This window comes from Streptomyces sp. NPDC006140, from assembly GCF_040628815.1.
Lineage (GTDB): Bacteria > Actinomycetota > Actinomycetes > Streptomycetales > Streptomycetaceae > Streptomyces.
The window spans coordinates 742,874-799,292 of sequence record NZ_JBEXTS010000002.1; the positions used below are offsets into that span (position 1 = coordinate 742,874).

At 72.8% G+C, this 56,419-nt stretch carries 51 protein-coding genes (2 of these 51 cut by a window edge); 32 read left to right on the plus strand and 19 right to left on the minus strand.

Annotation, left to right across the window (positions count from 1 at the left end; translation table 11 throughout):
• The 5 genes from ABZ386_RS08515 to hypA all read left to right on the plus strand — a co-directional run.
• Positions 1-287 carry the 3' portion of a NifU family protein gene (locus tag ABZ386_RS08515; protein WP_356619261.1) on the plus strand. It extends 262 nt beyond the left edge of the window, so only the last 287 of its 549 coding nucleotides appear in the window; its start codon lies off the left edge, out of view; its stop codon occupies positions 285-287.
• On the plus strand, positions 284-880 hold the full coding sequence (locus ABZ386_RS08520; protein WP_356503695.1) for a DUF5947 family protein: 597 nt from the start codon (positions 284-286) through the stop codon (positions 878-880). Before ABZ386_RS08515 ends, ABZ386_RS08520 begins: the two co-directional genes overlap by 4 nt.
• 41 nt (positions 881-921) lie before the next feature.
• Positions 922-1,128 carry a hypothetical protein gene (locus ABZ386_RS08525; RefSeq protein WP_351344004.1) on the plus strand — a complete coding sequence of 69 codons (207 nt, stop codon included), beginning with the start codon at positions 922-924 and terminating at the stop codon, positions 1,126-1,128.
• A 119-nt stretch (positions 1,129-1,247) separates the two neighbouring features.
• Positions 1,248-1,433, plus strand: a complete 186-nt coding sequence (locus tag ABZ386_RS08530; protein WP_355728714.1) for a hypothetical protein — start codon at positions 1,248-1,250, stop codon at positions 1,431-1,433.
• Between the two features lie 7 nt (positions 1,434-1,440).
• Positions 1,441-1,791, plus strand: a complete 351-nt coding sequence (hypA, locus tag ABZ386_RS08535; protein ID WP_351344010.1) for a hydrogenase maturation nickel metallochaperone HypA — start codon at positions 1,441-1,443, stop codon at positions 1,789-1,791.
• Positions 1,792-1,834: 43 nt separating this feature from the next.
• On the opposite strand, the gene hypE is transcribed toward hypA, so the two are convergent.
• The 7 genes from hypE to ABZ386_RS08570 are packed head-to-tail and all read right to left on the minus strand — an operon-like array spanning position 1,835 to position 9,747.
• A complete protein-coding gene (hypE, locus tag ABZ386_RS08540; protein WP_356619259.1) occupies positions 1,835-2,905 on the minus strand; it encodes a hydrogenase expression/formation protein HypE in 1,071 nt (356 codons plus the stop codon).
• A complete protein-coding gene (gene hypD / locus ABZ386_RS08545) occupies positions 2,898-4,040 on the minus strand; it encodes a hydrogenase formation protein HypD (RefSeq protein ID WP_351344016.1) in 1,143 nt (380 codons plus the stop codon). Before hypD ends, hypE begins: the two co-directional genes overlap by 8 nt.
• Complete coding sequence (locus ABZ386_RS08550; protein ID WP_351344019.1) at positions 4,037-4,318, minus strand: HypC/HybG/HupF family hydrogenase formation chaperone; 282 nt, start codon at positions 4,316-4,318, stop codon at positions 4,037-4,039. Before ABZ386_RS08550 ends, hypD begins: the two co-directional genes overlap by 4 nt.
• A gap of 3 nt (positions 4,319-4,321) precedes the next feature.
• Complete coding sequence (gene hypF, locus ABZ386_RS08555; protein WP_358964302.1) at positions 4,322-6,634, minus strand: carbamoyltransferase HypF; 2,313 nt, start codon at positions 6,632-6,634, stop codon at positions 4,322-4,324.
• A complete protein-coding gene (gene hypB, locus ABZ386_RS08560; RefSeq protein ID WP_351344025.1) occupies positions 6,631-7,368 on the minus strand; it encodes a hydrogenase nickel incorporation protein HypB in 738 nt (245 codons plus the stop codon). Before hypB ends, hypF begins: the two co-directional genes overlap by 4 nt.
• Before the next feature lie 49 nt (positions 7,369-7,417).
• Positions 7,418-8,005: a hydrogenase maturation protease gene (locus ABZ386_RS08565; RefSeq protein WP_351344028.1), complete on the minus strand. Its 588-nt coding sequence runs from the start codon at positions 8,003-8,005 to the stop codon at positions 7,418-7,420.
• The gene (locus ABZ386_RS08570) at positions 8,002-9,747 is read right to left on the minus strand and encodes a hydrogenase maturation protein (protein ID WP_358964304.1); all 1,746 of its coding nucleotides are present in this window, start codon (positions 9,745-9,747) and stop codon (positions 8,002-8,004) included. The genes ABZ386_RS08565 and ABZ386_RS08570 overlap by 4 nt, the downstream gene beginning before the upstream one ends.
• A 141-nt stretch (positions 9,748-9,888) precedes the next feature.
• Here ABZ386_RS08570 and ABZ386_RS08575 point away from each other — a divergent pair, with 141 nt between their 5' ends.
• The 3 genes from ABZ386_RS08575 (at position 9,889) to ABZ386_RS08585 (ending at position 12,863) form a co-directional block, all read left to right on the plus strand.
• Positions 9,889-10,647, plus strand: coding sequence for an IclR family transcriptional regulator (locus ABZ386_RS08575; protein ID WP_356670481.1), 759 nt, complete (start codon positions 9,889-9,891; stop codon positions 10,645-10,647).
• A 103-nt stretch (positions 10,648-10,750) separates the two neighbouring features.
• Positions 10,751-11,968, plus strand: a complete 1,218-nt coding sequence (locus tag ABZ386_RS08580; protein WP_355727676.1) for a PP2C family protein-serine/threonine phosphatase — start codon at positions 10,751-10,753, stop codon at positions 11,966-11,968.
• 103 nt (positions 11,969-12,071) lie between these two features.
• A complete protein-coding gene (locus ABZ386_RS08585) occupies positions 12,072-12,863 on the plus strand; it encodes a hypothetical protein (RefSeq protein WP_358964306.1) in 792 nt (263 codons plus the stop codon).
• Here the strand turns inward: ABZ386_RS08585 and paaK are convergent.
• Complete coding sequence (paaK, locus tag ABZ386_RS08590) at positions 12,819-14,171, minus strand: phenylacetate--CoA ligase PaaK (RefSeq protein ID WP_356503685.1); 1,353 nt, start codon at positions 14,169-14,171, stop codon at positions 12,819-12,821. The genes ABZ386_RS08585 and paaK overlap by 45 nt on opposite strands.
• 207 nt (positions 14,172-14,378) lie before the next feature.
• On the opposite strand from paaK, the gene paaA reads away from it, so the two are divergent.
• The 5 genes from paaA to paaE are packed head-to-tail and all read left to right on the plus strand — an operon-like array spanning position 14,379 to position 18,117.
• Entirely contained in the window at positions 14,379-15,365 is a 987-nt protein-coding gene (gene paaA / locus ABZ386_RS08595; protein WP_351344046.1) for a 1,2-phenylacetyl-CoA epoxidase subunit PaaA, read from the plus strand.
• Positions 15,362-15,655, plus strand: a complete 294-nt coding sequence (paaB, locus tag ABZ386_RS08600) for a 1,2-phenylacetyl-CoA epoxidase subunit PaaB (protein WP_003988149.1) — start codon at positions 15,362-15,364, stop codon at positions 15,653-15,655. The genes paaA and paaB overlap by 4 nt, the downstream gene beginning before the upstream one ends.
• A gap of 10 nt (positions 15,656-15,665) precedes the next feature.
• Positions 15,666-16,493, plus strand: coding sequence for a 1,2-phenylacetyl-CoA epoxidase subunit PaaC (paaC, locus tag ABZ386_RS08605; protein ID WP_351344051.1), 828 nt, complete (start codon positions 15,666-15,668; stop codon positions 16,491-16,493).
• Positions 16,487-17,002 (plus strand): 1,2-phenylacetyl-CoA epoxidase subunit PaaD, encoded by a 516-nt coding sequence (gene paaD / locus ABZ386_RS08610; protein ID WP_356528269.1) that lies wholly within the window; start codon positions 16,487-16,489, stop codon positions 17,000-17,002. The genes paaC and paaD overlap by 7 nt, the downstream gene beginning before the upstream one ends.
• On the plus strand, positions 17,002-18,117 hold the full coding sequence (gene paaE / locus ABZ386_RS08615; protein ID WP_358964307.1) for a 1,2-phenylacetyl-CoA epoxidase subunit PaaE: 1,116 nt from the start codon (positions 17,002-17,004) through the stop codon (positions 18,115-18,117). The genes paaD and paaE overlap by 1 nt, the downstream gene beginning before the upstream one ends.
• Positions 18,118-18,144: 27 nt before the next feature.
• Here the strand turns inward: paaE and ABZ386_RS08620 are convergent, their stop codons facing one another.
• Positions 18,145-19,776 (minus strand): PucR family transcriptional regulator ligand-binding domain-containing protein, encoded by a 1,632-nt coding sequence (locus ABZ386_RS08620; protein WP_351344058.1) that lies wholly within the window; start codon positions 19,774-19,776, stop codon positions 18,145-18,147.
• Between the two features lie 231 nt (positions 19,777-20,007).
• On the opposite strand from ABZ386_RS08620, the gene ABZ386_RS08625 reads away from it, so the two are divergent.
• From ABZ386_RS08625 to ABZ386_RS08640, 4 genes are all read left to right on the plus strand, one after another.
• A complete protein-coding gene (locus tag ABZ386_RS08625) occupies positions 20,008-21,276 on the plus strand; it encodes an aminotransferase class III-fold pyridoxal phosphate-dependent enzyme (RefSeq protein ID WP_351344061.1) in 1,269 nt (422 codons plus the stop codon).
• Entirely contained in the window at positions 21,273-24,149 is a 2,877-nt protein-coding gene (locus ABZ386_RS08630; protein ID WP_358964309.1) for an FAD-binding and (Fe-S)-binding domain-containing protein, read from the plus strand. The genes ABZ386_RS08625 and ABZ386_RS08630 overlap by 4 nt, the downstream gene beginning before the upstream one ends.
• On the plus strand, positions 24,146-25,585 hold the full coding sequence (locus ABZ386_RS08635) for an NAD-dependent succinate-semialdehyde dehydrogenase (protein ID WP_351344067.1): 1,440 nt from the start codon (positions 24,146-24,148) through the stop codon (positions 25,583-25,585). The genes ABZ386_RS08630 and ABZ386_RS08635 overlap by 4 nt, the downstream gene beginning before the upstream one ends.
• A gap of 153 nt (positions 25,586-25,738) precedes the next feature.
• Entirely contained in the window at positions 25,739-27,718 is a 1,980-nt protein-coding gene (locus tag ABZ386_RS08640) for a heavy metal translocating P-type ATPase (protein WP_351344070.1), read from the plus strand.
• 6 nt (positions 27,719-27,724) lie between these two features.
• Here ABZ386_RS08640 and ABZ386_RS08645 read toward each other — a convergent pair whose 3' ends face one another.
• From ABZ386_RS08645 to ABZ386_RS08665, 5 genes are all read right to left on the minus strand, one after another.
• Complete coding sequence (locus ABZ386_RS08645; RefSeq protein WP_351344073.1) at positions 27,725-28,792, minus strand: LacI family DNA-binding transcriptional regulator; 1,068 nt, start codon at positions 28,790-28,792, stop codon at positions 27,725-27,727.
• Between the two features lie 101 nt (positions 28,793-28,893).
• Positions 28,894-31,275 (minus strand): beta-galactosidase, encoded by a 2,382-nt coding sequence (locus tag ABZ386_RS08650; RefSeq protein WP_358964453.1) that lies wholly within the window; start codon positions 31,273-31,275, stop codon positions 28,894-28,896.
• Entirely contained in the window at positions 31,269-33,026 is a 1,758-nt protein-coding gene (locus ABZ386_RS08655; RefSeq protein ID WP_358964310.1) for a glycoside hydrolase family 35 protein, read from the minus strand. Before ABZ386_RS08655 ends, ABZ386_RS08650 begins: the two co-directional genes overlap by 7 nt.
• Before the next feature lie 33 nt (positions 33,027-33,059).
• Positions 33,060-34,253, minus strand: coding sequence for an MFS transporter (locus ABZ386_RS08660; protein WP_358964312.1), 1,194 nt, complete (start codon positions 34,251-34,253; stop codon positions 33,060-33,062).
• Positions 34,254-34,394: 141 nt separating this feature from the next.
• Positions 34,395-37,079 carry a DUF6185 family protein gene (locus tag ABZ386_RS08665; protein WP_358964313.1) on the minus strand — a complete coding sequence of 895 codons (2,685 nt, stop codon included), beginning with the start codon at positions 37,077-37,079 and terminating at the stop codon, positions 34,395-34,397.
• A 360-nt stretch (positions 37,080-37,439) separates the two neighbouring features.
• On the opposite strand from ABZ386_RS08665, the gene ABZ386_RS08670 reads away from it, so the two are divergent.
• Positions 37,440-37,841, plus strand: a complete 402-nt coding sequence (locus ABZ386_RS08670; protein WP_358964314.1) for an SseB family protein — start codon at positions 37,440-37,442, stop codon at positions 37,839-37,841.
• 30 nt (positions 37,842-37,871) lie between these two features.
• Here ABZ386_RS08670 and ABZ386_RS08675 read toward each other — a convergent pair whose 3' ends face one another.
• The 5 genes from ABZ386_RS08675 to ABZ386_RS08695 all read right to left on the minus strand — a co-directional run bounded on the left by ABZ386_RS08675 (position 37,872) and on the right by ABZ386_RS08695 (position 42,520).
• Positions 37,872-38,261, minus strand: coding sequence for a MarR family transcriptional regulator (locus tag ABZ386_RS08675; RefSeq protein WP_351344088.1), 390 nt, complete (start codon positions 38,259-38,261; stop codon positions 37,872-37,874).
• Positions 38,262-38,344: 83 nt separating this feature from the next.
• Positions 38,345-39,376, minus strand: coding sequence for a LacI family DNA-binding transcriptional regulator (locus tag ABZ386_RS08680; protein WP_114250262.1), 1,032 nt, complete (start codon positions 39,374-39,376; stop codon positions 38,345-38,347).
• Positions 39,373-40,281: a carbohydrate ABC transporter permease gene (locus tag ABZ386_RS08685; RefSeq protein ID WP_355724001.1), complete on the minus strand. Its 909-nt coding sequence runs from the start codon at positions 40,279-40,281 to the stop codon at positions 39,373-39,375. Before ABZ386_RS08685 ends, ABZ386_RS08680 begins: the two co-directional genes overlap by 4 nt.
• Positions 40,278-41,204, minus strand: coding sequence for a sugar ABC transporter permease (locus tag ABZ386_RS08690; protein WP_356503665.1), 927 nt, complete (start codon positions 41,202-41,204; stop codon positions 40,278-40,280). Before ABZ386_RS08690 ends, ABZ386_RS08685 begins: the two co-directional genes overlap by 4 nt.
• A complete protein-coding gene (locus ABZ386_RS08695; RefSeq protein ID WP_358964315.1) occupies positions 41,201-42,520 on the minus strand; it encodes an extracellular solute-binding protein in 1,320 nt (439 codons plus the stop codon). The genes ABZ386_RS08690 and ABZ386_RS08695 overlap by 4 nt, the downstream gene beginning before the upstream one ends.
• 184 nt (positions 42,521-42,704) lie before the next feature.
• On the opposite strand from ABZ386_RS08695, the gene ABZ386_RS08700 reads away from it, so the two are divergent.
• The 14 genes from ABZ386_RS08700 to mptB all read left to right on the plus strand — a co-directional run.
• Positions 42,705-44,726: a beta-galactosidase gene (locus tag ABZ386_RS08700; RefSeq protein ID WP_358964317.1), complete on the plus strand. Its 2,022-nt coding sequence runs from the start codon at positions 42,705-42,707 to the stop codon at positions 44,724-44,726.
• A gap of 111 nt (positions 44,727-44,837) precedes the next feature.
• Complete coding sequence (locus tag ABZ386_RS08705) at positions 44,838-46,397, plus strand: arabinogalactan endo-1,4-beta-galactosidase (RefSeq protein WP_358964319.1); 1,560 nt, start codon at positions 44,838-44,840, stop codon at positions 46,395-46,397.
• 141 nt (positions 46,398-46,538) lie between these two features.
• A complete protein-coding gene (locus tag ABZ386_RS08710; RefSeq protein WP_114250256.1) occupies positions 46,539-46,796 on the plus strand; it encodes a winged helix-turn-helix domain-containing protein in 258 nt (85 codons plus the stop codon).
• Between the two features lie 48 nt (positions 46,797-46,844).
• Positions 46,845-47,840: an SMP-30/gluconolactonase/LRE family protein gene (locus ABZ386_RS08715; protein ID WP_356617568.1), complete on the plus strand. Its 996-nt coding sequence runs from the start codon at positions 46,845-46,847 to the stop codon at positions 47,838-47,840.
• 170 nt (positions 47,841-48,010) lie between these two features.
• Entirely contained in the window at positions 48,011-48,466 is a 456-nt protein-coding gene (gene crcB, locus ABZ386_RS08720; RefSeq protein WP_351344109.1) for a fluoride efflux transporter CrcB, read from the plus strand.
• Positions 48,463-48,843, plus strand: coding sequence for a DUF190 domain-containing protein (locus ABZ386_RS08725; RefSeq protein WP_351344112.1), 381 nt, complete (start codon positions 48,463-48,465; stop codon positions 48,841-48,843). The genes crcB (ABZ386_RS08720) and ABZ386_RS08725 overlap by 4 nt, the downstream gene beginning before the upstream one ends.
• On the plus strand, positions 48,840-49,187 hold the full coding sequence (gene crcB / locus ABZ386_RS08730) for a fluoride efflux transporter CrcB (RefSeq protein ID WP_351344115.1): 348 nt from the start codon (positions 48,840-48,842) through the stop codon (positions 49,185-49,187). Before ABZ386_RS08725 ends, crcB (ABZ386_RS08730) begins: the two co-directional genes overlap by 4 nt.
• 81 nt (positions 49,188-49,268) lie before the next feature.
• A complete protein-coding gene (locus ABZ386_RS08735) occupies positions 49,269-50,105 on the plus strand; it encodes an undecaprenyl-diphosphate phosphatase (protein ID WP_358964321.1) in 837 nt (278 codons plus the stop codon).
• A gap of 176 nt (positions 50,106-50,281) precedes the next feature.
• Positions 50,282-50,971 (plus strand): FadR/GntR family transcriptional regulator, encoded by a 690-nt coding sequence (locus tag ABZ386_RS08740; RefSeq protein ID WP_355726501.1) that lies wholly within the window; start codon positions 50,282-50,284, stop codon positions 50,969-50,971.
• Positions 50,968-52,410, plus strand: a complete 1,443-nt coding sequence (locus tag ABZ386_RS08745; protein ID WP_351344121.1) for an amino acid permease — start codon at positions 50,968-50,970, stop codon at positions 52,408-52,410. The genes ABZ386_RS08740 and ABZ386_RS08745 overlap by 4 nt, the downstream gene beginning before the upstream one ends.
• A 29-nt stretch (positions 52,411-52,439) precedes the next feature.
• A complete protein-coding gene (locus ABZ386_RS08750; protein WP_356617628.1) occupies positions 52,440-53,456 on the plus strand; it encodes an asparaginase in 1,017 nt (338 codons plus the stop codon).
• Between the two features lie 122 nt (positions 53,457-53,578).
• Positions 53,579-54,991, plus strand: coding sequence for an aspartate ammonia-lyase (aspA, locus tag ABZ386_RS08755; RefSeq protein WP_351344124.1), 1,413 nt, complete (start codon positions 53,579-53,581; stop codon positions 54,989-54,991).
• 45 nt (positions 54,992-55,036) lie between these two features.
• On the plus strand, positions 55,037-55,960 hold the full coding sequence (locus ABZ386_RS08760; protein WP_351344127.1) for a glutaminase: 924 nt from the start codon (positions 55,037-55,039) through the stop codon (positions 55,958-55,960).
• Between the two features lie 181 nt (positions 55,961-56,141).
• Positions 56,142-56,419, plus strand: the start of a protein-coding gene (gene mptB / locus ABZ386_RS08765; RefSeq protein ID WP_358964323.1) for a polyprenol phosphomannose-dependent alpha 1,6 mannosyltransferase MptB. 1,117 nt of this gene lie beyond the right edge of the window; the window shows 278 of its 1,395 coding nt (coding positions 1-278); its start codon is at positions 56,142-56,144; the stop codon falls past the right edge of the window.

The window sequence follows — 56,419 nt, forward strand, 5'->3', positions numbered from 1 at the left end:
GGGCGGCCCGCGCGGTCGAACGGCTGCGCCCGGCCGTCCGGGAGCGGGGCGGGGACGTGGAGTGGGCCGGCGTGGAGGGCGAGGTCGCCCGAGTGCGGCTGACGACGGGCGGTGGCTGCGGCTCCGGCTGCGGCGGCGGTGGCGGCACCTCCGAGGTCACCGAGGCGGTCCGGGCGGCGGTGCTCGCCGCGGCCCCCGAGCTGACGGCCGTCGAGCCGCTGACCGACACCGCCCCCGCCCCCGCCTTCGTGCCGCTGGCCACGCTCACCCACCGGGGCACGCCGTGACCACCGACGGGGCGCTGGCCCGCCTCATCCGCTCCGCCGCCGAGCGCACGGCGGCGGCCCGGACGGAGGTGTGCGACCTGTGCGCCGCGCCGGTCGCCGAGGAACACGCCCACCTGTACGACACCGGGCAGGAGGAGGTGCGCTGCGCCTGCGGCCCCTGCTCGGTGCTGTTCGCCGAGGCCGGGGCGGGTGACGGGCAGTACCGGCTGGTGCCCCGGCGCCGGATCCGGCTGCCCGAGGTCGACACGGCCGTGCTCGGCGTACCCGTCGGCCTGGTGTTCTTCGTGCCCCGGGCGGACGGCACCGTCACCGCCCAGGGACCGAGTCCGGCCGGGGCCATGCGCTGGGAGGTGGACGCGGCGGCCTGGCAGGAACTGGCCCGCACGTGTCCGCAGCTCGCGACCGTGGAACCCGAGGTGGAGGCCCTGCTGGTGAACACCGTCCACGGCCTGGACCACCACTGGATCGTGCCGATCGACGACTGCTACCGGATGGTCGCCGTCGTCCGCCGGGAGTGGCGCGGCCTGTCCGGCGGCGGCCGGATCTGGCCGGCCGTCGAGCGGTTCTTCGAGGACCTCACCGAGCGGCCATGAGCACGCACTCCGCACGTCGGAGGCGAGGAAGGAGAACACCCATGGGCAGCATCAGAGTGGGCCGGCCCCAGGCGAAGCCGGACACGCCCCGGCACGTCGCCGGCCTGCACCAGGGCAACAAGGGACGGTACGACCAGCAGAAGGGTCACAACGAGGACGGCACCGCCGACGCGCGCCGCTCCACGGGAATCCACTGGAAGCGGCATGACGCCCTCGCCGAGACCATGCCGAACATCTCGCCGGGATGACAGCCGTGATCAGAGAGCAGGGAGCCGCCGCGATGAAGGTCCGACGAGCACACAGATCCATGTCACACAGATCCATGTCACACAGACCCATGTCACACAGACCCATGTCACGCAGATCCATGGCACGCGGACCCGTCGCGCGCGGGCGGGGCGGGATGAGCGGGCAGCGGGTGCTGAAGGCCGAGGCCGTCCTGGTGGGCGGTCTGGCCCTGGGCCTGCTGTGCTGGGAGTTCCCCAGCCTGAGGCGGGAGATGCGGATCTGGCGGATGGCCGGCGGTTTCCGCGCCGGACACCGCTACCCGTGAGCCCGCCGTGCACGAACTGTCGATCGCTACCGCGATCATCGAGCGGGCCGGTGAGCTGGCCCGGGCGGACGGGACGGACGCCGTCTCGGCAGTGACCGTCCGGGTCGGCGAGCTGGCGGGCGTCGTCCCCGACGCCCTGGACTTCGCCTTCGAAGTGGCCCGCGACGGCACCGCCCTCGCCGGGGCGCGGCTCGTGGTCGAGCAGGTGCCCGCGCAGGCCTGGTGCGGCCCGTGCGCCGAGGAGTTCGCGGTGGGCATCCCCCCGTTCTTCTGGTGCCCGCGCTGCGACCGGCCCTCCAACGACCTGCGCAGCGGCCGGGAACTGGAGATCACCGGGATCGAACCGGTCACGACCTAGCGAAGGGCCCCGCCGGCCCGGCCGGCGGGGCCCTTCGCGCGGGTCAGCAGATGCGCGGCAGCTGCTCGCCGAGCGGCAGGTCCACCACCCGGGTCCCGCCGAGACCGGTGGCGACCACCACCATCCCCGGGTGCTCGGCGACGCACTCGCCGATCCGCGTGGCCCCGGCGCCCTGCGGATGCGCCCGCATCGCGGCGAGCACCTCCTCCGCCTCCGCCGGTGGGACGAAGGCGACCAGTCGCCCCTCGTTGGCGACGTACAGGGGATCGAGCCCGAGGAAACCGCAGGCGTTCGCCACGGCGTCCGGCACCGGGACCGCCCGCTCCTGCAACCGGACACCGGTCCCGGACGCCCGGGCGATCTCGTTCAGGGACGCCCCCAGGCCGCCCCTGGTGGGATCGCGCAGCACATGGATGTCCGGGGTGACGGCCAGCATGGCCGCCACCAGATCCGCCAGCGGCGCGGTGTCGCTGGCGACCTCCACCCCGAACTCCAGGCCCTCCCGGACGCTCATGATCGCCACTCCGTGCAGGCCGATCGGCCCGCTGACGATGACGGCGTCCCCGGGTCGCGCCCGCTGCGGCCGGATGTCCACCCCGTCGGGCACGAGCCCCACCCCGGCGGTGGTGACGTACACCCCGTCGCCGTGCCCGGACTCCACCACCTTGGTGTCACCCGTGGCGATGGTCACCCCGGCCGTCCCGGCCGCCGCGCCCATCGCCCGCGCGATCCGTTCGACGACCGACAGCTCCACGCCCTCCTCCAGCACGAAGGCGGCCGACAGGTACGCGGGCCGGGCACCGCTCATCGCCAGGTCGTTGACGGTGCCGTTCACCGCGAGGTCGCCCAGGCTGCCGCCCGGGAAGAACAGCGGCCTGACGACATAGGAGTCGGTGGAGAACGCCAGCCGCGCGCCGCCCAGCTCGAGGACGGCGGAGTCCGCGAGACCGGCTAGGACGGCGTTGCCGTAGGCGGGGGTGAAGACCCGCTCCACCAGTTCGGCCGACAGGGCGCCGCCTCCGCCGTGCCCCATCACCACCACTCCCTGGTCGCGCAGCGGGGCGGGACACGTCCAGCCGGCCGGGTCCACCACCTCGGCGAGTCGCTCAGGCAACGGGAGCCACCTCCTCCTGCGAGGCCCCGCCGGCCGGCGGCGTCGGGGCGTTCATCCGGCGGTACAGGTAGTAGGCCGCGCAGGCGCCCTCGCTGGAGACCATGGTGGCGCCGAGCGGGGTGCGCGGGGTGCAGCTGGTGCCGAACGCGGCGCACTCGGTGGGCTTGATCAGGCCCTGCAGCACCTCGCCGGCCCGGCATTCGGCGGGCTCCTCGGTCCGGATCCCGGTGACGTCGAAGCGGTGCTCGGCGTCGTACACGCGGAAGGCGTCGGTCAGCCGCCAGCCGCTCGCGGGGATGGGCCCGATGCCGCGCCAGTTGCGGTCGGTGACCTCGAACACCTCCTCGATCATGCGCACGGCGGCGGGGTTGCCGTCCTCGCGCACGGCCCGCGGGTAGGCGTTCTCCACCCGGTGCTCACCGCGCTCCAGCTGGCGGACCGCCCGGCGGATGCCCTCCAGGATGTCCAGCGGCTCGAAGCCCGTCACGACCATGGGAACGCCGAACCGTTCGGCGAGCTGCGGGTACTCGGCCGTGCCCATCACACTGCACACGTGCCCGGCGGCCAGGAAGCCCTGCACCCGGCAGGCCGGGGCCGTCATGATCGCCTCGATGGCCGGGGGCACCCGCACGTGCGACACCAGCAGGCTGAAGTTGGTCAGCCCCAGACGGCGTGCCTGGTGCACGGCCATGGCGTTGGCGGGGGCGGTGGTCTCGAAGCCGATGGCGAAGAACACCACCTCCCGGTCCGGGTGGCGGCGGGCCAGCTCCAGGGCGTCGAGCGGTGAGTAGACCACGCGGACGTCGCCGCCCTCGCCCTTGACCCGGAACAGGTCCCGGTCGGTGCCCGGTACCCGGAGCATGTCGCCGAAGGAGCAGAAGATCACGCCGGGGCGGGCGGCGATCTCCAGCGCCTTGTCGATGACCTCCAGCGGCGTGACACAGACCGGGCAGCCCGGTCCGTGGATCAACTCGACCTGTTCGGGCAGCAGTTGGTCGATGCCGTGCCGGATGATCGAGTGGGTCTGGCCGCCGCACACCTCCATCAGGGCCCACGGCCGGGTCGCCGTGGCGCGGATCTCGTCCAGCAGGCGCCGGGCCAGCTCGGGGTCGTTGAACTCGTCGATGTACTTCACGCCGTTCCCGCCTCCTTCGCCGCCTGCTCCCAGGCGTCGCCGAACTCCTCCTCCAGGAGCCCCAGTTCCTCGAACAGCTTCAGGGAGGCCAGGGCCGACTCCTCGTCCAGGCGCTGGAGCGCGAAGCCGACGTGCACGATGACGTACTCACCGACCTTCACGTCGGACACGTACTCCAGGCACGCCTGCTTCCGCACGCCGCCGAAGTCGATCAGCCCGGTGAGCGGATCGGCACTGTCGTCGATGGACACGACCTTGCCGGGCACTGCCAAACACATGGGTCACTCCTCCTGTCGTAGGTGCGCCGCGACCACCAGCTGGCCGAGGGCCAGCCCGCCGTCGTTCGGCGGGACTTCGCCGTGGCGGAGCACCGTGAAGCCGTCCGTGACCAGCAGCCGGGTGCACTCCTCCTCCAGCAGCGCGTTGGCGAACACCCCGCCGCTGAGCGCGACGGTGGCCAGGCCCGTGTCCCGGCGCGCACGCCCGCAGATCCCCGCGACGGCCCGCGCCACCGCGCGGTGGAAGCGGGCGGCGAGCACGGGGGCCGGGGTACCGCGCCGCAGATCGGTGACCAGCGCCCGCAGCACGGGCGCCGGGTCGAGATCGCCGGTGAAGGCGTACGCCGAGGTCTCGGTGTCCCACGCCGAGGCGGCCGCCGCCTCCAGCTCCAGGGCGGCCTGGGCCTCGTACCCCGCGCGATGGCACACGCCCACCAGGGACGACACGGCGTCGAACAGCCGGCCCATGCCCGAGGTCGCCACACAGGCCAGCCCGCCGGCCAACTGCCTCTCCAGCACGGCCAGTTCGCCGGGCGCGCAGGCGTCCACACAGGGCAGGTCCGGGTCCCACGGCAGCCCCGCCGCCCACAGCCGGGCGAGCGCCAGGCGGCAGGGGTTGGCCACGCCCGCGTCCCCGCCGGGGAGCGGGGCGGGGGCGAGGTGGGCGTAGCGCCGGAAGCCGCGGTAGTCGGCGAGCAGGATCTCGCCGCCCCAGACGGTGCCGTCGCCGCCGTAGCCCGTGCCGTCGAAGGCGACGCCGATCACCGGCGTCGTGCCGTCGAGGCCGTGCTCGGCCATCGCCGAGGCGAGGTGCGCGTGGTGGTGCTGGACGAGCACGGGGGCGCTCCCGGCCAGCCGGGCGGCCCACTGTGTCGAGTGGTATCCCGGGTGCCGGTCGGCGGCGACGAGTTCGGGGGTGACGCCGGTCAGGCACCGCAGGTGCGCCTCCGCCCGGCGGGCCGCCTCCAGGCCTGCGAGGTCGCCCATGTCGCCGATGTGCGGGCCGAACCAGGCCTGGTCGTCCGCGCCGAGGCACAGGGCGTTCTTCAGGTCGCCGCCCACGGCGAGCGCGGGCCGCACCGGCACCGGCAGGCGCAGCGGGCGGGGAACGTACCCGCGGGAGCGGCGCAGCACCTGCTCGGTGCCGTCGGGCCGCACCCGCAGCAGGGAGTCGTCGCAGGGCGAGGCGATGGGCCGGTCGTGGGCGAGCCAGGCGTCGGCCAGACCGGCCAGCCGGGTCAGCGCCTCGTCGTCGTCCGTGACGATCGGCTCCCCGGAGCGGTTGCCGCTCGTCATGACCAGCACCCGCGGACCCGGCGGATCACCGGGCAGTCCGAACAGCAGGGTGTGCACGGGGGTGTAGGGCAGCAGCACGCCCAGGTGCGGGCTGCCGGGGCAGACGCCGGGCGCGAGACCGGCCGGCCCCGGGCGCCGGCGCAGCAGGACGATGGGGTGCCGGGGGCCGGTGAGGGCCGCCGTCTCGGCGGGGGAGGGCTCGGCGATCCGCCGGACGGCGTCCAGGTCCGCGCACATCACCGCGAACGGCTTGCCGCCGCGCGCCTTGCGGGTGCGCAGCGTCTCGACGGCCCGCGCGTCGGTGGCGTCACACGCCAGGTGGTAGCCGCCGAGGCCCTTGACGGCGACGATCCGCCCGGCGGCCAGCAGCGCCCGCGCCGCCGCGAGGGCGTCGGCGTCCCGCGCCGGGCGGACCCCGCTCCCGGCGGCGGGCACCAGACGCAGCCGGGGACCGCACTCGGGGCAGGCCACGGGCTGGGCGTGGAAGCGCCGGTCGAGGGGATCGCCGTACTCCCGTGCGCAGCCGGCGCACATCGGGAAGCCGGCCATGGTCGTCACCGCCCGGTCGTACGGCATGCCGGTGGCGATGGTGAAGCGGGGCCCGCAGTGGGTGCAGGTGACGAACGGGTGCCGGTGCCGGCGGTCGGCCGGATCGGTCAGCTCCCGCAGGCAGTCGCCGCAGGTCGCCGTGTCGGGCGGGAGGTGGGTGCGGCCCGGGGAGCGGTCCGTGGAGCGGATGCTGAAGGTGCCGTCGGCGCCCATGACGGGCAGGTCCTCGACCCCGACACCGGTGACGGTCGCCAGCGGCGGTGGCTCCGCGGCCAGCCGGTCGCAGAAGTCGGCGACGCCCTCCGGCGGGCCCTCCACCTCGATGACGACACCGCTCGCGGTGTTGCTCACGAACCCCGCGAGGGCGAGATCGGTGGCCAGGCGGTGCACGAAGGGGCGGAAGCCCACGCCCTGCACGGTGCCGCGCACGGTGACGCGGCGGCGCACCGCCTGTGCGACCGGCGCGGTCACGGGACGAGGCCGGCTTCGGCGTCCTCATGGGCGTGCGTGTGCGGGCGGGGCGCCAGCGGAGGCCGGTGCACCGGCGCCCCGTCCCGTACGGCGAGCACCCGCTCCAGCAGGGCGTCCACACCGACCCCGGTGCGCGCGCACGACCGCAGCACCTCCACCCCGGGGTTGACCCGCTGCACGTGGGCGTCGAAGGCGGCCTCGTCGAACCCGGCCGGTCCCGCCAGATCCGTCTTGGTCAGCACCACGAGGTGGGCGGACCCGAAGGCCGTGGGGTACTTGAGCGGCTTGTCCTCGCCCTCCGTCACCGCCATGAGGACGATCCGCAGACTCTCGCCGAGGTCGTAGGAGGCCGGGCACACGAGGTTGCCGACGTTCTCCACGAACAGCAGCGAGGTGCCCTTGGGCAGCCAGCCCTCCACGTGGCCGCGCAGCTGCCGCGCCTCCAGATGGCACAGCCCGTCGGTCAGCAGCTGCTTCACCGGGGCCCCGGAACGGGCCAGCCGGTCGGCGTCGTTCTCGGTCGCCAGGTCGGCGGTGAGCGCGGCCACCGGAAGGCCCCGCTCCACCGCCCGGGCCAGCACCCGGCCGAGTAGTTCCGTCTTGCCGCTGCCCGGGCTGGACAGCAGGTTGACCACGCTCACCGCCCGCCGGGCCAGTTCCTCGCGCAGGCCCGCCGCCAGACCGTCGTTCCTCGCCAGGACGGCCCGGGTGACCTCGTCCATGGAATCGCACATGGGCGCCGCTCCTCGCGCTCGGTAGGGAATCGGTAGGGAAATCGTTCCGCTACCGATCCTGGGCGCCCCCGCTCACCGATCCCCGCAGCCCGGCCGGGGACAGGGCGGCGGATTCGTCCGGGCGGCTCAACGGGGGCGTGGCCGCCGGGTCGGCGAGCAGCACCGGGACCATGGTGTGCAGCGCCGCGACGGCCCGATCGACCGCCTCGCGCACGGTCGCGCTGACGCCCGGGGCGATGTCCTCGTCGGCGGGCGCCCGCAGCTCGGGTTCGCAGGCCAGGACCAGGACGCGGGGGAGCGGCTCGTCGCCCAGGTGGGCGGCGAGGGCGAGGACCTTCGCCGGGTCCATGCCGTGCGCCTCGGGAGGAGCGGCCGTCGCGGAATCGCCGGGCAGGTCCGGCTCGATCAGCGACAGGGTGCCCGGCGCGTGTCCCCGGACGGACGCGTCGACCAGGACGGCCGTGTCGTAGCCGTCGAGCAGTTCGTACGCCAGGTCCATGCCGCGGATGCCGAAGTCCCGCACCCGCACCCCGGGCGGCAGCGGGTGCCGGTCCAGGGCGCGGATCACCTCGGGGCCGAAGGCGTCGTCCGCGAGGAAGATGTTGCCGACGCCCGCCACGAGCAGCCGCGCGCTCACCGCGCACCCTCCCGGACCAGCGGCCGGGCGGAGCCGTGCGGGAGCTTGCGGACGAACGCGGAGCGCAGCGCGTGGTACGGGGCCTGCGGGTCGAAGAAGACGGCACGCATGCGGGCGAGCTCGGTGCGCCGGTACTCCGCGAGGGGCCGCTGGAGTTCGTCCGCGTGCCGTGCCGTGGCCTTGGTGGTGATCCGGCGGGCGAGGTCCGGGTCGGCGGCCACCTCGGCGGCCAGGCGCTCGACCTCCGTGGCGAACCCCGCGGCGGGCACCGGCACCAGACGGTCCACCAGCCCGATCCGCTCGGCACTCGCCGCGCTCACCGGCAGCGCCTCGCTCGTCAGCCGCTCCGCCGCCTCGGCTCCGACGCGGCGCGGCAGCGAGTACGTCCAGTACTCCGAGCCGTACAGGCCCATGTTCCGGTAGTGCGGGTTGAGGACGCTGCCCGTGCGGCACCACACCTCGTCGGCGGCCAGGGCGAGCATCACGCCGCCGGCCGCCGCGTTGCCGCCGAGGGCCGCCACCACCACCCGGTCGGTGGTCCGCAGCACGGCCTCGACCAGGTCGTTCATGGCGACGAGGTTGGACCAGGACTCCTCCGCCGGGTCGCCCGCCGCCTCGATGACGTTGAGGTGGATGCCGTTGGAGAAGAAGTCTCGGGCACCGCCGAGCACCAGCACCGAGGTGCGGCGGGTGAGCGCGTACCGGTAGGCGGCGAGCAGCCTGCGGCAGTGGACGGTGCTCATCGCCCCGCCCGGGAACGAGAACGACAGGAAGCCGACATCCCCCCGCTGCCGGTAGCGGATGTCCGTCCAGGTGGTGCGCTCCGGGGGCAGTTCGAGCGGGACGGCGATCTCCGGCAGCCAGTACGGGCGGCCGTTCGAACCCGGCATGCCCGGGCCGCTGCCGGGCGGCGCCGGGAAACCGGCGAGCACCGAGGCGGCCGGGCGGCGGAACGGCGCCGGGTCGCCGGAGGTCTTGCGCGGGCGCAGCTCCGGGATCCACACCGCGCCGTCCCGGGTGGCCCGGCAGACCGCGCCGGACCGGGTCGCGAGCAGTTCCCCGGGCCGCCCGCGCAGCCGGTCCTCGGGGTGCCCGCCGTGCAGGAACACCTCCCGGCCGCAGAGCTCGTCCAGGACGCCCGGCTGCGAATCGGCCCCGCGGAGCTTGCGCAGCACCGTCGAGGTGTCGTCGTGCTCCCAGTCGATCCGCCGCTGCTCCTGGCGGAAGTAGTCCCGCCACATCACACGGATCCCCGGATCGCTCTGCGGGCGCGGCTTGAAGGACCCCTCGGCGAACCGCCGCACGGCCAGCAGGACGGCGGCCGCGGCCGCGTCGGACACCTCGTTGCGGTACAGGTCGCTCTTGCCGGCCGGCGGCACCGGGAACGTCCCGTCCGCCCAGATGTCGCCCGCGTCCATCGCCGCCTCGGCCTGGAGCACCGTCACGCCCCACTCGGACGCCTCCTCGGCGATCGCCCAGTCCAGGGCGGACGGGCCGCGGTCGCCGGGCGGCCCCGGGTGCACGATCAGGCAGGTGTGCTCCCGCCACACGTCCTCCGGCAGGGCCGACTTCAGCATCGGGGCGACGATCAGCTCCGGTCCCACCTCGCGTACGGCGGCGCGGACCGCGTCGGCGCCGTGCGAGGCGAGGACGACGTCCACCCGGTGCCCCTGGTCCGACAGTTCCGCGTACACGCGCTGGGACAGGCTGTTGAACGCGCTGGCGACGAGCAAGATGTCCATGACATGGCATGGTCGCCGGTGACGGGAGGGCCGAGAAGGACCACAGCGGCGTTTCGCGGCCCACGTCCGCTTCCGGCCTACTCTCCGGGGCTGCCGCCGGTCTGCCTTGCCCGCGCCGTGTGCCTGGCGCACGCTGGTCGTATGGGTGCGCGAGACGGCCCTACGCTCATCACCTCCGTCCAGCGGGCGATGCGGCTGCTGGAGGCGGTGAGCGCGCACGAGAACGGCGCGCAGGCGAAGCAGCTGGCGCGGGAGACGGGCCTGCCCCTGGCCACCGCCTATCACCTGCTGCGGACCCTGACGCACGACGGGTACGTGCGGAAACTGGACGACGGCGGGTACATCCTCGGCGACAAGCTGCAGACACTGCGGACCACGGGCCGCGCGCAGGCACTGCTCAGCCGCGTCCGGCCCACGCTCGCCGCCCTGCGGGACGAACTCGCGACCGCCGCCTACCTCACCTTCTACGAGGACGGCGAGATCCGGGTCGCCGAGATCGTCGACAGTCCGGGAACGCCCCGCGTCGACCTCTGGGTCGGCTTCGAGGACGCGGGGCACGCCACCGCACTCGGCAAGACCGTGCTGCGCGAACTGGACGAGGAGGCCCGCAAGGACTACCTCTCCCGCCACCACCTCGCCGACCTCACCCCGCGGACGATCACCAGCCTGCCCGAACTGCTCCGGCGGCTGGAGACCCCGCCCCTCGCCCCGGCCGTCACGGACCTGGAGGAGTACACCCTGGGCACCGTCTGCGTCGCCGTCCCGGTCTACAGCGGCGACACGCTCGGCTCCCTCGGCGTCTCCCTGCCGGCGAACCGGCTCTCCCGGCTGCCGGAGATCCGGGAGCGGCTGCTCCCGACCGCGAGCCGCGTGACCCGGAGCCTCTCGCTCACTATCTGAAAATCCTCTCCTTGCCCGTGTCCGACCTCACCCCGTTTTCTGGATGAAACAGGCATTTCAGTAGTGCGCGCCCGGCGCGCAGGTGAGGACTGCGGAAGCGAACATGAGCCAAGCCCGAGACCGTGGTGGCGACCACCGGCCTGGAGGGCCGTCCGGCAATCGAACGTCCGGTACCAGGGCTTCGGCCCGCAGACGCGCCGTCGCGCGGCTGACGGCGGGCGCGCCCGTCCTGCCCCTCCTGCCCGTCCTGGTCGTCTCCGCCGTGGTGCTCGCCGACCTCGCCGACGGAGCGGGGATGATCTGGCTGCCCCTGCTCGCGGCCGGACCCGCCCTGGCGGCCACGACCAACGGGCCGCGCGGAGTCCTCTGCGTCGGCGGCCTCACCGTGGCGCTCGGCGCGACCCTCGGCACCCACGACGGTGTGCCCGGCCGTGAACTGGCCGCCCTGCTGGCCGCCCTCGTGGCCGTCACCCTCGCAAGCGGCCTGGCCGGTGTCCTGCGCGGGCGCCGTGAACGGGTGCTCGCCGCCGTCCGCTCGGTCGCCGAGACCGCCCAGCACGCACTGCTCAGGCCCGTGCCGGCGACCGTCGGACCGTTCCAGGCGGCCGTCCGCTACAGCGCCGCCGCGGCCGAGGCCCGGATCGGCGGAGACCTCTACGCCCTGATACCCACCCCGCACGGGGTGCGGCTGATCGTCGGCGACGTGCGCGGCAAGGGGCTGCCCGCCGTGGGGACCGCCGCGCTGGTGCTGGGCGTCTTCCGCGAGGCGGCCCACGACGAGGTCGACCTCCTCGCCGTGGTCGACCGGATCGAGCGGAGCCTGGCACGCAACCTCGGCCACGACGACTTCGTCACCGCCATCGTCGCCGGATACCCGCGGGCAGGGCAGCTGGAGGTGGTGAACTGCGGGCACACGCCCCCGCTGCTCGTGGACGCCTCCGGGAGCGTGACAGCGGTGGAGCCGGCGCATCCCGCCCCGCCCCTCGGACTGCGCGCCCTCACCGGGCACACGCCGCGCCTCCAGGCGCTGCCCTTCGCCGACGGCGACCAGCTGCTGCTCTACACCGACGGGGTCACCGAGGCCCGCGACGGCGGCCGCGCCTTCTACCCGCTCGCCGAAGGCCTGGAACGGCACGTCTCCCACGAGCCGGGCCGGACCCTCGACGCCCTGCACGACGAACTGCTGGCCCACGTGGGCGGCCGGCTGCACGACGACGCGGCCCTGCTCCTGATCCGCAAGCCGGCCGCCCACGAAGCGGAACGTCCCCGGGCGGCCGCTCCGGGCCCCCTCGCCGCGGCGTCTCAGGCGAGCTGTTCGTGAGCCGCCGGCTCCCATTCGGTCGGTGCCGGGCAGGGAGCGACACCTTGCGAACGGTTGCCGTCATGCGCCCCGCCGGTGGCCGGCCGGGCGGCATCCTGCCCGCGTGGACACGGAACAGGTGTACGCCGCCTTCTCGGCCGCGGGGGCGGCGTTGTCGGGGGCGGCCGCGGTCGCGGCGGTGCTGGTGGCGCGGTGGCAGAGCGGGTTCGCGCGGCGCGTCGCCCTGGAGACGGCGCACGCGCAGCGCGAGGTGGAGCGGGAACTGCGGCTGGAGGCGCGGCGCAGCGAGGCGTGGACCGCCTTCCTGTGTGCCGCGGACGCGTTCGTCGGCGCGGTGTGGACCCTCGCGGACGTGGCGCCCGAGCGCCGGGCGGAGGAACTCCGCCTCCGGAGCGAAGCCCTCACCACGGCGTGCTCGGCACTGAGGATGCCGGGGCCGGACCATGTGGTGCGGCACGCCGAGGCGATGCGTGAGCGGTGCGCGCGGATGGAGCAGTACGCGGTCGAGCGGGCGGTGGTGCGCTCCGCGCTCCAGGCGCTGCTGGGGAAGTGGTGTCCGGGGAACGCGGAACACTGCGCGTCCGACGCGCACACCTGTGCGTGGCTGGCCCACGACATGCTCGAGAGCTGGGGGGACCGCGAGGACGACGAGCGCCCTGACGATCTCGGCCATCTGGAGTACCTGATCAGACAGAGCGGGGCGCTCGACGGCGCCGACCTCGCGCGGCTTCTCGCTGTGGCGCGTTCCCCCGTGTGCTGGGAGCTGCTGGCGGCCGGTCCCCGGTGGCTGCGGCCGCGCACCGGCTACGACGAGGCCCGGGACGCGTTCACCGCGGCCGTGCGCGAGCAGTCACTCCGGGCGCAGGTCCCTGACCCGGCGGAGCTTGCCCAGTGAGCGCTCCAGGGTCTCCGGTTCGACGATCGACACGTCGGCGGTGATGCCGATGCCGTCCTTGACGGCCTTCGCGATCGCCCGGGCAGCGGATTCCCGCTGCTCGGGGCCGGTGCCGGGGCGGGTCTCGACGCGGACCGCCATATGGTCCAGACGGCCGCGCCGGGACAGCTCGATCTGGAAGTGCGGGGCGACGCCCGGGGTGCGCAGCACGATCTCCTCGATCTGGCTCGGGAAGACGTTCACCCCGCGCAGGATGATCATGTCGTCGCAGCGGCCGGTGATCTTCTGGATGCGGCGGAACGCGGGCCGGGCCGTCCCGGGCAGCAGCCGGGTCAGATCGCGGGTGCGGTACCGGACGACCGGCAGGGCCTCCTTGGTGAGGGACGTGAAGACCAGCTCGCCCTCCTCGCCCTCGGGCAGCACCTCGCCCGTGATCGGGTCGACGATCTCGGGGTAGAAGTGGTCCTCCCACACGTGCAGCCCGTCCTTGGTCTCCACGCACTCCTGCGCGACGCCCGGGCCGATCACCTCCGACAGGCCGTATATGTCGACGGCGTGGAGGTCCGTCCGCTCCTCGATCTCGCGGCGCATCTCCTCCGTCCACGGCTCGGCCCCGAAGATGCCCACACGCAGGCCGCTCGTGCGCGGGTCGACGCCCTGCCGCTCGAACTCGTCGAGCAGGGTGAGCATGTAGGACGGGGTGACCATGATGATCTCGGGCCGGAAGTCCTGGATGATCTGCACCTGCCGGGCCGTCATGCCGCCCGAGGCGGGGATCACCGTGCACCCGGCCCGCTCGGCGCCGTAGTGCGCGCCGAGGCCGCCGGTGAAAAGCCCGTACCCGTAGGAGATGTGCACCTTGTGGCCCGGGCGGCCGCCGGCGGCGCGGATCGAGCGGGCCACCAGGTCCGCCCACATCGACAGGTCGTTCTCCGTGTAGCCGACGACCGTGGGGCGACCGGTGGTGCCGCTGGAGGCGTGGACCCGGCGCACCTGGTCCATGGGGACGGCGAACATGCCGAAGGGGTAGGTGTCCCTGAGGTCGGCCTTCGTCGTGAAGGGGAAGCGGGCCAGGTCCTCCAGGGAGCGGCAGTCGTCGGGCGTGACCCCGGCCGCGTCGAACTTCGCCCGGTACGTCTCCACGTTGTCGTAGGCGTGCCGCAGGCTCCGGCGCAGTCGGTCGAGCTGGAGCGCGCGCAGCCGCTCGCGTGTCAGGCGCTCGGCGTCGTCCAGCAGCTCGTGGGGGAGGGGCTCGCCCCGCCGCCCGGTCGCGCCCGTGGCCCGGGGGGCCGTCGCCTCGCTCGTCATCCCGGCTCCTCCGCCATCGTGCTCCGGATGCTGCGACCAGGGGTCACTTGTCGCACCATCTTGTAACCCGACCGACCATTCGGTTAGCTTCGGCGTCGCCAAGTAACCAAGTCGCCAGGGTGCCTGTCAAGGGGTCGGGGGCTTACCAAGGCGCGCCGGGTTGTCATACCATGGACCGAACGAATGGTCGGTTGGGAAGTGGGACGGATGGACACGACACACTCCAGCCCCCCGGGGGCGGACGGCACCGAGCCGGTTCTCCAGCAGCACTTCGACGCGACGATCGCGCGGGACCAGCGGATCGAGCCGCGCGACTGGATGCCGGAGGGCTACCGGAAGACACTGATCCGCCAGATCGCGCAGCACGCGCACTCGGAGATCATCGGCATGCAGCCGGAGGGCGAGTGGATCACCCGCGCGCCGTCGCTGCGCCGCAAGGCCATTCTGTTCGCGAAGGTCCAGGACGAGGCGGGACACGGGCTGTACCTGTACTCGGCGGCGGAGACGCTGGGCGCCGACCGCGCCGAGCTGACCGAGCGGCTCATCGAGGGCCGCCAGAAGTACTCCTCGATCTTCAACTACCCGACGCTGAGCTTCGCCGACGTCGGCGTGATCGGCTGGTTCGTCGACGGCGCCGCGATCTGCAACCAGGTGCCGCTGTGCCGGTCCTCGTACGGGCCGTACGCGCGCGCCATGGTGCGGATCTGCAAGGAGGAGTCCTTCCACCAGCGGCAGGGCTACGAACTGCTGATGACGATGATGCGGGGCACGCCGGAGCAGCGCGAGATGGTGCAGGACGCCGTGAACCGCTGGTGGTGGCCATCGTTGATGATGTTCGGCCCGCCCGACGACGCCTCGCCCAACTCCGCGCAGTCCATGGCCTGGAAGATCAAGCGGCACAGCAACGACGAACTGCGCCAGCGCTTCGTCGACATGACCGTCCCGCAGGCCGAGAAGCTCGGCGTGACGCTCCCCGACCCGGAGCTGCGCTGGAACGAGGAGCGGGGCCACCACGACTTCGGCACGCCCGACTGGGACGAGCTGATGCGGGTCATCAAGGGCGACGGCCCGTGCAACGCCCAGCGGATGGAGCGGCGCCGCAGCGCCCACGAGGAGGGCGCCTGGGTGCGCGAGGCGGCCACCGCCCACGCGGCCAAGCAGGCGTCCCGGACGCGGAAGGGAGCGGTGGCATGACCGCCGAGAAGCAGAACTGGCCGCTGTACGAGGTGTTCGTACGGGGCAAGCGCGGCCTGAACCACGTCCACGTGGGCTCGCTGCACGCCGCCGACGACCGGATGGCCCTCACCCACGCCCGCGACCTGTACACGCGCCGCAACGAGGGCGTGAGCATCTGGGTGGTGCGCTCCGAGCACATCGCCGCCTCCACCCGCGACGAGAAGGACCCCTTCTTCGCGCCCAGCGCCGACAAGGTCTACCGCCACCCGACCTTCTACGACATCCCCGACGACGTCCCGCACATCTGAAGGAGAGGGCATGAGCGACGACCACGTCTACCTGACCCTCGCCGAGGGACACGACGACGACACCCGCTGGGCCTACGGCACCGGCTTCGAGGACCCCCTGCACGGCGTCGACACCACCGTGCCGGACGGCGTCGACGCCGGTGGGCTGGCGGACCTCTGCGTCCCCCTGGCCGACGACGCCCTGGTCTCCGCCCAGCGGCTCGCCGAGTGGACCACCCGCGCGCCCGAGCTGGAGGAGGAGGTGGCGCTGGCCAACATCGGGCTCGACCTGCTCGGCCAGGCCCGCCTGCTCTACTCCCGCGCCGGCCAGGTCGACGGCACCGGCCGCGACGAGGACGCCTTCGCCTACTTCCGCGACGCGGGCGACTTCCGCAACGTACGCCTGGCCGAACTGCCCAACGGCGACTTCGCGTTCTCGATCGTCCGGCTGCTGGTGCTCTCCAGCTGGCGCCTCGCGCACTTCGAGCGGCTCACCGCCCATGGCGACCCGGTGCTCGCGGCGATCGCCGCCAAGGGCGTGAAGGAGCTGGCGTACCACCGGCAGTACGCGGCCGAGTGGGCCGTGCGCCTGGGCGACGGCACCGACGAGTCGCACCGCCGGATGCGCCGGGCACAGGAGCAGGTGGCGCCCTACCTGGGCGAGCTGTTCACGGCGTACGACGTCCGCGACGAGGTCGTCGCCGTCCTGCGGCAGGTCACCGAGGCCGCCGGACTGCCCATGCCCGTCTTCCGCCCGCTGCCCGGCTCGGGCCGCGCCGGGGAACACACCGGGCATCTCGCCCCGCTGCTGGCCGAGCTGCAGGGCGTGGCCCGCGCCCACCCGGAGGCGGCATGGTGACGACAGTGCTGGACGCGCGGCGGGCCCGGCGGATCGCCGAGCAGGTGCCCGACCCCGAGCTGCCCATGCTGACCCTGGCCGACCTGGGCGTGCTGCGCGAGGTGTCGCTCACCGAGGACGGAACGGTCGTCGCGAGCCTGACCCCCACCTACTCGGGCTGCCCGGCCATGGCGGAGATGCGCGCCGGCGTGGCCGCCCGGCTGCGCGACGCCGGGTACGCGCGCGTGGAGATCCGCACCGTCCTCGACCCGCCCTGGACCAGCGACTGGATCACGGCGGAGGGCCGCCGCAAGCTCGCCGAGCACGGCATCGCCCCGCCCGGGGACGCGCCCGCGCGCGCCGCCGGACCGGTGCCGCTCGTGCTGTCGCCGACCCGCCGCTCGGTGCCCTGCCCCCGCTGCGGCCACCCCGACACCGAGGAGACCTCCCGCTTCGGCGCCACGTCCTGCAAGGCCCTGTGGCGCTGCCTCGCCTGCCGCGAGCCCTTCGAGTACGTCAAGGAGATCTGATGGAGGACCTGATGGAGCCGGCCCCCGCCCCGGCGGCACCCGCGCGTGCCCGCCGCCGTCCGGTCTTCCACGCCCTGCGGGTCGCCGCCGTGCAGCCGCTGTGCGAGGACGCGGTGGCCGTCAGCTTCGACATCCCCGCCGAACTCGCCGAGGAGTTCGCCTTCGCGCCCGGCCAGTCGCTCACCCTGCGGCGCGAGATCGACGGCCGCGACGAGCGCCGCTCCTACTCCATCTGCTCACCCGCCGGCACGGCACCCCGCATCGGCGTGCGCGTGGTGCCCGGCGGCCTCTTCTCCTCCTGGCTGGTGCACGAGGTGCGCCCCGGCGACACCGTCGAGGTGATGGCCCCCACCGGCGCCTTCACCCCCGACCTCACCACCCCCGGCCACCACGTCCTCGTCGCGGCCGGCTCCGGCATCACGCCCATGGTCTCCATCGCCGAGTCCGTCCTGGCAGCCGACTCCCGCTCGACGGTCACCCTCCTCTACGGCAACCGCCGCACCGGCACGGTGATGTTCGCCGACGAACTGGCCGACCTGAAGGACCTCTACCCGACGCGGTTCCAGCTCGCCCACGTCCTGTCCCGCGAGCCCCGCGAGGCCGAGGTGCTCTCCGGCCGCCTCGACGCCGAGCGGCTGTCCGCGCTGGTCGACGCGCTGGTCGACGTGGAGTCCGCCGACCACTGGTGGCTGTGCGGCCCGCACGGCATGGTCCGCGCCGCCCAGCAGATCCTGGCCGGCCTCGGCGTGCCCGCCGACCGCGTCCACCAGGAGCTGTTCTACGCCGACGACGAGCCCGTCCGCGAGGTCCGGCACACCGAGACCGGCCCCACCGGCCCGGTCAGCCAGGTCACCGTCACCCTCGACGGCCGCTCCACCACTTCCGCCCTGCCCCGCGAGCGGACCATCCTCGAAGGCGCCCAGCAGACCCGCCCGGACCTGCCGTTCGCCTGCAAGGGCGGTGTCTGCGGCACCTGCCGCGCCCTGGTCACCGACGGCAAGGCCGACATGCGCCGCAACTTCGCCCTCGAACCGGCCGAGGTGGACGCGGGCTACGTCCTCACGTGCCAGTCGTTCCCGGTGTCGGAGGCGCTGACGGTGGACTTCGACACCTGACCGGAGCCCACCGGAGGTCCCTGCCGGTCAGTCGCCCCGCAGCACGCGCAACGCCGTGAGGGCCACGTGGAGTTCGGTGCGGCGTTCGCCGGACTCCAGGTCGGTGTCCAGGAGGCGTTCGATGGTGCGCAGCCGCTGGTACATGGTCTCCCTGGACAGCCCGCCGCGGCGCGCCGCGGTGGTCTTGTTGCCGGCGGCGTCCAGGTAGTGGCCCAGGGTCGTCAGCAGCTCGGTGCCGTGCCGGGTGTCGTGGTCGACGAGCCGGCCGAGGCGGCGCTCGGTGTAGCCCTGGATCCGGGTGTCCTCGCGCAGGGCGTACAGCAGGCGGCGCAGGTCGATGTCCGGCAGTTCGTGGAAGGAGCGGTCGGCGGGGAGGGGCTGGCCGGGCGGGGTGGCCTCCAGGACCCGGGCCGCCTCCCGGAAGGAACGGGCCGTGTCGGCGAGGTCGGCCACCTCGGAGCCGGCGCCGACGGTCGCTGCCGGAGCCAGGCCCAGCACGGCGCGGCTCAGGCGTTCGGCCACGGGACGCCAGGACTGGGCGGGCCGCAGGGCCAGCAGGATGCCGAGACGGCCGGGGGAGAGCTCGCCGACGAGCGCCGGGACCCCCGCCGATGCCAGCTCCCGGTGCAGCCGCGTCTCCATCTCGGCGCCCTCGCCGCCCGGGCCCAGGTCCACGAGGACCGCCAGGAAGACACCGCCCTCCGTCGGCAGGCCCAGCGCGGCGCAGCGGGCCCGGGCGTCCTCGGAGGAGTGGTGGCGCTGTTCCGCCAGGTCCCGCAGGGCGTTGCGGTGGGCCGTGTGCTCCCACGGCGTGGCGTGGATGAGACGGGCGACCGTCAGCGCCATCGCCGTCCTCTCCAGGACGGTGCGGTGCTCCGGCCCGAAGGGCTGCCCCTCGGCGGGCAGCATCGCCAGCCGGCCCCAGCGTTCGCCCTGGTAGGACACGGGCGCGGTGAGCCAGCCCTCCGGTCCGCCCACCTCCGTGCGGTCGCCGGGCTCGGTGGCCCGGGAGCGCCGCTCCCAGCCGGAGAGCGCCTCCCGCACCGTGCTTCCCGACGGCTCGCAGATCAGCGCCTGGTGCATCAGGTTCTCCAGGACGACCGTACGGCCGCTCATCTCCGCCGCCGCGCGCACCACGTCCTCCGGTCCCGCGCCGCGCAGGGTCAGGGCGGTGAACGCCTCGTGGATCCGCTGCGTCCGGCGCATCGCCTCGGCCTGGCTGCCGAGGATGAGCGCGTGGACGACCTGGGTGACCTCCAGGAAGTTGACGTCCCGGGCGAGCGTCACCAGGGGCAGGCCCCGGGCGCGGCACGCCCGGACGAGGGCGTCGGGCGGGCGGTGGTAGCGCCGCACCAGTTCGATGACCAGGGCGGCCGCCCCCACCTCGGTCAGCTCGTCCACGTACCGGCGGACTCCCGCGGCGTCGTCGGGCAGGGGCATGCCCGTGGTCAGGACCAGCTCGCCGCCCTTGAGGAAGGAGGCCGGGTCGGTCAGCTCGGTGATGTGCACCCAGCGCACCGGCCGGTCCAGCTGCCTCAGCCCGGTGACGACCTGGGGCTGCCCGGCGGCCAGGACGGGCAGCGCCAGGACGTCGGCGACGGTGGGCGCGCGACCGGCCGGGGCGGAGTCCCGGCCGGACGTCGGGGGGTGTTCGTTCACGATGTCTCCATGGGGGAGTGCCCGGTCACTCTGACAAGCGGCACTGACCTGCGCAAGAGCTGTCCACGCGAGGGGCGGGCGGTGCCCGAGGGGTCCGGCGGTTGACACAACGTCCGAACAACGCGTTCCGGCTGGACAGATCACGCGTTGTCGCCCTTCGCGGCGGCCTGGATGCTCGGTGACCGGAGAAGAGCCACGCAACCAGACCTCGACGTACGGCCGGGAGCCCACATGACCGCACTGTCGCCGCACCTTCGCCAGGCCACGCCCGTCGTGGCGGCCCGGGGCGAAGGCGTCCACCTCTACGGTGAGGACGGCCGCCGCTACCTCGACTTCACCGCCGGCATCGGCGTCACCAGCACCGGGCACTGCCACCCCAGGGTCGTGGCGGCGGCGCAGGAGCAGGTCGGCACGCTGGTGCACGGCCAGTACACGACCGTCATGCACCAGCCGCTGCGCCGCCTCGTCGAGAAGCTCGGCGAGGTGCTGCCGGCCGGCCTGGACAGCCTGTTCTTCACCAACTCCGGCAGCGAGGCCGTCGAGGCGGCGCTGCGCCTGGCCCGCCAGGCCACCGGCCGCCCCAACGTCATCGTCTGCCACGGCGGCTTCCACGGCCGGACCGTCGCCGCCGCCTCCATGACGACCTCCGGCATCCGCTTCCGGTCCGGCTTCTCCCCGCTGATGAGCGGCGTCGTCGTCACCCCGTTCCCGACGGCCTTCCGCTACGGCTGGGACGAGGAGACCGCGACCCGCTTCGCCCTCAAGGAGCTGGACTACACCCTCCAGACGATCTCCTCGCCCGCCGACACCGCCGCGATCATCGTCGAGCCGGTGCTCGGCGAGGGCGGTTACGTGCCCGCGAACCGCGCCTTCATGGAGGGGCTGCGCGAGCGGGCGGACCGGCACGGCTTCCTGCTGATCCTCGACGAGGTGCAGACCGGCGTCGGCCGCACGGGCCGCTTCTGGGGCCACGACCACTTCGGCGTCACCCCGGACATCCTCGTCACCGCCAAGGGCCTGGCCAGCGGCTTCCCCCTCTCCGGCATCGCCGCCTCCGAGGAACTGATGAGCAAGGCCTGGCCCGGCTCGCAGGGCGGCACGTACGGCGCCAACGCCGTCGCCTGCGCCGCCGCCTGCGCGACCCTGGACGTCGTCCGCGACGAGAAGCTCGTCGACAACGCCGAGGCGATGGGCAAGCGGCTGCGCCAGGGCCTGGAAGCCGTCGCCGACCGCACCCCGGGCATCGGCGACGTCCGCGGCCTCGGCCTCATGCTCGCCACCGAGTTCGTCACCGAGGACGGCAGCCCCGACCCCGAGACCGCCGCCCGCGTGCAGCGCGCCGCTGTCGACGAAGGCCTGCTCCTGCTGCTGTGCGGCGCCTGGAACCAGGTGGTCCGCATGATCCCGGCGCTCGTCATCGACGAGGCGGGCGTGGACGAGGGTCTCCAGGCCTGGGCGAACGCCGTCGAGGCCGGCACCGCGGGAGCAGCGGGCCGATGAGCACCGCCACCCGCGACCTGGCGGGTCTGACGGCCCGGATCGCCGAGATCGCGCCCGGTCTGCGGGTGGAGACCGGCCCGGGAGCGACGGGCCCCTACGCCTACGACGCCTCCAACTACCGTGTGCTGCCGCGGGCGGTGGCCTTCCCGCGCACCGCCGACGACGTGGTCGCGGTGCTGCGGGCCTGCCGTGAGGCGGGCGTCCCGGTCACCGCCCGGGGCGGCGGCACCAGCATGGCCGGCAACGCGGTCGGGCTGGGAGTCGTCCTGGACTTCTCCCGGTACATGAACCGGATCCTGGACATCGACGAGGAGGCGCGCACCGCGCGGGTCGAGGCCGGTGTCGTCCTCGACGCGCTGCGCGGCGCGACCGCCCTGCACGGGCTCGACTTCGGGCCGGATCCGTCCTCGCACAGCCGCTGCACCCTCGGCGGCATGATCGGCAACGACGCGTGCGGCAACCGGTCGGTGCGCGACGGGCGGACCAGCGGCCACGTCGAGGCCCTGGAGATCGTGACGGCCGACGGCGTGCGGGCCGTCGCCGACCGCTCCGGGCTGCGTGCCGCAGAGCCGGGCGACGCGGAGGCCGTACGGCGCGTCGCCCGGCTCGAATCCGACCTCAGGAGGCTGGTCGAGGACAACCTGGCGCTGATCCGCACCGAGCTGGGCCGGATCCCGCGTCAGGTCTCCGGCTTCCAGCTGCAGCACCTGCTGCCCGAGAACGGCTTCGACATGGCCCGCGCGCTCGTGGGCACGGAAGGCACCTGTGCGGTCGTCACCGCCGCGACGGTCCGCCTGGTGGCGACCGCACAGGCATCCACACTGCTGACGCTCGGCTACGAGGACGTGGTCGAGGCGGCCGAGGACGTGCCGGAGATCCTGCGCTGGTCGCCCAGCGCCGTGGAGGGCATGGACGAGGCGATCGTCGCCACCATGCGTGCCCGCCGCGGCCCGGACTCCGTCACCGGCCTGCCCGAGGGGCGGGCCTGGCTGTACGTCGAGCTCGAAGGCGACGACCAGGACGCGGTGAACGCCCGCGCCGCTGAACTGCTCGACGCTCTCAAGGCCCGGGGACGAATGACCGGCGGCCGGGTCGTCGAGACCCCGGCCGAGCGGCGTTCGCTGTGGCGGGTGCGTGAGGACGGGGCCGGGCTGGCCGCCCGGCTCGTGGACGGCGGCGAGTCCTGGCCCGGCTGGGAGGACGCGGCCGTCGCCCCGGAGAACCTCGCCGCCTACCTGCGCGACTTCCGCAAGCTGCTGGCATCGCACCAGCTGACGGGCGTGCTGTACGGGCACTTCGGCGCGGGATGCGTGCATGTGCGGATCGACTTCGACCCGGCGACCGAGGCCGGCCGGACGGTCATGCGGCGCTTCCTCACCGAAGCCGCCGCGCTGGTCGTCGAGCACGGCGGCACGCTGTCGGGCGAGCACGGTGACGGACGCGCCCGCAGCGAACTGCTGGAGGTCATGTACAGCCACCGCATGATCGCCGCGTTCGCCGCGTTCAAGAAGACCTTCGACCCCGAGGGGCTGCTGAATCCCGGTGTGATCGTCGACCCCACACCGCTCGACGCGGACCTCGCGCTGCGGGAACTCCCGCTGCTGGACACGACCTTCGGCTTCCCCCATGATGAGGACGGTTTCGCGGGCGCCGTGCGCCGCTGCGTGGGTGTCGGTCGTTGCCGCAGTGACGCGGGCGGGGTGATGTGCCCGAGCTACCGGGCCACGGGCGAGGAGAACGACTCCACCCGCGGCCGGGCCCGCATGCTCCAGGAGATGGTCCGCGGTGAGGCCGTGCAGGACGGCTGGCGTTCGACCGAGGTCAAGGACGCCCTCGATCTGTGTCTGTCGTGCAAGGCCTGCTCCAGCGACTGCCCGGTCGGTGTCGACATGGCCACCTACAAGGCGGAGTTCCTCCACCACCACTACAAGGGCAGACTCCGGCCCCGCTCCCACTACTCACTGGGCTGGCTGCCCCGGACCTCCGCCCTGGCCGGATACGCCGCCCGACCCGTCAACGCCCTGTTGCGCGGACCGCTCGGCAAGCTCCTCGCCCGCCTCGGCGGCGTTACCACCAAGCGCAGGATCCCCGCCTTCGCCTCCCGCCGCGCCCTGCGCAAGACCCTGCGCGCGGCCAAGGCAGTAGAGGCGGCGAAGGCCGTGCTGTTCGTGGACAGCTTCACCCGCGCCTTCCGCCCCGAGATCGCCGGAGCCGCGAGCCGCGTGCTGGCCGACGCGGGCGTCCCCTGCACGCCGCAGGACGGCCTGTGCTGCGGACTGACCTGGGTCAGCACCGGACAGCTGAACATCGCCCGCAAGATCATGACCCGCACCGTCGACGCCCTCGACAACGGTGACGACCGGCCCATCATCGTGGCCGAACCCAGCTGCGCCGCCGCGTTGAAGCGTGACGTGCCCGAACTCCTCGGCACCGAGGCCGCCCGGCGCGTCGCCGACCGGGTCCACACCTTCGCCGGGGCCCTGACCGACCTCGCCGATCAGGGCTGGAGCCCGCCGCCGCTGCCCGAGAACGTCGTCCTCCAGACTCACTGCCACGAATACGCCACCTTCAAGGGCCGCCGCCCCGCCGACCTGCTGCGCCGACTCGGCGTACGCGGCGTCGACGAGGCCGAGGGCTGCTGCGGACTCGCAGGGAACTTCGGCTTCGAGGCAGAGCACTACGACACCTCCATCGCCGTCGCCGAACTGGCCCTCAAACCCCGCATCGACCACCTCGACGGACGCCCCGTCGTCGCCGACGGCTTCAGCTGCGCCACCCAGATCGACCACCTCGCCGACGGCCGGGACATCCGCGCACTGCACCTCGCGGAGCTCCTCGACCCCGCCGCCGATCACACAGGAGAGACATCATGACCGACGTACTGAACCAGTTGTTCATCGGCGGAGCCTGGGTGGACGCCGCGGACGGCGCCACCATGCCCGTCGACGACCCCGCGACCGGCGAGATCCTCTGCCACGTCGCCGACGCCGGTCTCAAGGACGCCAAGCTCGCCGAGGAAGCCGCCGTCCAGGCCCAGGCCGAGTGGGCGCGTACGGCGCCCCGGGCCCGCAGCGAGATCCTGCGCCGCGCCCACGAACTCATCCTCGAGCGCACCGACCAACTCGCCCACCTGATGACGTCCGAGATGGGCAAGCCGCTCGCCGAGGCCAGGGGAGAGGTGGCGTACGCCGCCGAGTTCTTCCGCTGGTTCTCCGAGGAGGCCGTCCGCATCGACGGCGGCTGCGGCACCCTGCCCGACGGCCGCAACCGCATGCTGCTCTCCCGCCGCCCGGTCGGCCCCTGCCTGCTCATCACGCCGTGGAACTTCCCCCTGGCCATGGGCACCCGCAAGATCGGCCCGGCCATCGCCGCGGGCTGCACGATGGTGCTCAAGCCGGCCCCGCAGACCCCGCTGTCCAGCCTCGCGCTGGCCGGGATCCTGAAGGAGGCCGGTCTGCCGGACGGCGTGCTGAACGTCGTCACCACCTCCCGCGCCGGAGAGGTGTGCGAGCCGCTGCTGCGCGGCGGCCGGATCCGCAAGCTCTCCTTCACCGGTTCCACGGCCGTCGGCCGGCTGCTGCTCGCCCAGTGCGCCGACACCGTCGTCCGCACGTCTATGGAGCTGGGCGGCAACGCGCCGTTCATCGTCTTCGACGACGCCGACCTGGACGTGGCCGTGGACGGCGCGATGGTCGCCAAGATGCGCAACATGGGCGAGGCCTGCACCGCCGCCAACCGCTTCTTCGTGCACCGGTCGGTGGCCGACGAGTTCGCACGCCGCCTCGCCGAGCGCATGGGCGCGCTCGTGGTGGGCCCCGGCACCCGGGACGGCGTCGACGTCGGCCCGCTCATCGACACCGCCGGACGCGCCAAGGTGCAGGAACTCGTCACCGACGCGGTGGAGCGCGGCGCGCGCGTGCTCGTCGGCGGCCGTACGCCCGAGGGGCCCGGCTGCTTCTACCCGCCGACCGTGCTCGCCGACGTCGACCCGGGCAGCCGCCTGATGGACACCGAGATCTTCGGCCCGGTCGCGGCGATCCTCACCTTCGACGACGAGGACGAGGTCCTGCGCCGCGCCAACGACACGCCCTGGGGCCTCGTCGGTTACGTCTTCACCCAGGGGCTGGACCGGGGACTGCGCGTCAGCGAAGGTCTGGAGGTGGGCATGGTGGGCCTGAACACCGGCCTCGTCTCCAACCCGGCCGCACCCTTCGGCGGCGTCAAGCAGTCCGGTCTCGGCCGTGAGGGCGGACGGGTCGGGATCGACGAGTTCCTGGAGTACCAGTACGTCGCGGTGCCCGTGCGGTGACGGCCGCCCCGAGGCCAACCCGCTGCGCGGCCTTGGCTTCCCGAAGGTCCCGGTCCCCGCAAAGGCCCCCGGCGTCAGAATGAAGACATGAATCAGTCTTCATGTGTTCCTGTATGGTGAGGAGTCCCCGCGTCCCCGCCTGAAGGACCCCTGATGACCTCCACCCTCACGCCGCAGCCGGTCGACCGGGCGAAGCCCGCTCGGACCGGTGCCGTCCCCCGGCGGCGTACCCGTGTGCTCGCGCTGCCCGAGGCGCGCTGGGCCGCGGCGGCCACCGTCTTCTTCCTGCTCGCGCTGCCCCTCCAGCTGACCGGCGCCCCCGCCTGGACGTGGGGCCCGCTGTACGCGCTGTCCTACGCCACGGGCGGCTGGGAGCCGGGCTGGGAAGGCATCAAGGCGCTGAAGGACCGCACCCTCGACGTCGACCTGCTGATGGTCGTCGCCGCCCTGGGCGCGGCCTCCATCGGGCAGGTGATGGACGGTGCCCTGCTCATCGTCATCTTCGCCACCTCCGGCGCCCTGGAGGCCCTGGCCACGGCCCGCACCGCCGACTCCGTCCGCGGCCTGCTCGACCTGGCCCCCGCCACCGCCACCCGGCTCACCCCGGACGGCGGCGAACAGACCGTGCCCGTGGAGGAGTTGTCGGTCGGCGACACCGTCCTCGTCCGCCCCGGAGAGCGCGTCGGCGCCGACGGCCGGGTCCTGGAAGGGGCGAGCGAGGTGGACCAGGCGACCATCACCGGCGAGCCGCTCCCCGTCGCCAAGGAGCAGGGCGACGAGGTCTTCGCGGGCACCCTCAACGGCACCGGCGCCCTGCGGATCCGGGTCGAGCGCGACGCCTCCGACTCGGTGATCGCCCGCATCGTCCGCATGGTGGAGGAGGCGTCCGAGACCAAGGCGCCCACGCAACTGTTCATCGAGAAGGTCGAACAGCGCTACTCGCTGGGCATGGTGGCCGCGACCCTGGCCGTCTTCCTGGTGCCGCTGGCCTTCGGCGAACAGCTCACCGACGCGCTGCTGCGCGCCATGACGTTCATGATCGTGGCCTCGCCGTGCGCGGTCGTGCTGGCCACCATGCCGCCCCTGCTGTCGGCCATCGCCAACGCCGGACGGCACGGCGTGCTGGTGAAGTCCGCCGTGGTGATGGAGCGGCTCGGCCAGGTGGACGCGGTCGCGCTGGACAAGACCGGCACGCTGACCGAGGGCAGCCCGCGCGTCACCGACGTACGGCCACTGCCCGGATCCGCCCTGGAAGAGCAGGAGTTGCTGGTCCTCGCGGCGGCCGCCGAGCGGCCCAGCGAGCATCCGCTGGCCCGGGCGGTCGTGGACGCCGCCCGCGCACGCGGCCTGGACCTGCCGGACGCGCGGGACTTCACCTCCGCGCCCGGAGTGGGCGTGACCGCCGTCGTCAGCGGCCGTTCGGTCGCGGTCGGCGCACCGGCCCGGCTGCTGGACGACGCCGACGGCGAGGCCGCCCGGGCGGCGGCCGAACTGGAGGAGTCCGGCCGTACCGCCGTCCTGGTCGTCGTCGACGGCGCCCCCGCCGGACTGCTCGGCATCGCCGACCGGCTGCGCCCGGACGCCGCCGCCACCGTCGCCGCGCTCACCACGCTCACCGGCAGCGCCCCGGCGCTCCTCACCGGCGACAACCCCCGGGCCGCCGCGCACCTCGCCGCCGAGGCGGGCATCACCGACGTCCGCGCCGGGCTGCTGCCGCAGGACAAGATGGCCGCCGTGCAGGAGTTGGAGAGCGCGGGCCGCAAGGTGCTGGTCGTCGGGGACGGCGTCAACGACGCACCGGCCCTGGCCGCCGCCCACACCGGCATCGCCATGGGCCGCGCGGGCTCCGACCTCGCCCTGGAGACCGCCGACGCCGTGATCGTGCGCGACGAACTCGCGGCCGTCCCCACCACCGTCGCCCTCTCCCGCCGCGCCCGCCGGCTGGTCGTCCAGAACCTCGTCATCGCCGGGGTGTTCATCACCGGCCTCGTCATCTGGGACCTGGCCGGGCACCTGCCGCTGCCGCTGGGCGTCGCGGGCCACGAGGGCTCCACGGTCCTCGTCGGCCTCAACGGCCTGCGGCTGCTGCGGGAGACGGCCTGGCGGCGGGCCGCCGCCGAGGGCACCGGCTGAGTCCTCTCAGCGCTCCGGTGGCGGGCCGCTGCTGGCCCGCACCACCAGGTCCACGGGGACGAGCGTGTCGACGCCGGGCAGCTCACCGGGACCGTCGATGCGGTCCAGGAGCAGGCGCAGGGACCGCGTGCCGATCTCGGCGAAGTCGGCACGGACGGTGGTCAGCGGGGGCAGCAGATGCGCCGCCTCGGGGATGTCGTCGTAGCCGACGACACTGACCTCCCCGGGGACGGACCGGCCGGACTCGTGCAGGGCGTGCAGCAGGCCCAGGGCCATCTGGTCGTTGGAGGCGAAGACCGCCGTCACCTCCGGGCGGCGGGCCAGCCGGCGGCCCAGCTCGTATCCCGAGTCGGCGCCCCAGTCGCCGACGAGGGGCGCCGGGATGTCGGCACCGGCCGCCTGGAGCGTCGCCTGCCAGCTCGCCAGCCGGTGTTCGGCGGAGGTCCAGCCGGTCGGGCCGGCGATGTGCCAGACGGTGGCGTGCCCCAGGCCGAGGAGGTGCTCGGTGGCCTTGCGGGCGCCGGTGCGCGAGTCACCGGTGACCAGGGGCGTGGCGTCGTCGAGGGCGTTCTCCAGCACCACCAGGGGAGTGCCGAGGTCGGTCTCCGCCAGGGCCCGGCCCACCCACTGCTGCGGGGCGATCGCGATGACACCGTCCGCGCCCTCGGCCGACAGCCGGTTCACGGCCTCGACGACGGTGGCGTGGTCGGCCGTGTCAAGGGCGATGGAGCTGACCAGGTAACCGGCGTCCTGGGCCGCGGTGTTGATCGCGGTGAGGATGGAGGCGGGCCCGTACCGGGCGGCGTCGAAGGAGAGGACGCCGAGCATCCGCGTCCGGCCGCTGGCCAGAGACCGCGCACTGCGGCTGGGCCGGTAGCCGAGCGTGCGCATGGCGTCCAGGACCGCCTCGCGCGTCTCGGGGCGGACGGCCGGGTGGTCGTTGAGCACCCGGGAGACGGTCTGCTTGGAGACGCCGGCCAGCCGGGCCACGTCGGCCATCACCGGCCGTGCCCCCGCGAAGTTGCGCCTGCTGCGGCCCTTGGGGACGGGGCCGTCGGTGACGCTCGGTGTCATGGCGGGTGAGTCCTCGATGTCGGTACGGCGGTGCTGACCCGCCCGGCAGGAGCACAGCATAGGCGGGCGGGTGCCCTAAGGCCCTCGAAAGCCACCGGAACTCAGCCCGTCCGCACCGCCCACGTACGGGTGAGCACCCACTCGGCGCCCTGCACCCCGGCCGCCCGCCACGCGTCCCCCACCTGCCCCGGCACATGCACCGGCGCGTCCGCGGCCAACGGCAGCACTGTCAGCCGCAGACCCCGCGCCCGCAGTTCCCCGGCGGGCAGCCGGTCCAGGCCGATGTCCCAGACCCGGCCCGAGTAGAACTGGTCGGCGACCAGGACCTGCCCCACGTGGGCCCGGGCCAGGTCACCCGTCCAGCGCAGCCGCAGCAGTACACCGGCGGGCTCGCGCAGCAGGTCCTCCGGTACGTCGACGCGGTACTCGGCGGCCAGCGCCTCCACCTGCTTGTCCGCGGGGACGCTGGCCCGGCCCAGCACGCCGGTCACGGGCTCGGGCGCCGGACCGGCGGGCCTGACGGCCGTGACGGTCGCGGCGGTGTGCGCGACCGGCCCGGCCTCGACCGTGCAGCGGCGGAACACGCCGTCCGGTGCCTCTCGCACCCGCGCCCCCTCCACCACCAGGGGCGCGTCCGGTGCGGGCAGCACCGCGAACGAGGGCTGGGCGGCCGGGCTGTGCAGCCGTACCTCGTCCCCGTCGAAGACGACGCCGTCCCCGCACAGCACCAGCCGCTCGGCTCCCCAGGCCGGTCCCCGGTAGACGGTCCGGGCCGTCGCCGCGTCCAGGACCAGCAGCCCGACCCGGGAACCGTCGGCCGCGTCCACCTCGACCAGCGCGTCGGTGCCCGGCCGCAGCCCGCCGACCAGGATCCGGCCGTTGACCGGCGTGACCTCCCCGGACGGCGTGGCGACGGACGCCACCGTGTCGGCGTCCAGGGCGAGTTCGGGCGCGATGCCGTCCGTCGCGGCCAGCACCAGGACGGTACGGCCGTCCGCCTCGACCGTGCACACCGGCTGCGCGGTGGCCCACTCCAGCCGCACACCGGCCAGGTCCAGCCGCAGCGGCCAGCAGAAGGAGGCACCTGACGGCACGGTGACGGGGGTGCTCGGCAGCGTCAGCGCGGACGCCTCGGGGAATTCGACCGTGAAGGTGGTGTCCGGGTGGTCCGGCAGCGGCTCGTGCGGCTGGTGGTTGGTCACGAAGAGGAAGCCCGCGCCGCCGTCGCTGCGGACGGCCCAGCGCAGGGTGTCCCGGTCGTGCTGCCCGGTCGGCCGCCGCTCGGGCAGCACGGACCCCATGGGGGCGATCAGGTGCCCGAAGTCCGCCAGCATCAGGTGCTGCAGGCGCAGTTCGTGGTAGGAGGGCCGCACCTGGCCGTACTCGCCGAGCGGGGCCTGGAAGTCGTACGTCAGGACCGGCAGGTCGTTGGGGTAGCCGGTGGCGTGCGACTCCTGGAGGGTCGTCGCCTCGCCGGCCGGGTTCGTGCCGCCGTGGAACATGTAGTAGCCCTGCCACACCGAACCGCAGCCGATCTTCGTGAGGCCGAGCGCGGCGATGTCGGCGGCCTCCACCCGGGGCCGCCGGTGGTACGCCACGGCCATTCCGCCGCCCAACTCGCAGGTGGCCCAGGGGAACAGGTCCGTCGGTGCCGGAGCGGCGCCGCGCACGGTCGTGGGCCGCAGGTCGGCGCCGATGCCCTCGTCGTCGCGTTCGTGGGTGAAGAAGAAGTGCTTGCGGCAGGTGTCGGGCCAGCCGCCGTCCGCCTCCGTCCAGAACGCCTCGGGATACCCGCCGAACAGGGGAAGCAGCTCGTCGCCGGGGAGCTGCACGCCGCCCCAGGCGGTCGACGTCCACAGCGGCGCGCTCAGCCCCGCCTCCTGGGCCAGGCGCTTCAGCGTGCGCAGGTGGCCCGGCTGGTCGTACAGCTCGTTCTCGATCTGGATCGCGACGATCGGGCCGCCGCCCGCCCGGTCCAGACCGCGCAACTGCCCGGCGATCGCGGTGAACCAGGCGCGGACCGGCTCCAGATAGGCCGGGTCGTCGGTGCGGGGCGTGCAGGCGCGGGCCAGGAGCCAGTCGGGCAGGCCGCCGTTGCGGACCTCGGCGTGCGACCAGGGGCCGATGCGGGGGATGAAGTCCAGGCCGTGGCGGGCGCACAGCTCGGCGAACCGCCGGAGGTCGCGGTCGCCGTCGAAGCGGACCCGGCCCTCGGTCTCCTCGTGGTGGATCCAGATGACGTAGGAGGCGACGGCGGTCACCCCGCCCGCCTTCATCTTCAGCAGTTCCTCCTCCCACTGCCGGTGCGGGTAGCGGGAGTAGTGGAACTCGCCGGAGACCGGGAACCAGGGGCGGCCGCCACGGGTGAGCCAGCGGCTGGTGACGCCGATCGGGTCGGGGACGCCGGGCGCGTCCGTGAAGGGCAGGTGCCCGGTCAGCGGGGGAGCGGCGGGCGCGGGAACGCGCAGGACGTGTGTCACCAGGTGTTCTCCGGTCCGAGGTCGGGGGTGTCGGTGAGCTGGGCGCGGGCGGCGGTGGTGCCGTGCAGCTCCAGCAGGACCAGCTCGTTGGTGCCCGGGCGCAGCACGGGGCCGGGGACGTACAGCGTGTGCTGCGGGCCCCGGTTCCAGTAGCGGCCGAGGTGGAAGCCGTTGACCCAGGCCTGGCCCTTCGTCCAGCCGGGCAGGGAGAGGAAGGCGTCGGCGGGTGTGCCGATCTCGAAGGTGCCGCGGTGGAAGGCCGGTACGGTGACCGCCGTCCCGTCGGCCGGGGCGAACGGCACGCCGTCCAGGTCGTCCAGCGGCAGCGGGTGGCAGTCCCAGCCCCGCAGGGCCGTGCCGTCGAAGGAGACCGGTCCGAGCAGGCCCTTGGGAGCGCCGATGCGGGGACCGTAGTTGACGCCGCCCATGTTCTCGACGAGGACCTCCAGCGTCGCCCCGGCACGCGGCACCCGCACGGGCAGCGTCTCGTCGTGCCGTTCGCGCTCCAGCACACCGGCGGGGGCGCCGTCGACGAAGACCAGGGCGCGGTCGCCGACACCACCGGCGAAGTGCAGCAGGCCGTCGCCACCGGCCGGGAGCATGGTGCGGTAGAGCGCGTAGCCGGTGCGCTGCCCGAGCGCGTCCATGGTGACCGGCACGTCGGCGCGCACGGGCGCCCCGGCCAGCGGCATCAGGGCCGCCCGGCCGCTCAACTCGACCTCGGTGGGCGGGAGTTTCGGGCCCGGCGCCGGTACGGGCTCGTCCGGCACGGCGGCATGGCGGGCGATGACCTCGCGGAAGGCGTGGTACTTCGGGCCCGGATCACCGCACTCGGTGAGCGCGGCGTCGTAGTCGTACGACGTGATCGTGGGCTCGTAGGCGTGCTTGTGGTTGGCGCCGTTGGTGAAGCCGAAGTTGGTGCCGCCGTGGAACATGTAGATGTTCACGGACGCCCCGGCGGACAGCAGCCGGTCCAGGTCGGCGGCGGCGTCGGCCGCGTCCCGGACGTGGTGCGGCCCGCCCCAGTGGTCGAACCAGCCGATCCAGAACTCCGCGCAGAACAGCGGGCCTTCACTCTGGTGCTCGCGCAGCCGTGCCAGGCTCTGCTCGACGCGGCTGCCGAAGGTGCTGGCCGCGAGGACGCCGGGCAGGGTGCCCGCGGCCAGGTGCTCGGGATCGGCCTGGTCGCAGGTGAACAGCAGCTCCTCGACGCCCCGCGAGCGGAACGCGTCGGCCAGGTGCTTCAGGTACGCGGAGTCGTCGCCGTAGGCCCCGTACTCGTTCTCGACCTGCACGGCGATGACCGGGCCGCCCGCCGCCGCCAGGTGCGGCCGGAGCGCGGGCAGCAGCAGGTCGAGGTAGCGGTCGACGGCCCCGGTGAAGCGGGGATCGCTGGTGCGCAGCCGGATGTCCGGGTCGCCGGTCAGCCAGTCGGGCAGGCCCCCGCCGTCCCACTCGGCGCAGATGAACGGCCCGGGACGCAGCAGCACGTGCAGGCCCTCGTCCCGGGCGAGCGAGAGGAACCGCGGCAGGTCGAGGAGGCCGTCGAGGACCAGGGGGCCGTCCGGGTCGGGCTGGTGGTGGTTCCACGGGATGTACGTCTCCACCGTGTTGAGGCCCATCAGCCGCGCCTTGCGCAACCGGTCGGACCACAGGTCGGGATGGACACGGAAGTAGTGCAGCGCGCCGGAGAGGATCCGGAACGGCTCGCCGTGCAGCAGGAATCCGTCGGACGTCGTCGTCAGAGCGGGCATGCGGAGCTTCCCTTCGGGAGACGGGGGAGGGAGTCAGTGGGAACGGGTGCCGCGGACCAGCCAGAGCGTGGCGGCCAGGCAGAGTGCGGAGACCCCGCACAGCAGCAGCGGTACCGCGCGGATCCCGGACCACTCGATGGCCTTGCCGAGCGCGGGCCCGGCGACGACACCTCCGGCCATGGAGGCCGCGATGACCAGGGCACCGGCGCGGCGGGCCCGCGGGGCGGCCCGGTTCAGCCAGGGCAGGCCGGTGGGGAAGATCGGCGCGATGAACATGCCGACACCGGCGTACGCGTACGGCGCCAGCGCCGGCACGGTCGCGGCCAGCAGACACACCGTCATGCCGGCGCACGACACGGTGATGATGGCCTGGGCGGAGAAGCGCAGCGCGAGCGGGGCGACCAGGAAGCGGCCGACGGTCATCATCAGCCAGTACACGGAGGTGGCGGTGGCCGCGACGCCCGCGCTGTAGCCGACGGTCTCCAGATGCGTGGGCTCCCAGCCGCCGACACCGGCCTCGACGCCGACGTGCAGCACGTAGAGCGCGACGAAGACGGCGAGCACCGAGCCGAGGCTCCGGCCGAGGACCGAGCCGCCGCCGGTCTCGGTGCCGGCCGGGAGCGGCGGGTCGTTCCGCACGCCCCGCAGGCACAGCAGCAACGGCAGGTTGGCGAGGGCGAAGCCGAGGAAGACGGCCGGGTAGTGCTGCGAGCCGACCGCGCCGATCAGGGCGGGGCCGAGCACGGCGCCGATGCCGAAGTGGGCGTTGAGGATGTTCAGCATCGCGGTCGAACGGTGGCCGAAGCCCACGGCGAACAGCTGGTTGAGCCCGTAGTCGATGCCGCCGAAGCCGAGCCCGGCGAGCAGGGCCGCCGCCAGCGCGGTGGGCCAGTGCGGCACGAGTGCGAAGCCCGCCGCGCCCACGGCCATCAGCAGGTAGGAGCAGCCCAGGAGGGTCCGGTTGCCGATCCGGCCGTAGAACCGGTCGAACAGCAGCACTCCGGCCACGCCGCCCACGAAGTGGGCACTGAGCGCGAGCCCCGCGGCGGAGGGGGAGAGCCCGAACTCCTTCCGGAACGCGGGCACGGCGGGTCCGTACAGGGCCTGCAGCGCACCGATGAGCACGAAGCCCACGCAGGAGGCGACCACGGCGGCCCGGCTGAAGACCGGGGCGGCGGCAGCCGGGGAGAGCGGCGCGGCACGCCGCGCGGTCTGCTGTTCGCTCACACGGACTCCGGGGGACGGCCCACCGGGGCGGGTGGGGGACAGGCGCGGACGCTGGAGCACAGGTGATGTTACCGGTAACATACGGGGCGTCAACATGTTTGTGACGGGGCGGGCGAGATGCTGCGCGGCTCCTGCCGGAAGCTAGGAACGGTCGGGCGGCGCCTCGTTCTGGGACGGGACGGCGTCGGGTTCCGCGAAGAACTGCCAGATCGTGATGATGGCGATGATCTGGCCGATGAGATACGCGACTTGAAGGGAGTAGTAGCGCATCTGGTAGACGGACAGGAGCAACCCCAGGCGGCTCTGCCAGTAGCGCCGCTCGCCCCGGAACGTGTCCAGGTCGAGCGCGATCGCGGTGACCGTGAGGACGAACAGCATGGTCGAGATCTGCAGCGCCAGGTTGGTGGCGCCCTCGCGGGTGAACCAGCCGACCAGTCCGTCGAGCGCGGCGGGCACGGCGAACGCGCACGCGACCGGGATGGCCTTGCTCGCTCCCCGGCGCCCCGGCAGCACCCGCCACAACGCGCCCAGGACGAAGCCGGCCGCGGCGAACGAGGCCGTCCAGGAGGCGAGCGTGGCTGTCAGGCCGGGCAGGCCGATCAGGTCGGAGAGCGTGTTCTGCCAGGCTTCCCCTCGAATCCAGTCGGCCCAGGTGTTGACGACGGCGGCCAGGAGCCCCGGCAGCAGCGCGAGGCGGGCACCTCGCACGCCGTTGCCCCACCAGTCGTCCCGGGGCCCGAGCGCCAGCGCCGCGTCCACCACGGACACGTCGGCCGGCAGCCGCTCGGGGGCCGTTCCGGGGACACTGATCACGACCCAGTCGTGCAGGTCCTCCAACTTCCGCTCCAGAGCGGCCCGTTCGGGCGGTACGTCTCCGAAGAGCCCCTGGTCCAGGCGGCGCAGCTCGGCATGGATCTCCCGGTAGGAGCGGGCCTTGGCCAGCAGCTTGCCGCGGGCCGTCGGACCCACCACCGTCGCCAGGGGCCGCCCCGACGTCTCGAAAGGCCGGGCCAGGACGGACCGGTGGGCCAGGAGCGTCGCCACTCCGTACAGCGCGAGCATGTAGAGCGGTATCCAGAGGGATTCGAGCAGGGCACTGCCGAGGTGGTTCTGGACATCCAGACCGGTCGCGATCGGGAAGAACGCGAGCAGCAGCAGACGGTCCGCCGGATCGTCCAGCGGCGACAGCGAGGCGGTGTCGTGCCAGGTGCGGAGGACCGCCACCGCGGCCAGGCTCGTGAGCAGCCAGGCGTGGTGGCCGATGAGCCAGCTGTCGACGTAGGTCACCGACCACATCGCCTGCCAGAGGAAGTCCGCCCGGTGATCCGCCCCGTACTCGGGATTCACCGGATCGGCCAGCCAGGCGATCCGCTGCCAGTTGCGCTCCTCCGCCACGGCGAAGCCCACCGCCATGAGCGCGGCGGCCACGAGGACCGCCGACAGGGCCGTGCCCAGCAGCAGTTGCCGGTCCTGCCCTGGGTGGCGGCGGCTCCTGGGCAGCATCAGCCCGTCGTCGGCCATGCGCCAGGCGGCGGCCGTGAAGGCGAGCAGGAGCAGCGCCACGACGCTGACGGAGCCGGCGGTCTGCAGGGCGAGGCCCGTCTCCAGCGGCCCGTACTCCTTCTCCGACACGAGATAGCTCGTCGGGGGCTCGACCACCGTCCACATCAGGGCGGTGGTCGCGACCGGCACGAGCGCCACGGCGACGACCGCCCGGCGGATGCGCGCCGGCGGCCGGGCGAAGAGGAGCAGCAGCGCGACGCAGGCCAGGGCGAGACCGTGCTTGACGGTGAGTTGGAGGTCGAAGAGAAGCGGGACTCTGTCCTGCAGAAGCCGGTCGATCAGACTCTCCGACTGAGCCAGCAGGTAGAGGGGGAGCGCCGCCAGGGCCCATCGCCGCAGGTTGCCCGCGCTGCGCCGCTGGGCGTCGGTCGGCAGGCCGGGACGGTCGCGGTAGCGCCGAAGCGCCGTCAGCAGCAGGGCGGATGTCAGACCGACCCAGAGCATGGAACCCAGGAGGTCCAGCCCCATGGCCGTCGGCTGATCTCCCCGGGCGGCCCAGGAGCGCTGCCATGACGGCCGCGTCGTGACGGTCACGCGCAACTCCTCGGGCATCTCCGCGTCCGCCCGGTCCGTCGCCTGCCCCACCCGGCCGGGACGCCACACCAAGGCGGTGGCGCCGTCGCCCGCTCTCGGTTCGGGCTCCGCCCGCAGGGCTCCGGGGCGTCCCGGATCCACGGTGATCTCGTCCCACCAGGCGCTCCGCAGGGCGGGCGGCGCCATGAGCTCCAGGGACCATTCCCCGTCGGCGGCCGGCTGGACCCGCCACACGCCCACCTCGGTGGCGGAGCTGAGGTCGACCCAGCCGTACGCCTCGTAGTCGACCTTGATCCTGCCGCCCGTCGACGTCACCGACGGATGACCGGAACGCCACTCGGACCAGCGCTCGGAGTCGGACTCGTGGGCGGGTTCCTCCGGTGTGCCCCTGCTGAGGCAGGACATGGCCCTGACGTAGCGGCTGCTGTCCTCGCTGAGCAGCAGATCGTGCGCGAGCGGCCAGGTGCCGGGGACGTCGACCGTGAGTTCGGTGACGACCTTCGTGTACGTGTGGTCTTCATGCTCCAGCCGCACCGAGGTCGTGACCTCGGCCCCGGTGAGTCCGGCACTCTCGCACCGGTCACCCGCCGACGACTCCACCGCCCGGGCGGCGAAGGCCCCGGCCAGCACGTACACCAGGCACATCACGACCGACACGACCCACGCGCACACGCGACTCATCAAAAAACCTGCCCCCCACAGGACGTCGTACGGCACATCATGACGCATGGCACTGACAGTGGCCGGGGCTGTCGGCCGACGGCCGCGGACGGCCGGGCTCGGGCGTGACGGACCGCTTGTCCGATGGGGAGCCCGCCCCGTGTCCGCGTGGAACCGGACGGGGCCGGGGGAGCGAGGGAGGGAGGACGCTCTGTCCTGCCGGTTCCTCGGGGCTTCCCCGGCGCTGCCCCGGTAGGTGCCGGCAAGGCGTCCCCCCACCCGCCCCCTCCGGAGCCTTGGCCACGGCCCCGCGAAACCCGGAGATCCACAGGATTGCGCCGGTGTCGATCGGGTACGCGAGCAGGACCGCGTCCGGGGGGAATCTGGCCCCGGGCAGGCCGCACGACCGCCGCTACCAGGGAATCTGCCATGGAGACACCCGCAAACGACCCCACGCCCACGCCCGCCCAGCGGGCTCTGGACGTCCTCGCCGAGAACACGGAGGACGCGGCGGCTCTGGACGCGCTCGCCAACAGCGACGTGCTCATCCCCGTGCCCGACGACGCGAACGACGCCGACGTCGCCAACCCCTCGGCGGTGGCCCTGCCGGTGCTGGAGCAGCCGGGCGGCGATCCGGTGGTGCCCGTGTTCACCTCCGAGATGGAGATGGCCGGGCTGCTGCCGTTCGTGTCCCGCTACCGTCTGGTACCGCTCGGCGCGCTCGCAGCGCAGTGGCCGGCCGACGACCTGTCGCTCACCATCGACGGCAGCTCCGAGCACCGCCTGACGCTCACCTCGGAGGGAGTGCGCACCCTGCTGGCACGCCCGTAGGGCGACCGGCTCCGTCCGGGCCCGGGCGGTCTACTCGCCCAGGGTCCGGGCCAGCGCGGCCCGCTGCAGCGGCAGCACCTCGGCGTGCAGGTCACGGCCCTTGGACGTCAGGGCCACCCACACTCCGCGCCGGTCCTCCGCACACACCGAGCGCGTCACCAGCCCGTCCTTCTCCAGCCGGGCGATCAACCGCGACAGCGCGCTCTGGCTGAGGTGCACCCGCCCCACCAGGTTCTGCACCCGGCACTGCTCGCCCTCCTCGGGCGCCGCGGTCGCGAGGATGTCCAGGACCTCGAAATCGGACGCGCCGAGGCCGTGCGGATGCAGCGCCCGGTCGATCTCGCACATCGTGCGCGCGTGCGCCGACAGGATGTCCCGCCACCGTTCCTCGAGCCGCGCACCAGCCGTTTTCGCTGCCATATGTGCACGGTAACACCGGTCACGGGGCTCCATGAGTGTGCATGCAGTGCCCGCGGCGGCAGGCCCACCCGGACCCGCCGCCCCTACGTCGACTCCCGCTTCACCAGCTCCGTCGGCAGGATCACCGCCGCCGGGTCCTCGCCCCCGATCTGCGCCAGCAGCACCCGGACCATCTCGGCGCTGATGCGGTCCCAGGGCTGTCGGATGGTCGTGAGCTCGGGGCGGGAGTCGAGCGCGGCCGGGGAGTCGTCGAAGCCGCCGACCGCGACGTCCTGCGGCACGCGCCGCCCGGCCCGCTGGAGCGCCGCCAGCACCCCTTGCGCCATCAGGTCGGAGGCGACGAACACCGCGTCCATGTCCGGGGCCTGCGCCAGCAGGCGCTCGGCGCCCGCCTCACCGCTGGCCCGGCTGTAGTCGCCGGAGACGACGAGCCGCTCGTCGAACTCCAGGCCCGCCTCCGCGAGCACCTCCTTGTAGCCGGCGAGCCGCTCGACACCGCCGGGCGTGTCCAGCGGACCGGTCACCATGCCCACCCGGCGCCGCCCGAGCGACAGCAGGTGGCGCACCATGTCCCGGGCGCCGTCGCGGTCGTCGGCGGCCACGTAACTCACCTTCGAGCCCAGCCCGATCGGCTTGCCGCACGCGACCAACGGCACACCGGCCCCGCGCAGCTGCTCGGCGACCGGGTCGCCGGAGTGGCTGGAGACCAGCAGCACCCCGTCCACGTGCCCGGCGGTGATGTACCGCGTGATGCGCCGCCGTTCGTCCTCCGTGCCCGCCAGCATCAGCAGCAGCGGGATGTCGTGCGCGGCGAGCGCCTGGGTGCAGCCGCGCAGCAGGACGTTGAAGTTCGGGTCCTCGAAGAACCGCTCCTGCGGCTCGGTGAGCAGGAAGCCGATCGAGTCGGACCGCCCGGTGATCAGGGAGCGGGCGTGCCGGTTGACGACGTAGCCCGTCTTGCGGATCGCCGCGTTGACCGCCTCCTGGGCGGCCGGGCTGACGTAGTGGCCGCCGTTGAGGACGCGCGAGACGGTGCCGCGCGAGACTCCCGCCTCGCGCGCCACGTCGTGGATCGTGGGCGGCCTGCGCCTGCCCCCCGCAGCGTTCATGGTCATGACTTTACGGCTCCGGAGAGCAGATCCAGACTCCAGAACCGCTGGATGACCAGGAAGAGGGCGATCAGCGGCAGCACCGCGAGGAACGCGCCCGTGATCACCAGGGTGTACAGCGCCGGGGTGTTGGCGCCCTGCTCCAGCAACGTGAACAGGCCGAGGGTGATCGGGAACTTCTCGTCGTCGCTGAGCATGATGTACGGCAGCAGGAAGTTGTTCCAGATCGCCACGAACTGGAAGAGGAACACCGTCACCATGCCGGGGATCATCATCGGCAGCGCGATCCGCGTGAAGATCCGCCACTCGCTCGCCCCGTCCATGCGCCCGGCCTCGATCACGTCGGCGGGCACCGCGGCGGCGGCGTAGATCCGCGCGAGGTAGACGCCGTACGGGAAGAGGATCTGCGGCAGCAGCACCGACAGGTAGGAGTCGGTGAGGTCGGCCTTCGCCAGCAGCAGGTACTGCGGGATGGCCAGGATCACCGGCGGCATCAGCACACCCGCGAGCAGCACGTTGAAGATCGCCTCGCGGCCGCGGAAGCGGTAGGTCGCCAGCGCGTACCCGCTGATCGCCGAGACGCACGTCGACAGCAGCGCGCCGAGCCCGGCGTACAGCGCGGAGTTGACCATCCACTCCCAGTAGACGCCGTCGCGGTAGGCGCTCAGGTCCTGGACGTTGTCGACGAAGCCCGTGCCGGGCAGGAAGGTGAAGGTGGAGAACAGCTCACTGCCGGACTTGGTGGCCGCGATGACCACCCAGGCCACCGGCAGCAGGCAGTAGAGGGCGCCCAGGAGCAGCGTGGCGGTCGGGACCAGGGCGATCCGGCGGCGCAGCGGCGGGCGGTCCTGGGCGGTGCCGGGGGTGCTGCCCGCCACCGGCTCGGCCTGGGGGACGGCAAGGGAACTCATCGAGCTGCCTCCTGCTTCTGACGACGGTTCGCGGCTCGCAGGAAGCCGAAGGACAGCACGAGCGTGGCGAAGGCGATGATCACGGCCTGCGCGGCGGCCCCGTGGATGTCGCCCTCGCCGAAGGCGTCCCGGTACACCTTCATCAGCGGACTCCACGTCGTGGACACGGAGTTGGTGAGCGGCTTGAGGGTGGTGGGCTCGTTGAACACCTGGACCGTGGCGATGATCGAGAAGAAGAACGTCAGCACCAGCGACGGAGCCACCATCGGGATCTTGATCCGCAGGGCGATCTGCAGCGGGGTGGCGCCGTCCAGCTTCGCCGCCTCGTACACCTCGGCGGGGATCGCCTGGAGCGAGGTGTAGATGACGATCATGTTGAAGCCGGTGCCGCCCCACACGGCGATGTTCGACAGGGCCAGGTAGAGCGGCCCGCCGTCCAGCAGGTCCGGCTGCGGCAGCCCCAGTCTGTCGAGCACGAAGTAGAAGGGGCTCACGTCCGGCAGGTACAGGAAGCCCCACAGCAGGGCCGCCACGACACCGGGGATGGCGTACGGCAGGAAGATCGCGAGCCGGGTGAAGGGGGCGAGCCGCACCTTCTCGGAGTCCAGCATCAGCGCGAACAGCAGGGCCAGGCCCAGCATCACCGGGACGACGATGCAGCCGTAGCCCAGCACCCGCAGGGTGCCGTTCACCAGCTCGCTGTCGGAGAGGGCGTCGGTGTAGTTCTCCAGGCCGGCCCAGACCTCCTTGCGGGCGCCGGAGCCCAGGCCCAGGCCCGAGACCTTCACCTTGCGGAGGCTGAGCCAGACCGCGTAGCCGATGGGCAGCGCGAAGAACAGGGCGAACAGGATCGCCGCGGGGAGGAGGAAGGCGTACGGGGCTCCCTTGACCCCGTACGACTGCCGGCGTGCCGTGCTTTTCACTCCGCGACCTCGAAGCCCTGCTTCTTCATGTCGGCGACCGTGTCGGCCTGCATCTTCTTCAGCGCGGCGCCGAAGTCCGACTTGTTCTTCGCGGCGGCGCCGAAGGCGTCCTTGAACGTGGTGTAGGCGACGTTCACGTTCGGGCCCCAGGCCGAGGGCGCGGTGGTCTCGGCGATGTCGGCGGCCTTGCTGTAGAAGTCGGCCTGGTGGGAGAAGTAGGCCGGCGGCTTGAGGAAGGCGCCGCTGGTCTGGGCGTTCTTGGCGGCCGGGTAGATGCCGCTCTCCTTGGCCAGCGCGTTGAGGGCGTCGCCGTCGGTGTTCAGCCAGGCGGCGAACTTCGCGGCGGCCTGCTGGTGCTTGGAGTCGGTGGTGACGGCGGTGGAGGAGCCGCCCCAGCTGCCGGTGCGGTTCTCGCTCGCGGACCACTGGGGGAGCGGGGCCATCGCCCACTTGCCCTTGGTCTCGGGAGCCGCCGTGGTCAGTGTGCCCGGCGCCCACACGGCGCTGACCCAGGCGATCTGCTTGCCGGTGTTGAGCGCCTTGTTCCAGGCCGGGGTGTACATCGGCTGGTTGCCGATGGCGCCCTCCTCGACCAGGCCGCCCCAGAACTTCGCGACCTTCTGCGTGGCCGTGTCGTCGATGGAGACCTTCCACTGGTCGCCGGAGGTCGTCCACCACTTCGCGCCGGCCTGCTGGGCGAGGCCCGCGAAGAGACCGGAGTCGTTGGCGGAGAAGGTCGTGAGGTCCTTGTCGGGAGCCTTCTTCTTCAGCTCACGGGCGGTCTCGGCGAACTCGTCCCAGGTCGTCGGCACCGTCAGGCCGTACTCCTTGAACAGGTCCTCGCGGTAGTAGAACATCATCGGCCCGATGTCCTGCGGGACGGCGTACACGGCGTCCGTGCCGAGCGTGGTCTGCTGCCACACCCCGTCGGCGAACCTGTCCTTCGCCCCGTCCACGTGCTCCGAGATGTCCGCGAGGGCGTCGTTGCTGACCAGCGTGGGCAGCGCCTGGTACTCGGCCTGCACCAGGTCGGGGGCCTTGCCCGCCTTGTGCGCGGTGAGGATCTTGGTGACCAGCGTGTCGCCGGACGCCTGCTTCTTCACCGTGACGGTGATCTGCTCCTTCTTGCCCGGCCCCTTGTTCCACAGGTCCACGACCTTGTCCATGCCGGGCGTCCAGGTCCAGTACGTCAGCGAGACCGGGCCCGACTCGGTCTCGCTGTCCCCGGACCCCGAGCTGCAGGCGGCGAGGGTGGTGGCGCCGAGCGTGAGGGCGACGGCGGATGTCACGAGGCGGCGGCGCTTCGCGTACGGCATGGATCTCTCCCCTGACCTGGGGTCCCCGCCTGCTGCGAGGACCTGCCATGCTTCTGTGAGCGTTCACAGTAGAGAAACATCCCGGACACTTGTCAATGCTTGTTGCTGTGCGGTTATGTTGGGCTCCGCACTGCCTCGCTGTGTGTGTACGTTCCCAATTGATCGATCGACCGGGAGACCATCCATGCCGGAGACCACCCCCACGGGCCTCACCGGGCTCGCCTTCGGTGGGGACTACAACCCCGAGCAGTGGCCGGAAAGCGTCTGGCAGGAGGACGTCCGGCTGATGCGGGAGGCCGGCGTCACGCTGGTGAGCGTCGGAATCTTCTCCTGGGCGCTGCTGGAGCCCTCACCCGGCGTGTACGACTTCGGCTGGCTCGACCGGCTGCTCGACCTGCTGCACGAGAACGGCGTCCGCGTCGACCTCGGCACCCCCACGGTGTGCCCGCCGGTGTGGTTCTACCGCGCCCACCCCGAGGCCCTGCCCGTGACGGCCGACGGCGTGCGCCACGAGTTCGGCTCCCGCGCGGCTATCTGCCACAGCAACGCCGACTACCGCACGGCCGCGGCCGGCATCACCACGAAACTCGCCGAGCGCTACGGCGACCACCCGGCCCTGGCCCTGTGGCACGTGCACAACGAGTACGGCGTCCCCGTCTCGGCCTGCTACTGCGACGGGTGCGCCGCGCACTTCCGCCGCTGGCTGGCGACCACGTACGGCACGGTCGACGCCGTCAACGAGGCATGGGGCACCGCCTTCTGGGGCCAGCGCTACGCGGACCTCGACCAGATCAACCCGCCCCGCCGCACACCGACGGCCGTCAACCCGAGCCAGGCGCTGGACTACAAGCGGTTCGCCGACGCCACCATGCGCGAGAACTTCCGTATGGAGCGGGACATCCTGCACCGCCTCTCACCGGGCGTCCCGGTCACCACGAACTTCATGACGGCGCTGAGCCAGTGCGACTCCGTCGACTACTGGGCCTGGGGCCGCGAGGTCGACCTCGTCACCAACGACCACTACCTGATCACCGACGGCCGCCGTACCCACGTCAACCTCGCCATGGCCGCCGACCTCACCCGCTCCGTCGCGGGCGGCGCCCCCTGGCTGCTGCTGGAGCACTCCACCTCCGGCGTCAACTGGCAGCGCCGCAACCCCGCCAAGGCCCCCGGCCAGATGGCCCGCAACTCCCTCACGCACGTGGCCCGCGGCTCCGAGGGCGCCCTGTTCTTCCAGTGGCGCCAGTCCCGGCGCGGCGCCGAGAAGTTCCACTCGGCGATGCTCCCGCACGGCGGCACCGACACCCGCGTGTGGCGCGAGGTCGTCGAACTCGGCACGTCCCTCGACACCTTGAGCGAGATCCGCGGCACCCGCACCGAGGCCGACGTGGCCGTGCTCTGGGACTGGCACTCCTGGTGGGCGCAGAACCTCGAGTGGCGCCCCAGCGAGGACCACGACGCCCGCGAGCGCGCCGACGCCTTCTACGAAGCCCTCTACGACCGCCACCTCACCGTCGACTTCGCCCACCCGGAAGCCGACGTGTCGAGGTATCCCCTTGTCGTCGTACCGGCGCTGTACTTGATGACCGAGACGGCCGGGCGCAACCTGAAGGCGTACGTCGAGAGCGGAGGCACCCTGGTCGTCTCGTACTTCTCCGGCATCGTCGACGAGCACGACGCCGTCCACGAGGGCGCCTACCCGGGCGCCCTGCGGGACGTCCTCGGCCTCACGGTCGAGGAGTTCTCCCCGCTGCTGCCCGGCGAACGGGTGCGGGTCACCGGCCCCGAGGGCACCGAGCTGGACGCCGACGTGTGGACGGAGTTCGTCGTGCCCCGCGGCGCCGAGACCGTCCTGACGTACGCCGACGGCCTGACCGCCGGGCGGCCCGCCGTCACCCGGCACCGACTCGGTGAGGGCACCGCCTGGTACGTCTCCACCCGGCTCGGCGCCGACGGCCTCGACACGCTGCTCGGCATGGCGGGCGAGGACGCCGGGCTCGCCCCCCGCGCCGACCTGCCCCGGGACGTCGAAGTGGTCCGCCGCACCGGCGAGTCGGGCACCTACCTCTTCGCCGTCAACCACGCCGGCTCGGACGCCAAGGTGCCGCTGGAGGCCCCCGGCACCGAGCTGCTGACCGGCGAACGCGCCGCAGGCCGCCTGGCGGTCCCGGCCGGAGCCGTCCGGGTCGTCCGGCTCGACGGCTGAACCGACTCCCTCCGCCCGCGCGAGCCACGAGCCGCGGGCGGAGGGGCTCTTCCGCCCCGGCTGCGGGCGGGAGGCACCCCCACCCCCACGTCGAAGGGACGACGGACGACGATGTTCCATCCCAGACGCACCCTCCGGGCCCTGCTGCTCCCGCTCGCCGCCGGGCTCGCCCTCACCGCCCTGCCAGCCACCACCGCCCACGCCGCGAGCACGCTGACCAACGGCGGCTTCGAGGCCGACGGTGCCGGCGCGGCCACACCGGGCGGCTGGTCCGAGTACGGCGACACCGGCGCCTCGTTCACCGAGTCCGGCGGCCACGGCGGGAGCTACCGCCTGAGCCACTGGGCCTCCACCGCCTACAAGGTCGAGACGTACCAGCACCTGTCGGGGCTCACCAACGGGAACTACAAGCTCACCGCCTGGGTGCGCTCCGGCGGCGGACAGAGGTCCGCCTACATAGCGCTGAAGAACTGCGGCGGCGCCGAACAGCGCACCGACCTGCCGGTCTCGGCCGGCGGGTGGATCCGGATCGTCGTGCCGGTCAATGTGACCAACAACCAGTGCACGATCAGCATCAACAGTGACGCGAACGCGGGCAACTGGATCAATGTTGACGACCTGACCTTCGCATCGGGTACGTCCGGTACGTCGATCAAGGGCGCCGACGTCTCGTCCCTGGCCAAGAGCGAGGCCAAGGGCGGCGTCTACCGCAACAGCTCCGGCACGGCCGGCGACGCCCTCGCGATCCTCAAGTCGTCCGGCATGAACTACGCCCGCCTCAAGGTGTGGGTCGACCCGGCCGACGGCTACAACAACAAGGCCCGCGTCCTGGCCACGGCCAAGCGCGTCAAGGCGCAGGGCATGAAGCTGCTGGTCGACTTCCACTACTCGGACTTCTGGGCCGACCCCGGCCGCCAGGACAAGCCCGCCGCCTGGGCCGGACACTCGTACAGCCGGCTCAGGACGGACGTGTACAACCACACGTACGACGTGTTGAACGCCTTGAAGGCGCAGGGCACCACCGCCGACATGGTCCAGGTCGGCAACGAGATCAACGGCGGCATGCTGTGGAACGAGGGATCCACCTCCAACTGGACGCAGCTGGCCGGCCTGCTCAACTCGGGCTACGACGCCGTCAAGGCGGTCAACTCCTCCACCACCGTCGCCCTGCACCTCGCCGAGGGCGGTGACCTGGCCGGCACCCGCTGGTGGTTCGACAGCGCCCGCACCAACGGCGTGAAGTTCGACGCGATCGGCCTGTCGTTCTACGGCTACTGGCACGGCACCCTGGCCGAGTTCCAGACGACCCTCGACGACGCGGCCTCCCGCTACGGCAAGCCGGTCTTCGTCGCCGAGACCGCCTACCCGTTCCGCCTCGACGGCGAGGACTCCCACGAGAACATCATCAACACCAGTGACGAGCTGGTCTCCGGCTACCCGGCGAGCGTGTCCGGCCAGACCCGGTGGATGAACGACATGATGAGCATCGTGGAGGCCGTCCCGAACGGCCGCGGCCTCGGCATCTTCTACTGGGAGGCGACCTGGACCGCGGTGAACGGCAACGGCTGGGACCCGACCGACGCCTCCTCCGGCAACGCCTGGGAGAACCAGGCGCTGTTCGGCTACGACGACCGGGCCCTGTCATCGATGTCCTGGTTCCGCCACCGCTGACCCGCTCCTGGTCGAACTCCTTTGTGGCGTACGGCAGTTCCGTATCGGTCAACGATACGGAACTGCCGTACGCGGCGGCTTCGACTGCGCCACAGTGGGAAGACGCGGTGAGAGGACGAAGCCGCGAGGCAGGGGCACGACATGCTGAGGACTCCCACGGACGAGACGCGCCTGCGCATCCTGGCCTGGCTGAAGGAACCCGGCCCCGCCGCCGACGGGGTCACCGCGGACGCCGTCGCCGAGCGGTTCACGCTGCCGCGCCCGGTCGCGATCACCCACCTCCGGCTGCTCGAAGCCACCGGCATGGTGCGCACCAGCCGGTCCGCCGGCCGCGTGCGCTACCACCGCGACGAGATGCGGATCGCCGAGGTCGCCCGGATGTTTGAGAAGGGCTGGTAGGCGACCCGGTACGGCGGAATCTCCCCCACGGTGAAGGACACGCGCGCAATGGACCGTCCCACGGCACTCGACCGTCCCACGGCACTCGACCGTCCCACGGCACTCGTCCCACGCCACTACGTCGCGGTGGGCCACGGCCCCGAGGACGTGGTCGCCGACCCGCACGGACGCGTACTGACCGGCCTGGCGGACGGCCGCATCCTGCGGCTGGACGGCCTGGCCGATCCGGTCACCGCCCGTGCCGAGCCGGTCGCCGAGACCGGCGGCAGGCCGCTCGGCCTCGAACTCCTCCCGGACGGCGACCTGTTGGTCTGCGACGCCGAACGCGGACTGCTGCGCGTCGACACCGGCGACGGCACGGTCCGCGTCCTCGCCGACTCGGTGGCGGGGGAGCGGCTGCGGTTCTGCAGCAACGCGGTCGCCCTCTCCGACGGCAGCGTCTACTTCACCGTCTCCAGCCGCCACCACCCCCTGGAGCACTGGATCGGCGACATCGTCGAGCACACCGGCTCGGGACGGCTGCTGCGTCTGGCCCCCGGCACCGACACCCCCGAGGTGGTGCTGGACGGACTGCAGTTCGCCAACGGGCTCGCCGCCGGGGCCGACGAGTCCTTCCTCGTCGTCGCCGAGACCGGCGCCCGCCGGCTCACCCGTCTCCGGCTCACCGGGCCCGGGGCCGGGCGGAGCGAGCCCTTCGCCGAGAACCTGCCGGGCATGCCCGACAACCTCTGGCGCGGCGGCCCCGACGGACCGGTCTGGGTCGCGCTGGCCGGGCCCCGCGTCCCGCCCCTCGACCTGCTCCACCGCACCGGCCCCGCGGTGCGCCGCGCCGCCGCCCGCGTGGCCGTGCGCGCCCCGTTCCGCCCCACCGGCACGATCGCCGTCATGGCCTTCGACGACGAGGGCCGCGTCGTCCACCACCTCGCCCGCCGCCACTCCGGCTACCGCATGGTGACCAGCGTCTGCGAGGCGGCCGGGCACCTCGTCCTGGGCAGCCTGTGGGAGCCGGGCGTGGCGGTCTGCGAGCCGCCCTCCCCGACATGACCCCGGCCCGCCCCGGGGGTTAACCTGAACGCCTGGCCGCGACGACGCTCGCGGCGCGGCGGTGGGGCCCGCCGTACCCGAACCGCGGCAAGGACGCCGCCAACGGTCCCTACTTGCGACGGCACGCGCCCGCACGATCCCGGGCGCCGGCGAGTAGGAGACGCACCACCATGACCACCCCCGAGAGCCTCCGCGTTCCGGACTCCCCTCCGCGTCCGCCCTTCTGGCACGCCCAGGGCCCCGTCGTCACGGTCGTGGCGCTCGGCGGGGGAGTGGGGGCCGCGGCCCGCTACGCGGCGTCCCTGTGGTGGCCCCCGCACCCGGGCGGCTTCCCCTGGACGACCCTCTGGGTCAACGTCGTCGGCTGCGCCGTGATCGGCGTCTTCATGGTGGTCATCACCGAGTTCAGGGCCGCGCACCGCCTGGTCCGCCCGTTCTTCGGCACCGGAGTCCTCGGGGGCTTCACGACCTTCTCGACCTACGCCGTCGACATCCAGAAGCTGGCCGGCGGCGGCCACGTCCGCACCGGCCTGACCTACCTCGCCGTGACCCCGCTCGCGGCACTCACGGCGGTGTGGCTCGCGGCCTGGTCGACCCGCCGCGTCCTGAAGTGGAGGCAGCCATGACACGGCTGACCGGCAGGGCCCTGCGCCTGACCGTCCTCGTCGGCGAGAACGACACCTGGCACCACAAGCCGCTCTCCGCGGAGATCGTCCACCGGGCCCACACGGCGGGCCTCGCGGGCGCCAGCGTCTTCCGGGGCGTCGAGGGCTTCGGCGCCTCCTCCCTGATCCACACCTCGCGGCTGCTGTCGCTGAGCGAGGACCTGCCGGTCGCCGTCGTGATCGTCGACACCGAGCCGCGCGTCCGGGCGTTCCTCCCGCAGCTCGACGAGCTGGTGACCGAGGGGCTGGTGACCCTCGACGAGTGCGAGGTCATCAGGTACACCGGCCGGGACGACGATCCCGGCGAAACGGGCAGGAAGGGTAAGAAGTCGTTGTGAACTGGCTGCTGGTCATCGGCGGCGCGATGGTCGGCGCCCCGCTCCGCTACCTCACCGACCGGGCGGTCCAGTCCCGGCACGACTCGGTCTTCCCCTGGGGCACCTTCACGGTGAACGTCACCGGCTGCCTGGTCCTCGGGCTGCTCACCGGCGCCGCCACCCAGGTCCAGCTGCTGCTCGGCACCGGCCTGTGCGGGGCCCTGACGACGTACTCGACGTTCTCCTACGAGACGCTGCGGCTGACGGAGACCGGGGCACGTCTCCAGGCCGCCCTCAACGTCGCGGTCAGCGTGACGGCCGGTCTGGCCGCGGCCTTCGCGGGGGCGGCGCTGGCGGGTAGGTGAGACGCGTCCATGAGATCCGTTCTCGTCCGGGTGTAGTAAGACGGTCCCCTCCGCTCCAGCCCCCGATCAGAACTGGATCCCATGAGCGTCATCAGCATCGGTCAGGCCGTCGTCCTCGGAGCCGTCGAGGGGGTGACCGAGTTCCTGCCCGTCTCCTCCACCGGCCATCTGAAGATCGCCGAGGGGCTCATGGGCATCCCGGTCGACGACAGCGCCGTGGTCGGGTTCTCGGCCGTCATCCAGGTCGGCGCGATCGCCGCGGTGCTCGTGTACTTCTTCAAGGACATCGTGCGGATCGTCTCGGCCTGGGGGCGCGGCCTGCGCCACCGCGAGGAGCGCTACCACCACGACTACAAGTTCGCCTGGTGGGTCATCTGCGCGACGATCCCGATCGTCGCCGTGGGACTCGCCGCCAAGCCGCTCATCGAGGGCCCGCTCGCCTCGCTGTGGGTGGTGGCCGGCTCCCTGATCGTCGGCAGCGGCGTGATGTGGGCGGCGGACCAGATGGGCCGGCACAAGCGCGGTGAGGACGACACCTCGTTCAAGGACGCGATGCTCGTCGGCAGCTCCCAGATCCTCGCCCTGCTCTTCCCCGGCTTCTCCCGCTCCGGCGCCACGATGTCCACGGCGCTCATCCTCGACCTCGACCGCGTCGCCGCCACCCGGCTCTCCTTCTTCCTCGGCATCCCCGCGCTCACCGGTGCCGGCCTCTACGAGCTCAAGGACGCCCTGGGCACGGGGGTGGGCGCCGCCCCGCTCGCCGTGGGCACGGTCGTCTCGTTCGTCGTGGCGTACGCCTCCATCGCCTGGCTGCTGAAGTTCGTCGCCAAGCACTCCTTCAACGCGTTCGTGATCTACCGGATCGTGGTGGGAGTGCTGCTGTTCGGGCTGCTCGGAGCGGGTGTGCTGCACAGTTGAGTGGTCTGCCGGGAGGCGCCGCCGGCTGTCTGCGGCGCCATCGTGGCTCGTCGCGCGGTTCCCCGCGCCCCTTGGGGGCGACCCCTTGACAGCCGCCTCCCGTCGCCCGGAGTATCTCTCCCGTGAACCTGTCAGACAGCCGGACAGCCGGACAGCCCGTGCGGCGCGTCAGTGCCATGGAAGCGGTGCTGGCGCACCTGCGCGGTGCCATCGAACGGGGCGAGTACGCCATCGGCGACAAGCTCCCCTCCGAGGCGGAGCTGTGCCGCACCCTGGAGGTCTCCCGGCCCGTGCTGCGCGAGGCGCTGCGGGCCCTGCAGACCATGGGCCTGACCGTCTCCAGGACCGGCAAGGGCACCTTCGTCGTCGCCAGCACCGTCGAGGACCCCACCTTCGGCGACTACGCGGCCAGCGACCTGCTGGAGGTGCGCCGCCACGTCGAGATCCCGGTCGCCGGGTACGCGGCCCGGCGCCGCACCCCTGAGAACCTCGACCACCTGGCCCATCTGCTGGACCGGATGGAGCGGGAGACGGACACCACCGCGTGGGTCGCGATGGACACGCTGTTCCACCTCGCCGTGGCCGAAGCCGCCCAGAACCCGGTGTTCCGCCGGGTCATCGAGGAGATCCGGGACGCGCTGGCCCGCCAGTCGGCCTTCCTCAACGAGCTCGGCGGCCGCCGCGAGCAGTCCAACCGCGAGCACCGGGCGATCGTCGAGGCCCTGATCGACGGTTCCGAGAACGACGCGGTGGAGGCCATGGCCCACCATCTCGACCGCGTCGAGACGACCCTCACCGACATCGTGCGCTCCCCGCGCACGGACACCAGCACGGAAACCCCCATGGAAGGCGGACCCGAGGCGTGAGTGAGCAGTCCCTGCACGACGGCGTGCAGAAACGTTCCGGCCATGTCGACGCCGGAGACGCGGGCTACAGCAAGTCCCTGAAGTCCCGGCACGTCAACATGATCGCCATCGGCGGCGCCATCGGCACCGGCCTCTTCCTCGGCGCCGGCGGCCGCCTCGCCGACGCCGGCCCCTCCCTCTTCATCGCCTACGCGGTCTGCGGCCTCTTCGCCTTCCTCGTCGTCCGCGCCCTCGGCGAACTCGTGCTCTACCGGCCCTCCTCCGGCGCCTTCGTGTCGTACGCCCGCGAGTTCATGGGCGAGAAGGGCGCCTACACCGCCGGCTGGATGTACTTCCTCAACTGGGCGACCACCGGCATCGCCGACATCACCGCGGTGGCCACCTACACCCACTACTGGGGCATGTTCTCCGACATCCCGCAGTGGGTGATCGCGCTGATCGCGCTGGCGGTCGTGCTCACCGTGAACCTGATCTCGGTGAAGATCTTCGGCGAGCTGGAGTTCTGGTTCGCGATCATCAAGGTCGGCGCGCTCGTCGTCTTCATGTGCATCGGCATCTTCCTGCTGGTCACCCAGCACCCCGTCGACGGCCACAGCCCCGGCCCGTCCCTGATCAGTGACAACGGCGGCGTCTTCCCGCACGGCCTGCTGCCCATGCTGCTGATCATCCAGGGCGTCGTCTTCGCCTACGCCTCCGTCGAGCTGGTCGGCGTCGCGGCCGGCGAGACCGAGAACCCCGAGAAGATCATGCCGAAGGCGATCAACTCGATCATGTGGCGCGTCGGCCTGTTCTACGTCGGCTCGGTCGTCCTGCTGTCGATGCTGCTGCCCTGGAACAAGTACACGGCGGGGGAGAGCCCCTTCGTCACGGTGCTGTCCAACATCGGCGTCCCGGCAGCGGGCGGCGTGATGAACCTCGTCGTCCTCACCGCCGCCATGTCCTCCCTCAACTCCGGCCTCTACTCCACCGGCCGCATCCTGCGCTCCATGGCCATGGCCGGGTCCGCGCCCAGGTTCACCTCCGTGATGAGCCGCAGCCAGGTCCCCTACGGCGGCATCCTGCTCACCAGCGGCGTCTGCGTGCTGGGCGTCGGCCTCAACTTCGTCGTGCCCGCCGAGGCGTTCGAGATCGTGCTGAACTTCGCCGCGATCGGCATCCTCGCCACCTGGGGCATGATCATGATCTGTCACCTCCTCTTCTGGCAGAAGACCCAGAAGGGCGAGCTGACCCGCCCCGGCTACCGACTGCCGGGCTCCCCCTGGACCGAGATCGTGACGCTGGCGTTCCTCGCCTCCGTCCTGGTCCTCATGTACGCCGACGGCGGCGCGGGACGCACCACCGTGCTGTGCCTGCCGCTGATCGTCGGGGCCCTGGTCGCCGGATGGTTCGCCATCCGCGGCCGTATCGCCCGCAAGTCCACGACCGGAGCCGACGCGTGACCGACGCGCCGCTCCAGAAGCAGGCAGTGATGTACAGCAGTTCCCTCGCGGACGCACCCCTGGTCCGTGAACCCGTCCACGCCCCCGTCGCCCACCTCATACGCGGCGGAATCGTCGAAGGCATCCACTACGGCTCCGTCGTCGTCCTCGGCGCCGACGGAGCGGTCCAGCTCCAGATCGGAGACATCGAGGCCGCCTTCTACCCGCGCTCCGCGCTCAAGCCCGTCCAGGCCGTGGCCATGGCCCGGGCCGGACTCCCGCTCCACGGCGAACTGCTGTCACTGACCGCGGCCAGCCACTCCGGCGAGGAATGCCACCTCGCCGGCACCCGGCGCATCCTCGAACTCGCCGGACTCACCGAGGACCACCTGCGCAACGTCCCCGACCTGCCGTTCGACCCGGTCGTCCGGGACGCCTGGGTGCGCGAGAACCGGCTGCCCTCCCGGCTCGCCCAGAACTGCTCCGGCAAGCACGCGGCCATGCTCTACACCTGCACCCTCAACGGCTGGCCCCTGGAGAACTACCTCGACCCCGCCCACCCGCTCCAGCAGGCGATCGCCGAGATCGTCGAGGACCTCACCGGGCAGCGCATCGCCGGCGTGACCGTCGACGGCTGCGGCGCGCCCCTGTTCTCCATCTCCCTGCACGGCCTCGCCCGCGCCGCCGCCCGGATCACCACCGCCGCGCCGGGCACGCCCGAGGCCCGGGTCGCCGACGCGATGCGCGAGCACGCGGAGATGGCCTCCGGCTCCGGGCGGGACGTGGCCGCGCTGATGCGGGCCGTGCCGGGGCTGCTCACCAAGGACGGGTTCGAGGGCGTGCAGGTCGCCGCGCTGCCGGACGGGCGGGCCGTCGCGGTGAAGATCGCGGACGGGGCGAACCGGGCGCGGGTGCCGGTGGCTGCCGCCGCGTTGGCCCGGGCGGGCGTGGACCCGGAGCTGCTCACCGAGTTCGCGGGCGAGCCGCTGCTCGGGGGCGGGCGGGAGGTCGGGCGGGTGCGGCCCGTTCGCTCGCTGGAGCCGGTCGCTGATGCCGCCTGCGCCTGACCACGTGCCGGGTACTCCCGTTCGGCGGCTGCGGCTCTGTTGTGGCTGATCGCGCAGTTCCCCGCGCCCCTGACGGGGCGCTCGTCCACTCTCAGTTCTCAGAAAAGGGATCCCTCACCCTCATGACCGCCGCCACCCGCTCCGAACACGATCTGCTCGGTGACCGTGATGTTCCCGCCGACGCCTACTGGGGTGTGCACACCCTGCGGGCCACGGAGAACTTCCCGATCACGGGTATGCCCATCTCCGCCTATCCGCACCTGATCGACGCCCTGGCGGCCGTCAAGGAGGCCGCCGCCCTCGCCAACGAGGAACTCGGGCTGCTCGATCCGAAGAAGGCCGCCGCCATCGTCGCGGCCTGCCGGGAGATCCGCGACGGCAAGCTGCACGACCAGTTCGTCGTCGACGTCGTCCAGGGCGGGGCGGGCACGTCCACCAACATGAACGCCAACGAGGTCGTGGCGAACCGGGCGCTGGAACTGCTGGGCCACGCCAAGGGCGAGTACCGGTACCTGCACCCCAACGAGGACGTCAACCTCGGCCAGTCCACCAACGACGTCTACCCCACCGCCGTCAAGATCGCGACGGTGTTCGCGGTCCGCGGGTTGCTCACCGCGATGTCCGTGCTCCAGGACGCGTTCGCCCGGAAGGCCGTCGAGTTCCGTGACGTGCTCAAGATGGGCCGTACACAGTTGCAGGACGCGGTGCCGATGACGCTCGGTCAGGAGTTCTCCGCGTACGCCGTCATGCTGGACGAGGACCGGTCCCGTCTTGCCGAGGCCGTCGAGTTGATCCATGAGATCAACCTCGGCGCCACGGCCATCGGCACCGGGCTCAACGCCCCCGCCGGCTACGCCGAGTCGGCCCGCCGCCACCTCGCGGCCATCACCGGCCTGCCCCTGGTGACCGCGGCCAACCTGGTCGAGGCGACCCAGGACTGCGGCGCCTTCGTCCAGATGTCCGGCGTGCTCAAGCGCATCGCGGTCAAGCTCTCCAAGAGCTGCAACGACCTGCGGCTGCTGTCCTCCGGCCCGCGTGCCGGCCTGGGCGAGATCAACCTGCCGCCCGTACAGGCGGGTTCGTCCATCATGCCCGGCAAGGTCAACCCGGTGATCCCGGAGGTCGTCAACCAGGTCGCCTTCGAGGTGATCGGCAACGACGTCACCATCACCATGGCCGCCGAGGCCGGACAGCTCCAGCTGAACGCGTTCGAGCCGATCATCCTGCACTCCCTGTCGGAGTCGATCACGCACCTGCGCGCCGCCTGCCTCACGCTCGCCGAGCGCTGCGTCTCCGGCATCACCGCCAACACCGAGGCCCTGCGCGCGACGGTGGAGAACTCGATCGGCCTGGTCACCGCCCTCAACCCGCACATCGGCTACACGGCCGCCACCGACATCGCCAAGGAGGCCCTCGCCACCGGCCGGGGTGTGGCCGAACTCGTCCTGGAGAAGGGCCTGCTCCCCGCCGAGACCCTCGCCGGCCTCCTGCGCCCCGAGGTCCTGGCGGGCAGCGGCCCGGCCCCGGCGGCCTGACGTACACACGCGCACCGGGACCGGCACGGAGGGACAATCGGGATCATGACGTCGTCGACGAGCTTCCAGCCGGTCCTGGAGCGCATCGCGGAGGAGATCGAGCGGACGCCCGGCCGCGGCCGGCCCGCCGACTACATCCCGGCGCTCGCGGCCTGCGACCCGCGCAGCTTCGGCATGGCCGTCGCCGAACCCGACGGCACCGTGTACGGGGTGGGGGACTGGCGGCAGCCGTTCTCCGCCCAGTCCATCACCAAGGTCTTCACCCTCGCCCTGGACCTCGCCCGCGAGGGCGACGCCCTGTGGGAACACGTGGGCCGCGAGCCCTCCGGCAACCCCTTCAACTCCCTGGTCCAGCTGGAGTACGAGAACGGCATCCCGCGCAACCCGTTCATCAACGCGGGCGCCCTCGTCGTCACCGACCGGCTGCACACCCGGACCGGCGACGCGTCGGGGGAACTGCTGGGATTCCTGCGCGCGGAGAGCGGCAACACGGAGCTGACCTTCGACAAGGAGGTCGCCGCCTCCGAGTCCGCCCACGGCGACAGGAACGCCGCGCTCGGCCACTTCATGGCGTCGTACGGCAACATCGACAACCCGGTGCCGGTCCTGCTCGACCAGTACTTCCGCCAGTGCTCCGTCACAGCGTCCTGCGCCGACCTCGCCCTCGCCACGACCTTCCTCGCCCGGCACGGCATACGCGCCGACGGCACCCGCCTCCTCACCCGCAGCCAGGCCAAGCAGATCAACGCGATCATGCTGACCTGCGGTACGTACGACGCGGCAGGGGACTTCGCCTACCGCGTGGGCCTGCCCGGCAAGAGCGGGGTGGGCGGCGGCATCATCGCGGTCGTCCCGGGCCGCTGCACGCTCTGCGTGTGGAGCCCGGGCCTGGACGAACGGGGCAATTCGGTGGCGGGTGTGGCGGCCCTGGACAGATTCACGACGCTGACGGGTCTCTCGGTGTTCTGAACGCCCCAAGGGGAGCGGCGAACCGCGCGACCGGCCACGACGCGCCCGCACCCTGCGTACCACCGCACCCGGCACACGGCACGCAGCCTGATCACCGGCCGGTCACACCTCTGCCTCCCCCCGGAGGGCACCGCGTCAACTCCCCGCCACCCCACGTTGACACTCTGCCCGAGTGTTGGCCATGGCTTTCCCCGTCGATCTCCGCCGCTGCCAGATACTCGGTCTGGCCGGCACCGCCTGCCTCGCCCTGGGCGGTGAGACGGCCGGAGCACTCCCCGTACGGGACCTCCTCCACCCGGCCTCCGCTCGCGCCGCCCTCGGCCTGGTCGGCGTCTACTTCGGCGTCGTCCTGCTGATCGCGGCCTGGGCGCTGCTCGGCCGGCTGGTGCGCGGCCCGAGGCCACCCGCTCCCCGCGCCCTGCTGCTCGTCCTCGCCGTCTGGGCCGCGCCGCTGCTGCT

What these genes read in the sequence shown, in the direction of transcription:
- ABZ386_RS08525 (WP_351344004.1), top strand. Translation starts at nt 922, where the DNA reads ATGGGCAGCATCAGAGTGGGCCGGCCCCAGGCGAAGCCGGACACGCCC.
- ABZ386_RS08530 (WP_355728714.1), top strand. Translation starts at nt 1,248, where the DNA reads ATGGCACGCGGACCCGTCGCGCGCGGGCGGGGCGGGATGAGCGGGCAG.
- ABZ386_RS08550 (WP_351344019.1), bottom strand. Translation starts at nt 4,318, where the DNA reads ATGTGTTTGGCAGTGCCCGGCAAGGTCGTGTCCATCGACGACAGTGCC.
- hypB (WP_351344025.1), bottom strand. Translation starts at nt 7,368, where the DNA reads ATGTGCGATTCCATGGACGAGGTCACCCGGGCCGTCCTGGCGAGGAAC.
- ABZ386_RS08570 (WP_358964304.1), bottom strand. Translation starts at nt 9,747, where the DNA reads ATGGACATCTTGCTCGTCGCCAGCGCGTTCAACAGCCTGTCCCAGCGC.
- ABZ386_RS08575 (WP_356670481.1), top strand. Translation starts at nt 9,889, where the DNA reads ATGGGTGCGCGAGACGGCCCTACGCTCATCACCTCCGTCCAGCGGGCG.
- ABZ386_RS08580 (WP_355727676.1), top strand. Translation starts at nt 10,751, where the DNA reads ATGAGCCAAGCCCGAGACCGTGGTGGCGACCACCGGCCTGGAGGGCCG.
- paaK (WP_356503685.1), bottom strand. Translation starts at nt 14,171, where the DNA reads ATGACGAGCGAGGCGACGGCCCCCCGGGCCACGGGCGCGACCGGGCGG.
- paaA (WP_351344046.1), top strand. Translation starts at nt 14,379, where the DNA reads ATGGACACGACACACTCCAGCCCCCCGGGGGCGGACGGCACCGAGCCG.
- paaB (WP_003988149.1), top strand. Translation starts at nt 15,362, where the DNA reads ATGACCGCCGAGAAGCAGAACTGGCCGCTGTACGAGGTGTTCGTACGG.
- paaC (WP_351344051.1), top strand. Translation starts at nt 15,666, where the DNA reads ATGAGCGACGACCACGTCTACCTGACCCTCGCCGAGGGACACGACGAC.
- paaD (WP_356528269.1), top strand. Translation starts at nt 16,487, where the DNA reads ATGGTGACGACAGTGCTGGACGCGCGGCGGGCCCGGCGGATCGCCGAG.
- paaE (WP_358964307.1), top strand. Translation starts at nt 17,002, where the DNA reads ATGGAGGACCTGATGGAGCCGGCCCCCGCCCCGGCGGCACCCGCGCGT.
- ABZ386_RS08625 (WP_351344061.1), top strand. Translation starts at nt 20,008, where the DNA reads ATGACCGCACTGTCGCCGCACCTTCGCCAGGCCACGCCCGTCGTGGCG.
- ABZ386_RS08630 (WP_358964309.1), top strand. Translation starts at nt 21,273, where the DNA reads ATGAGCACCGCCACCCGCGACCTGGCGGGTCTGACGGCCCGGATCGCC.
- ABZ386_RS08635 (WP_351344067.1), top strand. Translation starts at nt 24,146, where the DNA reads ATGACCGACGTACTGAACCAGTTGTTCATCGGCGGAGCCTGGGTGGAC.
- ABZ386_RS08640 (WP_351344070.1), top strand. Translation starts at nt 25,739, where the DNA reads ATGACCTCCACCCTCACGCCGCAGCCGGTCGACCGGGCGAAGCCCGCT.
- ABZ386_RS08645 (WP_351344073.1), bottom strand. Translation starts at nt 28,792, where the DNA reads ATGACACCGAGCGTCACCGACGGCCCCGTCCCCAAGGGCCGCAGCAGG.
- ABZ386_RS08655 (WP_358964310.1), bottom strand. Translation starts at nt 33,026, where the DNA reads ATGCCCGCTCTGACGACGACGTCCGACGGATTCCTGCTGCACGGCGAG.
- ABZ386_RS08665 (WP_358964313.1), bottom strand. Translation starts at nt 37,079, where the DNA reads ATGCGTCATGATGTGCCGTACGACGTCCTGTGGGGGGCAGGTTTTTTG.
- ABZ386_RS08670 (WP_358964314.1), top strand. Translation starts at nt 37,440, where the DNA reads ATGGAGACACCCGCAAACGACCCCACGCCCACGCCCGCCCAGCGGGCT.
- ABZ386_RS08675 (WP_351344088.1), bottom strand. Translation starts at nt 38,261, where the DNA reads ATGGCAGCGAAAACGGCTGGTGCGCGGCTCGAGGAACGGTGGCGGGAC.
- ABZ386_RS08680 (WP_114250262.1), bottom strand. Translation starts at nt 39,376, where the DNA reads ATGACCATGAACGCTGCGGGGGGCAGGCGCAGGCCGCCCACGATCCAC.
- ABZ386_RS08685 (WP_355724001.1), bottom strand. Translation starts at nt 40,281, where the DNA reads ATGAGTTCCCTTGCCGTCCCCCAGGCCGAGCCGGTGGCGGGCAGCACC.
- ABZ386_RS08695 (WP_358964315.1), bottom strand. Translation starts at nt 42,520, where the DNA reads ATGCCGTACGCGAAGCGCCGCCGCCTCGTGACATCCGCCGTCGCCCTC.
- ABZ386_RS08700 (WP_358964317.1), top strand. Translation starts at nt 42,705, where the DNA reads ATGCCGGAGACCACCCCCACGGGCCTCACCGGGCTCGCCTTCGGTGGG.
- ABZ386_RS08705 (WP_358964319.1), top strand. Translation starts at nt 44,838, where the DNA reads ATGTTCCATCCCAGACGCACCCTCCGGGCCCTGCTGCTCCCGCTCGCC.
- ABZ386_RS08710 (WP_114250256.1), top strand. Translation starts at nt 46,539, where the DNA reads ATGCTGAGGACTCCCACGGACGAGACGCGCCTGCGCATCCTGGCCTGG.
- ABZ386_RS08715 (WP_356617568.1), top strand. Translation starts at nt 46,845, where the DNA reads ATGGACCGTCCCACGGCACTCGACCGTCCCACGGCACTCGACCGTCCC.
- crcB (WP_351344109.1), top strand. Translation starts at nt 48,011, where the DNA reads ATGACCACCCCCGAGAGCCTCCGCGTTCCGGACTCCCCTCCGCGTCCG.
- ABZ386_RS08725 (WP_351344112.1), top strand. Translation starts at nt 48,463, where the DNA reads ATGACACGGCTGACCGGCAGGGCCCTGCGCCTGACCGTCCTCGTCGGC.
- ABZ386_RS08735 (WP_358964321.1), top strand. Translation starts at nt 49,269, where the DNA reads ATGAGCGTCATCAGCATCGGTCAGGCCGTCGTCCTCGGAGCCGTCGAG.
- ABZ386_RS08740 (WP_355726501.1), top strand. Translation starts at nt 50,282, where the DNA reads ATGGAAGCGGTGCTGGCGCACCTGCGCGGTGCCATCGAACGGGGCGAG.
- ABZ386_RS08750 (WP_356617628.1), top strand. Translation starts at nt 52,440, where the DNA reads ATGTACAGCAGTTCCCTCGCGGACGCACCCCTGGTCCGTGAACCCGTC.
- aspA (WP_351344124.1), top strand. Translation starts at nt 53,579, where the DNA reads ATGACCGCCGCCACCCGCTCCGAACACGATCTGCTCGGTGACCGTGAT.
- ABZ386_RS08760 (WP_351344127.1), top strand. Translation starts at nt 55,037, where the DNA reads ATGACGTCGTCGACGAGCTTCCAGCCGGTCCTGGAGCGCATCGCGGAG.